The sequence below is a fragment of the Empedobacter sp. UBA3475 genome (genome assembly GCF_002378465.1).
GTDB lineage: Bacteria > Bacteroidota > Bacteroidia > Flavobacteriales > Weeksellaceae > Empedobacter > Empedobacter falsenii_B.
In genome coordinates this window covers 115343-158384 of sequence record NZ_DFRA01000033.1, presented here as the reverse complement: position 1 = coordinate 158384, position 43042 = coordinate 115343, and the positions used below count along the sequence as shown (strand labels likewise).

37 protein-coding genes (1 of these 37 only partly in view) are annotated in these 43042 nt (G+C 31.3%); 15 read left to right on the top strand and 22 right to left on the bottom strand.

All coding sequences use genetic code 11. From position 1 onward, the window contains the following. The first annotated feature begins 1032 nt into the window (after positions 1–1032). From B3I31_RS07860 to B3I31_RS07845, 4 genes are all read left to right on the top strand, one after another. On the top strand, positions 1033–3192 hold the full coding sequence (locus tag B3I31_RS07860) for a S9 family peptidase (protein WP_291087869.1): 2160 nt from the start codon (positions 1033–1035) through the stop codon (positions 3190–3192). A 170-nt stretch (positions 3193–3362) separates the two neighbouring features. Then, complete coding sequence (locus tag B3I31_RS07855) at positions 3363–4844, top strand: peptide MFS transporter (RefSeq protein WP_291059789.1); 1482 nt, start codon at positions 3363–3365, stop codon at positions 4842–4844. Positions 4845–4873: 29 nt separating this feature from the next. Next, a complete protein-coding gene (locus tag B3I31_RS07850) occupies positions 4874–6958 on the top strand; it encodes a peptide MFS transporter (RefSeq protein ID WP_291087866.1) in 2085 nt (694 codons plus the stop codon). 15 nt (positions 6959–6973) lie between these two features. Next, on the top strand, positions 6974–7417 hold the full coding sequence (locus B3I31_RS07845) for a thioredoxin family protein (RefSeq protein WP_125348917.1): 444 nt from the start codon (positions 6974–6976) through the stop codon (positions 7415–7417). On the opposite strand, the gene B3I31_RS07840 is transcribed toward B3I31_RS07845, so the two are convergent. Beyond that, positions 7407–9371, bottom strand: a complete 1965-nt coding sequence (locus B3I31_RS07840; RefSeq protein ID WP_286494961.1) for a ComEC/Rec2 family competence protein — start codon at positions 9369–9371, stop codon at positions 7407–7409. The two genes, B3I31_RS07845 and B3I31_RS07840, sit on opposite strands and share 11 nt — an antisense overlap. A 76-nt stretch (positions 9372–9447) precedes the next feature. Between B3I31_RS07840 and B3I31_RS07835 the strand changes: the two genes are divergently transcribed. Next, positions 9448–9885, top strand: coding sequence for a DUF2141 domain-containing protein (locus B3I31_RS07835; protein WP_260391932.1), 438 nt, complete (start codon positions 9448–9450; stop codon positions 9883–9885). A 16-nt stretch (positions 9886–9901) separates the two neighbouring features. Here B3I31_RS07835 and B3I31_RS07830 read toward each other — a convergent pair whose 3' ends face one another. The 4 genes from B3I31_RS07830 to lpxB all read right to left on the bottom strand — a co-directional run bounded on the left by B3I31_RS07830 (position 9902) and on the right by lpxB (position 13608). Continuing rightward, complete coding sequence (locus tag B3I31_RS07830) at positions 9902–11251, bottom strand: outer membrane beta-barrel protein (protein ID WP_038333276.1); 1350 nt, start codon at positions 11249–11251, stop codon at positions 9902–9904. Then, a complete protein-coding gene (locus tag B3I31_RS07825; RefSeq protein WP_038333274.1) occupies positions 11238–11795 on the bottom strand; it encodes an RNA polymerase sigma factor in 558 nt (185 codons plus the stop codon). Before B3I31_RS07825 ends, B3I31_RS07830 begins: the two co-directional genes overlap by 14 nt. 13 nt (positions 11796–11808) lie before the next feature. Next, positions 11809–12249 (bottom strand): hypothetical protein, encoded by a 441-nt coding sequence (locus B3I31_RS07820; protein ID WP_180905443.1) that lies wholly within the window; start codon positions 12247–12249, stop codon positions 11809–11811. 246 nt (positions 12250–12495) lie between these two features. Beyond that, positions 12496–13608, bottom strand: a complete 1113-nt coding sequence (lpxB, locus tag B3I31_RS07815) for a lipid-A-disaccharide synthase (RefSeq protein ID WP_286494960.1) — start codon at positions 13606–13608, stop codon at positions 12496–12498. A gap of 100 nt (positions 13609–13708) precedes the next feature. On the opposite strand from lpxB, the gene B3I31_RS07810 reads away from it, so the two are divergent. Beyond that, positions 13709–14218, top strand: a complete 510-nt coding sequence (locus B3I31_RS07810; protein WP_221855726.1) for a DUF2480 family protein — start codon at positions 13709–13711, stop codon at positions 14216–14218. A 53-nt stretch (positions 14219–14271) separates the two neighbouring features. Here the strand turns inward: B3I31_RS07810 and clpB are convergent, their stop codons facing one another. From clpB to epsC, 3 genes are all read right to left on the bottom strand, one after another. Continuing rightward, positions 14272–16884 carry an ATP-dependent chaperone ClpB gene (clpB, locus tag B3I31_RS07805; protein ID WP_180905441.1) on the bottom strand — a complete coding sequence of 871 codons (2613 nt, stop codon included), beginning with the start codon at positions 16882–16884 and terminating at the stop codon, positions 14272–14274. Positions 16885–17041: 157 nt separating this feature from the next. After that, positions 17042–17950: a cysteine synthase A gene (cysK, locus tag B3I31_RS07800; protein WP_038333247.1), complete on the bottom strand. Its 909-nt coding sequence runs from the start codon at positions 17948–17950 to the stop codon at positions 17042–17044. Positions 17951–17962: 12 nt separating this feature from the next. Then, positions 17963–18736 (bottom strand): serine O-acetyltransferase EpsC, encoded by a 774-nt coding sequence (gene epsC, locus B3I31_RS07795; protein WP_125348924.1) that lies wholly within the window; start codon positions 18734–18736, stop codon positions 17963–17965. 332 nt (positions 18737–19068) lie between these two features. Between epsC and B3I31_RS07790 the strand changes: the two genes are divergently transcribed. Next, positions 19069–19494, top strand: a complete 426-nt coding sequence (locus B3I31_RS07790; protein ID WP_038333244.1) for a DUF2147 domain-containing protein — start codon at positions 19069–19071, stop codon at positions 19492–19494. A 149-nt stretch (positions 19495–19643) separates the two neighbouring features. After that, positions 19644–21476, top strand: coding sequence for an ABC transporter ATP-binding protein (locus tag B3I31_RS07785; protein ID WP_286494956.1), 1833 nt, complete (start codon positions 19644–19646; stop codon positions 21474–21476). A 57-nt stretch (positions 21477–21533) separates the two neighbouring features. Here the strand turns inward: B3I31_RS07785 and B3I31_RS07780 are convergent, their stop codons facing one another. The 12 genes from B3I31_RS07780 to B3I31_RS07725 form a co-directional block, all read right to left on the bottom strand. Continuing rightward, entirely contained in the window at positions 21534–22763 is a 1230-nt protein-coding gene (locus B3I31_RS07780) for a 3-phosphoshikimate 1-carboxyvinyltransferase (protein ID WP_286494955.1), read from the bottom strand. Positions 22764–22765: 2 nt separating this feature from the next. Further along, positions 22766–23092 carry a nucleotide pyrophosphohydrolase gene (locus B3I31_RS07775; RefSeq protein WP_038333238.1) on the bottom strand — a complete coding sequence of 109 codons (327 nt, stop codon included), beginning with the start codon at positions 23090–23092 and terminating at the stop codon, positions 22766–22768. A gap of 91 nt (positions 23093–23183) precedes the next feature. Then, on the bottom strand, positions 23184–24644 hold the full coding sequence (locus tag B3I31_RS07770) for a transglutaminase-like domain-containing protein (RefSeq protein ID WP_291087860.1): 1461 nt from the start codon (positions 24642–24644) through the stop codon (positions 23184–23186). Positions 24645–24693: 49 nt separating this feature from the next. Then, complete coding sequence (locus B3I31_RS07765; RefSeq protein ID WP_291087857.1) at positions 24694–25206, bottom strand: hypothetical protein; 513 nt, start codon at positions 25204–25206, stop codon at positions 24694–24696. 7 nt (positions 25207–25213) lie between these two features. Then, positions 25214–27106: a DUF3857 domain-containing protein gene (locus tag B3I31_RS07760; protein WP_291059784.1), complete on the bottom strand. Its 1893-nt coding sequence runs from the start codon at positions 27104–27106 to the stop codon at positions 25214–25216. Between the two features lie 19 nt (positions 27107–27125). After that, entirely contained in the window at positions 27126–27575 is a 450-nt protein-coding gene (gene dtd / locus B3I31_RS07755; RefSeq protein WP_115002146.1) for a D-aminoacyl-tRNA deacylase, read from the bottom strand. A 134-nt stretch (positions 27576–27709) separates the two neighbouring features. Then, positions 27710–27982 carry a hypothetical protein gene (locus B3I31_RS07750; RefSeq protein WP_221854400.1) on the bottom strand — a complete coding sequence of 91 codons (273 nt, stop codon included), beginning with the start codon at positions 27980–27982 and terminating at the stop codon, positions 27710–27712. 103 nt (positions 27983–28085) lie between these two features. Further along, complete coding sequence (rsgA, locus tag B3I31_RS07745; protein ID WP_291048011.1) at positions 28086–29006, bottom strand: ribosome small subunit-dependent GTPase A; 921 nt, start codon at positions 29004–29006, stop codon at positions 28086–28088. A 6-nt stretch (positions 29007–29012) separates the two neighbouring features. Further along, a complete protein-coding gene (locus tag B3I31_RS07740) occupies positions 29013–30092 on the bottom strand; it encodes a bifunctional 3-deoxy-7-phosphoheptulonate synthase/chorismate mutase type II (RefSeq protein ID WP_115002148.1) in 1080 nt (359 codons plus the stop codon). A 46-nt stretch (positions 30093–30138) separates the two neighbouring features. Beyond that, positions 30139–30987 (bottom strand): prephenate dehydrogenase, encoded by an 849-nt coding sequence (locus B3I31_RS07735; protein ID WP_286494950.1) that lies wholly within the window; start codon positions 30985–30987, stop codon positions 30139–30141. Continuing rightward, positions 30984–32126, bottom strand: coding sequence for a pyridoxal phosphate-dependent aminotransferase (locus B3I31_RS07730; RefSeq protein ID WP_291059783.1), 1143 nt, complete (start codon positions 32124–32126; stop codon positions 30984–30986). Before B3I31_RS07730 ends, B3I31_RS07735 begins: the two co-directional genes overlap by 4 nt. Continuing rightward, on the bottom strand, positions 32123–32944 hold the full coding sequence (locus tag B3I31_RS07725) for a prephenate dehydratase (protein ID WP_291059782.1): 822 nt from the start codon (positions 32942–32944) through the stop codon (positions 32123–32125). Before B3I31_RS07725 ends, B3I31_RS07730 begins: the two co-directional genes overlap by 4 nt. Before the next feature lie 244 nt (positions 32945–33188). Between B3I31_RS07725 and B3I31_RS07720 the strand changes: the two genes are divergently transcribed. Further along, on the top strand, positions 33189–33884 hold the full coding sequence (locus B3I31_RS07720) for an ABC transporter ATP-binding protein (protein ID WP_291059781.1): 696 nt from the start codon (positions 33189–33191) through the stop codon (positions 33882–33884). Between the two features lie 34 nt (positions 33885–33918). Here the strand turns inward: B3I31_RS07720 and B3I31_RS07715 are convergent, their stop codons facing one another. Continuing rightward, entirely contained in the window at positions 33919–34431 is a 513-nt protein-coding gene (locus B3I31_RS07715; RefSeq protein ID WP_291059780.1) for a thioredoxin family protein, read from the bottom strand. A gap of 62 nt (positions 34432–34493) precedes the next feature. Between B3I31_RS07715 and B3I31_RS07710 the strand changes: the two genes are divergently transcribed. Together B3I31_RS07710 and ychF are read left to right on the top strand one after the other, a co-directional pair. After that, positions 34494–34895: a hypothetical protein gene (locus B3I31_RS07710; RefSeq protein ID WP_219034023.1), complete on the top strand. Its 402-nt coding sequence runs from the start codon at positions 34494–34496 to the stop codon at positions 34893–34895. A gap of 82 nt (positions 34896–34977) precedes the next feature. Next, complete coding sequence (gene ychF, locus B3I31_RS07705) at positions 34978–36069, top strand: redox-regulated ATPase YchF (RefSeq protein ID WP_125348936.1); 1092 nt, start codon at positions 34978–34980, stop codon at positions 36067–36069. Positions 36070–36124: 55 nt separating this feature from the next. On the opposite strand, the gene B3I31_RS07700 is transcribed toward ychF, so the two are convergent. After that, positions 36125–37264: a methionine aminotransferase gene (locus B3I31_RS07700; RefSeq protein WP_291059779.1), complete on the bottom strand. Its 1140-nt coding sequence runs from the start codon at positions 37262–37264 to the stop codon at positions 36125–36127. A 107-nt stretch (positions 37265–37371) separates the two neighbouring features. Between B3I31_RS07700 and B3I31_RS07695 the strand changes: the two genes are divergently transcribed. The 4 genes in view from B3I31_RS07695 to B3I31_RS07680 are tightly spaced (at most 42 nt apart) and all read left to right on the top strand, a layout consistent with a single transcriptional unit that may run on beyond the window. Next, positions 37372–39222, top strand: coding sequence for a DNA topoisomerase IV subunit B (locus B3I31_RS07695; RefSeq protein WP_286486933.1), 1851 nt, complete (start codon positions 37372–37374; stop codon positions 39220–39222). Positions 39223–39264: 42 nt separating this feature from the next. Continuing rightward, positions 39265–39771, top strand: coding sequence for a hypothetical protein (locus B3I31_RS07690; protein WP_286501503.1), 507 nt, complete (start codon positions 39265–39267; stop codon positions 39769–39771). Between the two features lie 4 nt (positions 39772–39775). Continuing rightward, complete coding sequence (locus tag B3I31_RS07685) at positions 39776–42343, top strand: DNA gyrase/topoisomerase IV subunit A (RefSeq protein ID WP_219034066.1); 2568 nt, start codon at positions 39776–39778, stop codon at positions 42341–42343. After that, a protein-coding gene (locus tag B3I31_RS07680) for a rhomboid family intramembrane serine protease (protein WP_286494940.1) crosses the window boundary here: on the top strand, positions 42343–43042 show its 5' portion. Its footprint extends 8 nt past the window's final position; only the first 700 of its 708 coding nucleotides appear in the window; its start codon is at positions 42343–42345; the stop codon falls past the right edge of the window. Before B3I31_RS07685 ends, B3I31_RS07680 begins: the two co-directional genes overlap by 1 nt.

Sequence of the window (43042 nt, the reverse complement as noted above, 5' to 3'; positions counted from 1 at the left end):
ACAGTTTTTTGGATATTGCCTATAAAAAGGATTTTGTTTTAAAAATCCTTTTTTTATATCTATCAAATTGATAAAATTAGTTTATTAATCGACCCTATTACGTGTTGAATAAAAGTATTGGCAACTGTGTTCGTTTGTCAATTCATTCTTCTTCCATCATTTGTTTCATCTTGATTTGGAAATCCTAAAAAAAATACAGTATAAGAAAAGGTATAAGACTTATTTATCTTAACATGATGAAAGGAATAAGAAATCATTTTTCAAATAGAAAATAAACAATATTTACATTATTAAGGTCTATTAAACATAATCATTATTATACACCAAAGATTTTTAGGTTAAAACACTGATTGCGTGAGAGTGCAGTTTTGAACAAACAAGTTTGTAATTTAAAATGCTCTGAAAGAAGCATTTAATCGTTGAGTGAAGGTATTCATATCAGACAAAATTATTTTTCTTTCGTACTAATTTTTTACTGCAACGTTATTATTTTTTTTATAACTCTCTATAGAGTTTATTCGTGTTTTCTTCGACCGTTCTTCGACCATTGTCCTCGCAAAGGTGCATTTTTCCGCAAGTTCGTCGAAGGACGGTCGAACAAAGGTCGAACGATGGTCGAACAAGAGTAAAATGAGCTGTTTTTGGAGATAAGCCGAAACATAGATACACAAAGGTTTGTAGAAGAATTAAGATTAACCTAAATCTATTATTGATAAAAATATTGGAGGACAGAAGTGGACAAATGTGGACAAAACCGGACATTTGTGGACACTTTTTGCAAAAAATGTGATTTGTATTGTTTAAATGATTATATTATAACTATTTGATTATTTTAAATTGTTTTGATTGAATTAATAATATTCTTGATAAAAATGATAAAATACGATTATCTGTAAATTGTTTAAAATAAAATAGAGAATAGTTTTTTGTTTATATGAACGATTATAATCGATTATTCGAGGAAATGTGTTATTTGAGAAAATAGAATTGTTTATATTTGATTGTTTGAACTCACATGATTAGAAAATTAATATGAAAAAATTTATTTTAAGTTTGGCTATCCTTGCGATGGGTGCTTATTCTTATGCACAACAAATAACCATTGAAGGGATATATGGCGGAAAATACCGCGAAAATTCTTTGTACGGTGTGAACTCATTGAACGATGGAGAAAATTATACTATTCTGACAAAAGACGGATTGGTAAAACGTTCGTATGAATCGACATTGAAAAAAGGTCAGACTTCTGATGTAGTTGTCGTTCCTGGAAAGTTTGAAGGTTATGAATTTAGTTCTGATGAGCGTTACGTTTTATTGCAAACTAATTCGCACCAAATTTATCGCCATTCGTTTACAGCAAAGTTTGAAGTGTATGATACACAAACAAAATCGAAAGTATTGTTATTTGATGGAAAAGGAATTCAAGAGCCTTTGTTTTCGCCAGATGCTTCTAAGGTAGCTTTTGCTTTTGAGAATAATTTATACATTCAAGACTTAAAGTCGAACAAGGTAACGCAAGTTACGACTGATGGTAAAAAGAATAATATTATCAACGGGATTAATGATTGGGTTTATGAAGAAGAATTTGGTTTTGTAAGAAATTTTGATTGGAATGCTGATGGAACGTCTTTGGCTTATGTTCGTTTTGACGAATCGAAAGTCAAAGAAATTAATATTCCGATTTACCACAATAATCTTTATCCACAAGAATTACGTTACAAATATCCAAAAGCAGGACAAGACAATTCGGAAGTTTCGTTACATGTTTTTGATACGAAGAATAACTCAACTGCAAATGTTAATTTAGGCGGAGTTCAGAATTATTACATTCCGAAAATTAAGTTCTCTTCAAAAGCGAATTTATTAACGGTTGTAACGTCTAACCGTCATCAAAATAATGTAGATGTTTCGTTTTATGATATCAACACGAAAAAAGTAAATAAATTATTTACTGAAACAAATAAAGCGTGGATAGAAACGGATAATTTAACATTAGAATTTTTAGCAGATAATTCGTTCTTATGGACTTCTGAGCGCGATGGAAATAACCATATTTACCATTATGCAGATAGCGGAAAGCTAATTAACCAAGTGACGAAAGGAGATTGGGAGGTAACGAATTACTATGGGTATAATCCTGGTAATAAAACACTTTATTATCAATCAAACTCAAATAATGGAAAACGTATTTCGACAGAAAGACAAATTTCTTCGGTTAGTTTAGATGGTAAGAAAACAACAATGTTGACGAAAAATAATGGAACAAATTCGGCTGCTTTCAGTAAGAATTTTACGTATTTCATTAATACTTTTTCGAATACAACAACTCCAAAAACAATTAGTTTGGTTGAATCTAAATCTGGAAAAGATTTGGGTGTTATCGTTGACAATACTTCTTTAAAAGATAAATTGACTACAGATAATATTGGAACAAAAGAATTATTTGTGTTGAAAACGACAGCAGGAAACGAATTAAATGCTTACGTAATCAAACCAAAAAACTTTGATCCAACCAAAAAATATCCAGTTTTGATGTATCAATATTCTGGACCAGGTTCTCAGAATGTAAATAATGCGTATTTCAACTCAAATGATTATTGGCACATGATGTTGGCACAAGAAGGTTATATCGTTTTCTGTGTTGACGGTCGTGGAACGGGATACAAAGGAGAAGATTTCAAGAAGCAAACGTATTTACAATTAGGAAAATATGAGGTAGAAGATCAAATTGCTGCGGCAAAAGAAATTGGTAAATTACCTTATGTGGACAAATCTCGTATCGGAATTTGGGGTTGGTCTTATGGAGGATTCATGGCTTCGAATGTATTATTCAAAGGAAATGATGTGTTCAAAGCGGCGATTGCTGTTGCTCCTGTAACAAACTGGCGTTATTATGATTCTGTTTATACAGAGCGTTTTATGCGTACACCAGAAGAAAATGCATCTGGTTATGATGACAATTCACCAATTAATTATGCAAACGAGTTGAAAGGTAATTTCTTATTAATTTCTGGTTCTGCTGATGATAATGTGCATCCACAAAACACATTCGAATTATCAGAAGCTTTGGTACAAGCGAACAAAGATTTTGATATGGCCATTTATACAGATAAAGATCACGGGATTTATGGTGGAAACACGCGTATTCAGCTTTACCGTAAAATGACAAACTTTATCAAGAAGAATTTGTAAGAAAAAAGCTGTATTTATTAGAATACGCCAATGAATAAGATGAAACATTATTCAAATTGACAAAAATCATACATTAAATAAAAAAAACCTCTGCATTGTCGGAGGTTTTTTTTACTTTCGTTGATTGCTAATAAAATCTAAAGGATATATTAGTGCATAGTTAAAAAATCATGAGTCAAAAATTAACGTTGGATCAAATACAAAACTTTGAAGGAAAATATCCCAAACAGCTTTGGTATTTGTTTACGATAGAAATGTGGGAACGTTTTTGTTTCTACGGTATGAGAGGTGTTTTAGCAATTTTTATGACAGACCAACTAGGTCTTTTAGAAAAAGATGCTAATTTGAAATATGGCGCAATACAAGCATTTATTTATGCATTTACATTTATTGGAGGTATTTTCGCTGATAAAATATTAGGTTTCAAAAAGTCTTTAGTTTTTGGAGGTCTTTTTATGGTCATCGGAAATTTAATCATTGCCTATGATCCTCATACAATGTTTTATGTAGGAATTACCTGCACCATTATAGGAACAGGTTTTTTTAAACCCAATATATCATCAATGGTAGGTGAATTGTATAAAGAAGGAGATGTAAGACGTGATGCAGGTTATGGAATGTTTTATGCCGGAATAAATATAGGAGGTCTTTTAGGAGGTGCTTTGTGTGTTTATTTGGGAAAATATTACTCTTGGAGTTTATGTTTCTTAGCAGCAGCAATTGTAATGGTGATTGGTTTGATAACTTATTTTGCTACTAAAAAAAGTTTAGAACCTATAGGAAACACTCCATTAGAAAAAGATAGTATACAAAAAAGGACTTTTAAAGAAACAGCTGTTTACGTTGGTGCAATAGTTATATTACCTTTAATATATTTCTTAATTCATAGAAGTGATTTAACCGATTATTTTATGTACGGAATTGGTATTGCTGCGCTTTTGTATTTAGGATTCGAGATATTAAAATTAAATAATAGTTATAAGAAAAAAGTTTTAGCAGCTTTTATTTTTATTGTTATGTATTTGATTTTTAATGTTATTTATGAACAAAGTGGAGGTTCTTTATCTCTTTTCGCAAAAGATAACTTAGTACATAATTTACTATTCTTCGAAATTGATCCAAATATTATTAATAATAGTGCTAATTCATTTTTTATAATCATAGTAAGTCCATTAGCAGGATTGTTATGGATATGGTTAGCTAAAAAGAAAATAGAACCTAATACAATTATTAAATTCGGAATAGGGTTTTTATTCTTATCATTAGGATTCTTTTTATTTTATTCTTTACGATTCTTTGTAAACGATACAGGACAATCATCTCTTAATTTATTCACTTTTACTTGGCTAGTAATTACTCTAGGAGAGTTATGTTTAGGTCCAATCGGTATGTCAATTATAACGAAGCTATCTCCTCAAAAACTATTTGGAATGATGATGGGGATGTGGTTTTTAGCAAGTGCTTTTGGTCAGTTTTTTGCAGGGAAAATTGGAGCAGAAATGTCTGAAGCAAATACAGGAGGAACTTTAATGTCAAAATTGATTGCCTATACTGATGGCTACAAAGATTTGGGAATATACGCTTTAATTGCAGGTGTATTATTAATCGCTTTATCCCCATTAATTCGCAAATTAATGCAAGACGTAAAATAACTTTTAAGAAATACTTTTAACAAACAAACATGAGTTCAAAATCAGAAAATTTCTTTGATTCAAAAGTACTTGGGCATCCGTCAGGGTTGTTCGTGCTTTTCTTTACAGAGATGTGGGAGCGTTTTTCATTCTACGGAATGCGCGTTTTATTAATTCAGTTTTTAACAGCTGCAGTTATTGGTTTAAATCCAGGCTGGGAATGGTCTATTGAAAAGGCAACCGCTTTATACGGAACCTACGCAATGTTACTATACATTACGCCTATTTTTGGAGGTATTATTGCCGATAAATACATAGGTTATCGATGGGCAGTAGTTGTAGGGGCGATAATTATGACGTTAGGTCACGCTTTTATGGCCTTTGACACTCCATTATTTTTATACTTAGGATTAGGATGTTTGGTAATTGGAACAGGATTCTTTAAGCCAAACATGACATCAATCTTATCAGAAATGTATAAAGATTTCCCAGAGAAAAAAGATGGTGCTTACACAATCTTCTATATGGGAGTTAACGCTGGTGCATTCTTCGGAATGATGTTATGTGGATTCTTAGCAGAAAAAGTAGGATGGCACTGGGGATTCGGTTTAGCTGGAATCTTCATGTTATTAGGAACATTACAGTTCTGGTTAGCAAAACCATTATTTGGGCATATTGGTGAAGTTCCTTCAAAAACAGGAAATCAAATTACTGCTGATGATGATACACCAAAATACGAACCAGGAGAAAAACCAAATCCTTTTACAGTATTAGATCAAGTATTGATCGTTATTATGACGCTTTTAGGATTAGGATATGCGTTCAATGATCCGTTAAATGCAATTGGTGGAATTAACTTATTCCCATTCTCTATCGGAGGATTATCAGGACAAAATGTCGTTATTTTAGTAGCATTATTCTTGTTCTTCTTTGTGGTAATTCGTCGTTTGGCAAATTATACAAAAGTGGTTCGTGATCGTATGATTGCGGTAATTATTTTTGCTTTCTTCGTTATCTTCTTCTGGATGTCTTTCGAACAAGGAGCTACATCATTAGTAATCTTTGCGCGTGATAATACAGAACGTAACTTAATTGGAGGTGCTGCAATGGCATTCAACGTTTTCAATACATTATTAACAGTTGTTCCATTATTGTTCATCTCGTATGTATTGATTTTATTAGCAAAACAAACATTTAAAAAAGCGGCTTTATCTAATGTTGTTTTAGCGTTTACTTTCTTAGGAATTTGGGCTGCTGCAATTTGGATGTTAAACTATAACTGGACTTCTCACTCTTACGATGTTTCTTACCAAGCAATTGAAACGGCTAAATTAGACGACTCTGGTAAACAAGTGATGAACGAAGAAGGTCAACCTGTTTTTGATAAAACACCAGTTACGGCTTCTTATGTTGCAAATTCTACAGATAAAATTGTTACTGAAACAATTAATTTAGCTTCTCAAGACGCTTTAACAAAAGGTTCAGATATTAGCATTCACAAAGAAGGAGATAAATTTGTATTAGTTTCTCCAGAAAGTTTAGTGAAATTAGATACTGAATATAAAAATCAAAACAAACCATCTGAAGTTGTTCCTGCGAAAGTAGCAGAAATTAAAGATTCTCAAGTAGAAATTACCGTTTCTTGGTTCTCTACATTAAACTCTTTCTTCATCATTGCATTAGCTTCATTAGTTTCTCGTGTTTGGGATTCTAAATACAACCCATCAGCTTCTGTAAAATATGGTTTAGGATTAATCATTATGGCAATCGGATTCGGATTCTTAGCTTTCGGTTCTTACGGAATTTCAGAAGGCGTTCGCGTTTCTATCATCTGGTTAGTATTAGCTTATTTGTTCCATACATTGGGCGAGCTCTGTTTATCTCCAGTTGGACTTTCGTACGTATCAAAATTAGTTCCAGCACGTATGATTGCATTTATGTTCGGAATGTGGTACCTTGCAATTGCAATTGGTAACAAATTGGCAGCCATTTTAGGAGGTCAAATCGAAAATATTACAAAAGAATATTCGTTATCAACTTTCTTCTTAATTTTTACAATTGTACCAATTGTAGCAGGTTTAATCGTTATCGCATTAAATCCAGTTATGAAGAAATTGATGCACGGAGTTAAATAATAAAGATTGAAATTTATGAAATCAAGCTTAGCAATCGCTGCCCTAATTTTATCATCATTTCTTTTCGGACAAGAAATTAAATGGTTATCATTAGACGAAGCAACAAAGGAAATAAAAGCACATCCAGAAAAACCTGTATTGATTAATTTTTATACAACTTGGTGTGGATTCTGTAAGCGTTTGGACAAAGAAACTTTTACAGATAATAAAGTCGCAGATTATGTAAACAAAAATTACATTGCGGTAAAATTTGATGCAGAAACAAAGGATATGGTAAAATTTATGGGAATTCAGTACACATATATTGCGCCTGCTAAAGCGAATTATATGGCATATGCCTTTACAAACGGACAATTGAGTTATCCTGCAACTGTTTTGATGAACGGAAAAGGAGATATCAACAAAGTCGTTTTGGGTTATCGTAGTTCAACAGATTTCATAAACGATATTAAAATTTAATCGAGAAATAACCTTGTTGAGAGGTTTTCCATAAAACAGAATCAGAAGTTTTTTCGAGTTCTGTAACAATAGAAGGGTAGTTGCTGGCATCAGCAATTACCCTTTTTAAATTTTCATTATTTTCGAAAGGATAAAGATTTGATTGATGAATTAACACATAAAAAGGAATATCAGAATGTTCTTCATTTAATAAGAGCTTAAATGACTTCGTTTCAATAGAATTTGGATGTTTGATAAAATGTTGATGTTTAAAGTCTGAATCATAAGAGTAGAAACTAACATCTTTTATTCTTTCGTGGATTTTATATGGTTTAATCGTAAAATTATATGTTTTTTCATCTAAAGGATTTTCACTTAAAATGCTTAAACTTCGTTGATTTCTTATGCCGATAATACTATTCTTGTATTGATTAAAAACGATTAATTCATTCGAATGATTGAGTTGATTAATTTGGTGAAATCGTTCCACTTGAATTAGAAATAAAGAAATTAAACAAACAAATAATGCTAGTTTAGATTTTTTTAGGAACAATGGTTTTGATGCATATAAAATAACGCCAATCAAAATTGCGGTAAATAAACTGATGTAAACATCTTTTGCAATAAACTTGAAGTTCGCTAACCAATAAATATATTGATTTGAGTAATAGATAAAATGATTGAAAATCCATGTATAGATTGGAATATTAAGATCGAAAATGATGAGAAGAATACTAATTATTCCGCCACAAATCATAAAAAAGGAAGCAGGAATCAAGACTAAATTTCCAAATAAAAACAATCCTGAAAATTGATTAAAATACAAGACCGAAATTGGTAAAGTTCCTAATTGAGCAGATAAACTTGTTTCAATCATAATCTTGATTTTCTTCAGGAAACTATTTTTAACTTTCCAATAATACTCAAAAATTGGATTGAGCCAAACAATGAAAAAGACCGCTGAAAAACTCAATTGAAAGCCAACATCAAACAAATAATTAGGTTGAAAAACTAGAATGATAAAAGCAGAAAGTGAAAGTGTGTGAAAAATATTTTTTGGTCGGTTGAGTAATTCGCTAATATAATAAATGGTAATCATCAACGCAGAACGAAAAACTGGCGGTTGTAATTCGACATAAAAAGCAAAGATCCAGATAAATATTAAGCTAATAATTATTCTAATTTTTCGACCTTGTTTTAGCTTTAATAATGGTTGTAAAACGAATTGTAAAATCATGTAAATCATCATCACATGTAAACCAGAAATGGATAAAATATGCACAACTCCTGTTGCTACATAACTTTGATTGAGTTCTTGCGAAAGCTCTGTTCTATCACCCAAAAGCATAGACGAAATAATCGCTCTACTTTCAAGGGAATAACCTTGTTCTGTTAGTTCTTTTCGAATCTTGACTTTCGATTTGGCAACCCAATTTCGAAATCCATTTCCTTCTTTGTGAATAGAAATAATTTCATTTGTAAAGATTTGAGAATAAATTCGTTTTCTGTTTAAGAAACGTTTATAATCAAATTGATATGGATTTAACGGTTCTTGGATTTCTCTTTTTTCTCCTAAAATTATGATTTCATCATTGGGATATAAAATTTGTTGTTGAGGTTTGATATGAAGTAAAATTTGCTCATTCGTTTCAATATCTTTTACAACGTAATTGGTATATTTTTCGGTAGAATTAGAACTATAAACGACTTTTAGTAAATGAATTCTCGAAACAGATTCGAAATCAATTTTTGAATGTCTATTATAATTTTGATGAATATAATAGCCTAAAATCATCGAAATGCCTAAAAAAGTGATTATATTTTGACGATTATTATTTTTTAACAAAGAGATAAAAAGTAGAATAATTAATGAAAAAAATATAATTCGTAAATTTGTAGCAGGAATTAATAATTCGGATAAAATTATTCCGATTGAGAAACAAATTGTTAGGGTAAAAAAGAGATACTTTTTCATCCTAATAATTTATAAATTTTTTTACAAATAGTAGGTTTTAATTATTTGTAAATGAATTGATTAAAAAAATAAAAAAATGAAGAAGATTCTTATATTAATTGTGTTATTTTTTACTCAAATGGCAATGGCTCAAATTGATGTAAAACTATCAATCACAAACCTTAAGAAAATGAAAGGAAATTTGGCTATAGAGTTTTATAGAAATGTAGAAAATTATACAAAAGGTCAAAATGCATTCAAAAAATTGTACGTTCCAGTTGCTGATATAGACAAGTATGAAACGGTTTTTAAAGATATTGAGCCAACATTTTATGCGGTAAAAGTGTATTTGGATACGAACAATAATAAACAGCTTGATAAAAGTTTTTTGGGTGTGCGTAAAGAACCGTATGGTTTTTCTAAGAATTTAGATCCTATTTTGCGTGAGCCAACTTTTGAGGAAGCCAAAGTGGATATGACTGAAGAAAATAATACAATTGTAATCAAATTAAACAATAACAAAGGCGAAGAATAATCTTCGTCTTTTTTTGTTAAAATTTAATTGAAAAACCTATATTCAATCCTAATAAAGAAGGATTTTTAGCATCTACATTTTTCAATGGATTTAGCATATATCTATAATTTGGTTCCAAATTTATACTTGATTTATTTGATAAATTATACTCTAACTTAACTCCAGCGTTAGCGCTATAACTCGAATTATTTAAGTTATTTGCTTCGCCTAATTTATAATTTGATCTTGTATTAGTATCAGCTAATGAAATAGAATTTTTCGTTACAGCAAAATAACTTCCTCCCGCTATTGCTATAATATTGAATTTATCAAAACTTGCCAATTTATATTCAACTTCTAATGGAACTTCGATGTAATGAACTTTTTGTTCCATAGTATTGGTTTCAGAAGACAACATGGTCATTGTTGTATGTGATATATTATCACCTACAACTCGAATATTCGAATGATATGTGATATTGTTAGATGATTTTGGCATGCTTGCAGAAAGTGCATAAACACCTGTATTGATTCCCGAATTTATATTGGTTGTATTTTGTTCCAACTCAACTTTTGCAATTCCCGAACGAACATTTATCTTATCATTTAATCGAACAGAAACTTTTGCGCCATAAGCAACTGTAATGTTATTTTTGATGTTGTAATCATTAAATTCATTTGCTAAAATAGATTTTGATTCTAACACTTTTGTTGGATTGATGTACGAAGAAATCGTCAGAAGTGGAGATTTCTGTTTGATTTCTACTTTCTCTTTCTTTTTTTCCTCTTCTTGAAGAACTAATTCTAATGGTTTTTCTTCTAAAATTTTAGGATTAGTTTCTTTTTCAGAAACTTCATTTTTTGGATTGATTGAAGAATTATTTTGTACAAAATTATCTTTTTGAGTTGAATTCTTTTGAGATAATTCTAGTGTTTTATCTTCTTTTTGATTTGGAATTGTATTCGAAAATAAAGTTGATTCTCCAATTATATTTTCAAAATATGAACTTGAACTTTGAATTGTTTTTTGATTTGATTTAGAAGATTTTTTTACAGAAGAAACAATCTTATTATCAAAAGACTTTTCATTTGTATGTTCAATATTATTCCAATCTTTTTTGATAGATTCTTTAGAAGTCGATTTTGTTTTTACAACTTCATTAGTCGGCATATGATTAACGTTAATTGTATCATTTTGATTAAAATAATAGATAGAAATTCCCACAACTAAACATGCCGCAGTAGAACCAATCCAATAAAATAAAGGAATGATTCGTTTTTTCTTTTCTTTCTCGTCTAATTTCTCCTGAATATTTTTCCAAGCATCCAAAGGAGGAAGTTGTGGTTGCGAGAGTTTATCTTTAATATGTTGATCAAATTTGTTCATCTTCTGTGACAGTTTTTAATTGATTGAGTTTTTGTTTTAATAAATTTCGTGCTCTTGATAAGTTTGATTTTGAAGTTCCAACCGAAATGGTCAGCATTTCTGCAATTTCTTGGTGCGAATATTCTTCAAAAACGTAGAGGTTAAAAACTTGCCTATATTGTGGTGGAAGATTATGAACGGCTTCTAACAACTGTTGATAATCAAAATCTTCTTCAACTTCGTCGTCATCTTCCTGTGTGATAATGAGATTTTCGAAATCTTCAAAAGGTAAATTATTCTTCTTTTTTAGTTTTTCTAAATTAAGATTTACCATTATCCGTTTCATCCAACCTTCAAAAGATCCTTCGAATTTGAATTGATTTATTTTATTGAAGATATGAATAAAACCCTCTTGAAAAATATCTTGCGCATCTTCATAATTTTCGGCATAACGAAGACAGATCGAGAACAAAACAGGTGAAAACTCAACATAAATTTCTTCTTGAGCTTTTCTATTTTGTTCTTGACATTGCTTGATTAAAATTTCAAGAGAGTCACTATTCAAAACTTATTGGACTTTATTTTTCTTTGATATTTAACACAATTGAGTCATAAATTGGTTCAGTTGAATTTGGTTTATTTCCCGTCCAAAATCTTAATGTGTACTCACCAGCTTCTTTAGGTGTAAACTTCAAAGTTTTTGTTTCGTACGAAGTATTTTGCGTGCAGTTTCCATTACTTTGACTTGCATAAACACCAATGTTGTGTTTAAAAGTTGTACTTCCTTGTAAAGAGCTAAATTGAATAAAATTTTGACAAGAATTTGTTTTTTCGTACGTTACTCGAATATTTGTAGTTTTTCCTACTGGCTGAATAGAGTCTTCATGAACATTAATTGCCGTTGTTGCTAAAAAACCATAATTCATATAATCTGAGTCATCATTATTTAAACAACTAAATGTTGATAAACCTAAAATACCTACCAAAGCAAACATGCTTAATCTTTTCATTAATTTCATTGTATGAGTTTTAATCGTTATAAAAATAAGATATAGATTTTAGAAAAGGTTGCGTGAAAGAATAAGAAATTAATATATAGAATAAGAAAACCCCTTGAAAATCAAGAGGATTACTTTGTTAGAATAGGTGTAAACTTTAATTAAGTCAATCCTGAAACATTTTAATAATTAGATCTGAATGACATCTATAGCTTACAAGATTAAAAAAACAATAAAAGGTTGCGTCAAACTTTTACTTTTTTTTAATTATTTTTTTAAGTCCTCAGTAATTAGTGAAGCGGTTCTTTCTGAAGCGCCAATTCCACCAAGTTTATGATACAATTCTTCGTAGCTTTTCATGATTTTTTCACGTTTAGGAGAATTTAAAATTAAATCTAATTCTCGTTTGATATTTTCGTAAGTTAAATCATATTGAATTAACTCTTTCACTACTTCTTCGTCCATAATCAAGTTTACCAACGAAATAAAACGAATGTTTTTTACAACACGTTTTCCGATTTCGTACGAAATAGCATTTCCTTTGTAACAAACAACTTCTGGAACTTTCAGTAAAGCAGTTTCTAATGTTGCTGTTCCTGATGTAACCAAGGCTGCATGAGAAACTCGTAATAAATCATAGGTTCTATTCTCAACAATTTTCAAGTTGTTGCCTGCAATTTTTTTATAATTTTCGATTGGTTGAGATGGTGCACCAGCCACAACAAATTGATAATCGGGAAAATCTTTTTCCACTGAAAGCATCAAAGGTAATTTGACTTTAATTTCTTGTGTTCGACTTCCAGGAAGTAAAGCAATAATTGGTCTTTCGTCTAAATTATGATCTTTTCTAAATTGTTGTTCATCAATTGGCGGAAGATTATTCAACGAATCTAATAATGGATTTCCGACAAAATCTACTTTGTAATTGTAACGTTGATAAAATTCTTCTTCGAACGGAAGAATCACAAACATTTTGTCGACAACTTTTTTGATTTTATGAACTCGACCAGTTTTCCAAGCCCAAATTTGTGGCGAAATATAATAGTAAATTTTAATTCCAAGACTTTTTACAAATTCAGCAATTCTGAGATTAAAACCAGGATAATCAACTAAAATAACTGCATCTGGCTGATAAGCTTCGATGTCTTTTTTAGCAACCGAAATATTTCCTAAAATCGTTCTCAAATTCATTACAACTTCAGCAAAACCCATAAACGCCAAATCTCTGTAATGTTTGACTAAAGTTCCGCCTTGCGTTTGCATCAAATCTCCTCCCCAAAATCTGAATTCAGCTTGTGGATCTTTTAATTTTAATTCTTTCATTAAGTTCGATGCGTGCAAATCGCCCGAAGCTTCACCTGCAATGATATAGTATTTCAATGGAAATCATTTTTCTTCTTACAAAGATAGGAGAAATCTATAAGTGGAGTAGATTTCAATGTTTTTTATTGCGTAAATTTACTCTTTCAAACAAAGAAAAATGTCAGACGAAATTATAAATAAAGTTGCCAATAGTAGTTTAGTAACAATTGATTTACAGGATTATTATCCTGATGGAGATCGTGTTGTTTTTGACTTGAAAGATTGGTTATATGAAGAATTGATTCTTAGAGAAAAGGATTTTAGAGAAAATCTTAAAAATCATGATTGGACACAATATCAAGATAAATATGTAGCGTTAACGTGTACTGCGGATGCGATTGTTCCGTCTTGGGCTTATTTGTTGGTTGCAACCTATTTGTCGCCAATTGCGAAACGAATTGTACATGGAAGTTTGCAAGATTTGGATACGATTTTGTACACAGAAATTGTAGATCATTTGCCTTATGAAGATTATGTTGATGGAAAAATAATAGTGAAAGGTTGCTCTCACAAACCTGTGCCAGAATCGGCTTATATTCAGTTAATTGAACGTTTACAACCAATTGTAAGCTCGTTAATGTTTGGTGAAGCGTGTAGCACTGTTCCGCTTTATAAAAAGAAGAAATAAAAAAATCCGCTCAACGAGCGGATTTTTTACACATGAATAAAATCGTAAAATACTTATTGATTAGTTCTGAAAACTAATTTATTATCTCCAGGTTTTTCTTCGAAATAATCGATTAAAACCGCATCATTATCATTTATTGTTCCTTTTAAAATTTCTTTTGAAAGTTCATTTAATACATCTTGTTGAATAACTCGTTTCAATGGTCTTGCTCCGAATTGAGGATCGTAGCCTTTTCTTGCTAAATAATCGACAGCTTCTGGCGTAATATCTAATGTAATATCGCGTTGTGCTAATTTCTTCGCAACTCCGCTTAAATAGATATTCACGATTCCAGAAATTTGATTTTCACTCAATGGACGGAACAAAATAATTTCATCAATACGATTCAAAAATTCTGGTCTAAAGTTTTGTTTCAATTCCTCAAAAACGACATCTTTTGTTTCATCATAAACTTGTGCCACATTATTTTCGTCAATGTTTGAGAATTTATCCAAAATCGTATGAGAACCAAAATTCGATGTCATAATGATAATCGTATTTTTAAAGTTAACCACACGACCTTTGTTGTCTGTCAAACGTCCGTCATCCAAAACTTGTAACAAAATATTGAAAACATCTGGATGTGCCTTCTCAATTTCGTCCAACAAAATAACTGAATAAGGACGGCGACGAACCGCTTCTGTTAACTGACCACCTTCGTCGTAACCAACGTAACCCGGAGGTGCCCCAACCAAGCGAGAAACTGCATGACGCTCCTGATATTCGGACATGTCGATACGAGTCATTGCATTTTCATCATCGAATAAGAACTCGGCTAAGGCTTTTGCCAACTCAGTTTTCCCAACACCAGTTGAACCTAAGAATAAGAACGAACCGATTGGTTTTCCTTCGTCACTAAGACCTGCACGAGAACGACGAATGGCATCAGAAACTGCTATAATTGCTTCTTCTTGACCTAAAACACGTTTGTGTAATTCGTTTTCTAAATTCAATAATTTTTCGCGATCAGATTGCATCATTTTCTGAGCCGGAACTCCTGTCCATTTCGATACAACTTCTGCAATATCATCCGCATCAACAAACTCTTTTACCAGTTTATTTTGTTTATTTTCTTCTAGATTATGTTCAGCTTCTTCTAAATTATTTTTTGCATTAACTAAATCTTCAAACTCTAATTTGGAAGCTTTTGCATAGTCGTAATCTCGTTTTGCACGCTCAATTTCGAATTTGATATTTTCGATAGATTTTCTTAAATCTTGAACTTCATCGGCACGATTTCTTTCCGCTTCCCATTTCGAATTCAATTGATTTCTTTCATCTTGAAGATTAGATAATTCTTCTTTTAAAAGATTCAATTTTTTCTCGTCATTTTCGCGTTTTATCGCTTCAATTTCGATTTCTAATTGAATAATTCTACGATCTAATTTATCTAAATCTTCTGGTTTAGAATTCATTTCCATTCTCAACTTAGAAGCTGCTTCGTCCATCAAATCGATGGCTTTATCTGGTAAAAAACGATCTGTAATATAACGTGTTGATAATTTTACAGCCGCAATAATTGCTTCGTCTTTAATTCCAATTTTATGGTGTTGCTCGTATTTATCTTTGATTCCACGCAAAATAGAAATAGCCGATTCTTCATCTGGTTCTTCTACCATTACTTTCTGGAAACGACGTTCTAAAGCTTTATCTTTTTCAAAATATTTTTGATATTCATTCAAAGTTGTAGCACCAATCGAACGTAATTCGCCACGAGCCAAAGCAGGTTTCAAGATATTTGCAGCATCCATTGCACCTTCTCCGCCGCCGCCAGCACCAACAAGCGTGTGAATCTCATCGATGAACAAAATTATTTCTCCATTCGAAGCGGTTACTTCTTTCACAACGGCTTTCAAACGCTCTTCGAACTCACCTTTGTATTTTGCACCAGCAACCAAAGCTCCCATATCCAATGAAAAAATTTGTTTATTCAAAAGATTTTCAGGAACATCTCCATTGATGATACGATGTGCTAAACCTTCTGCTATAGCGGTTTTACCAACACCTGGTTCACCAATAAGGATTGGGTTATTTTTTGTACGACGTGATAGAATTTGTAAAACACGACGAATTTCTTCATCACGTCCAATTACAGGATCTAATTTTCCTTCTTTTGCTAAATCTGTTAAGTTTTTAGCGTATTTGTTTAATGAATTATATGTTCCTTCCGCGTTTTCAGAAGTTACTCTTTCTCCGTTTCTCAATTCTGTTACTAATTTTTTTGTGTTGTCGAATGTTACACCTCTATTTTTTAATAATTGACTTACAGGCGATACATTCTTGATTATACCTAATAATAAATGCTCTAAGGTGATAAAATCATCGTTCATCTCTTTTGCAATTTCTTGTGCAGATTGCAAAATTTGGTTAGATGAATTGGAAAGATGATTTCCTTGTTGACCTTCTATTTTTGGATATTTATTGATTTCTAAATCCAACTCAGGTTTCAACATATCCATTTTTACACCTTGTTTTTCTAAGATTAATGATAACACGTTTTCATCAACATCTATCATTCCACCTAAAATATGAGCTGGTTCTATTGCTTGATTTTTTTGTGCAACTGCAATTTGCTGCGCTGCTTGAATCGCTTCACGACCCTTTATTGTAAATTGATTAAAATCCATTGGTTTTTAGTTTTTTATATTGGTTTTGTTTGGTGTATTTCATCAAAAAAAATTCCAAAGTAGAAATAAAACCTAAAAACTGACTTTTTGACTTTGTTGAATAAAAAAAGGAGACATTTTGTCAATATCTCCTTTCGTTTAAAAATTTTTATAGTATTTAAAATAAACCTTCTACTGATAAATAGCGTTCGCCAGTATCGTAGTTGACAGTTAATATTTTCGTGTTTTTGTCTACTTCATTCAAAGTTTTAGCAACTGCAGCCAATGAAGCACCTGTAGAAATTCCGACAAATATACCTTCTACTTTAGCCACTTTTTTTGCAAATTCAAATGCTTCTTCTTTTGTAATCTGAGTAGAAGAATCAACGATTGAAGTATCTAAATTAGTAGGAATAAATCCTGCTCCAATTCCTTGAATCGCGTGTGGACCAGGATTTCCTCCTGAAATGACAGGAGAATCTGTTGGTTCTACAGCGATAACTTTTGTTGAAGAGTTAACTTCTTTTAATGCTTTTCCAATTCCAGAAAGATGTCCGCCTGTTCCAACTCCTGTAATTAAATAATCAACTCCTTGTGGAAAATCTTCAAGGATTTCTTTTGCTGTTGTATTGTAATGGACTGTCGGATTCGAATTATTCTCAAATTGTTGCGGAACCCAAGCGCCTTCTATTGTTTCGGCTAATTCTTGTGCTTTTGCAATAGCGCCTTTCATTCCTAATTCTTTTGGAGTTAAAACAAATTCAGCACCATAAGCTTCCATAATTTTACGACGTTCAATTGACATCGATTCTGGCATTGTGATAATCATTTTGTAACCTTTTACAGCCGCAACAAATGATAAGCCAATTCCTGTATTACCCGAAGTAGGTTCTATAATTGTTCCTCCAGGTTTTAAAATTCCAGCTTTTTCAGCATCTTCAATCATTGCCAAAGCAATACGATCTTTTATTGATCCACCCGGATTTTGTTTTTCTACTTTAATATAAACGTTATGGTTAGGAAATAATTTATTCAGTTTAATAATTGGTGTATTTCCTATGGTTTCTAATACATTATTGTAAATCATTGTTGTAAGGTTTTAGATGATATAATTGATATGTTGTTCTTTTTTTTGTTTTTTTATTTGTGGTTGATTCTCTTGATAGACAACAGAATCTTCTTCTATACTTTCTGTAATCCAAACATTTCCGCCGACTACAGAATTTTTTCCAATAATTGTTGTTCCTCCCAAAATAGTTGCTCCAGCATAAATTGTGACATTATTTTCTATTGTTGGATGACGTTTTTTATTAGCCAAATTCTTCGAAACATAAAACGCTCCTAATGTTACGCCTTGGTAAATTTTCACATTATCACCAATCAATGTTGTTTCTCCAATGACAATTCCTGTACCATGATCGATATAAAAGTTTTTTCCAATTGAAGCACCAGGATGAATATCAATTCCAGTTTTAGAATGTGCATATTCGGAAAAAAAACGAGGAAGAATAGGCGTATTTAAATTGTAGAGAATATGTGCTAAACGATGAATTGCAATTGCAAAAAAACCAGGATAGGCTAAAATGATTTCAATTTCCGATTTAGATGCAGGATCATTTGCATAAAAAACAAAAATTAGTTCCTCTAATTCTTGTCTAAGTTGTGCAAATTGTTCAAAAAAATATAAACTAATTTGATTCGATTTCTCCTCAGGAACAATTTTTAACAAAATAGAATTGAATTGATTGAGTAAATCTTCTTTCTTGTACAAAGGATTTGGTTGTTGAAAAATCTCATCATAAATAATGGATTCTATCAAAGGTTCTACTTCTTGTTTTCTAAATGGTAAACTGTATTTCGTAAGCTGATTCATTCTTCAATCTATAAACTCTATAAAAATAGTAGACAAATGTATTCATTTTTTTATTCTTGAAGAAGAAATTGTCATAAAAATGACAAAAACCATAAAAATGCCTTCGTTTTTATTATTGCTATGTAAGCATAATAATACACTATTTTGACTTTTATGAATAAAATTTATAATTATTTATTTAAAAATATTTATTGAATTAAATGATTGATAATTAATGTTATAAATGAATTTTTATGTTTAAAAGAGATTATTTTTATAAAAAATAAAGCGTAGTGTTTTATTTACACTAAAAAATAGTTATTTTAGTGAAATAAATTTTAAAGGATAAAAATATGAAAAAATCAATTTTATTCGGATTATTCTTTATGTTGACATCTTTAATGTATGCGCAATCACCAATAGGAACTTGGAAAACAATTGATGATGAGACAAAACAGGCGAAGTCTTACGTAGAGATTTTCGAGAAAGATGGAAAACTTTATGGTAAAGTCACTAAGATTTTAACGAAAGGAAAAGAAGATGCAAAATGTACAGATTGTTCAGGAGCATTAAAAAATAAACCAATTTTAGGAATGCAAATTCTTTCTGGTCTTAAAAAAGATGGAAAAGAATGGAATGGTGGAAAAATCATTGATCCTAATAGTGGAAAGGAATACAAAGCAAAAATGTCTCTTAACGGAAATGATAAATTAGACGTAAGAGGTTTTATCGGGATTTCTCTTGTAGGAAGAACGCAAACTTGGCAACGAGTTAAATAAAAATCAAAACAAAAACGAAAAGGTTACTCTGAGTAATCAAACCCACAAAATTTTACTCTATAATGACTATTTCTAAAAGAATAGTCATTATTTTTTTTACGTAAATTTGTAACTTCAAAACTAAGGTTTTGATTTTCTAAAATACATCAATGAGTTTAATTAAAAGAGCGTTCTCATACGCAAAACCATATAGAACTTCGTTTGTTACAGCGATTATATTCAATTTACTCTATGCACTTTTCAATGTAATTGCATTGGCTTTTATGATGCCAATTTTGAGTGTTTTGTTTGGTGAAAAAACAACTGGAGTTATCGCAAAACCTATTTATTCTGGTGATTTGGGTAATCTGAAACAATTTTTTTCAGATTATTCAGCTTATTATATGAATGAGCTTTCTCAAACTCAAGGACCAGTTTATGTGTTAGCGATTTCGTGTGTGATATTTATTATTGCATTTTTATTTCGAAATATTTTCAGTTTTCTTTCAGAAACTTGTTTGGTAGATTTACGTTCGGGTGTGACACGTGATTTACGTGTTGATATTCATAACAAAATTATTGATTTGCCAGTTGCTTATTTTACTGAAAAACGAAAAGGAGATATGTTAAATCGTATTTCTAGTGATGTAAATGAGGTTGAATCTAATATTTTAAATTCAGTCGTAGAAATCATACGTTCACCAATTATGATTATCTTTTTCGTTGTAGTATTATTTACAGTTAGCTATCAATTAACAATTTTCGCTATTTTGGTTTTTCCGATTATGGGAACAATTATTTCGTTGATTGGAAAAAGTCTGAAAAAAGCTGCTGCTCATGCGCAAGACGAATTATCTAACATTATTACTTATGTAGACGAAACACTTTCTTCGCTTAAGATTATCAAAATTTTTAACGCAGAAGATCAAGTAAAAGGTCGTTTTGATGAATCGATTAATCGTTATCGAAAATATCTTCAAAAAGTAATGAAAAAACGTGCTTTGGCTTCACCAACAAGTGAATTTTTAGGTGCTGTTACAATTGGATTAATTGTTTTTTTTGGTGGTAAATTATCGTTAGAAGGAAATGGTTTAACAGGATCACAATTTATTTTTTATATCGCAACATTTTATACATTATTAGATCCGATTAAACGCTTTTCGAAAGCATTATCAGATGTACAAAAAGGAGAGGTTTCTGCAAAGAGAATTTTTGAGGTTTTGGATGCTGATGTTTCGATAAAAGATGTTCCAGATGCAAAAGGAATTGAAGCTTTTGAAGATAAAATTGAGTTTAGAAATGTGACATTTGCTTATGGTAAACATAATGTAATTGAGAATTTTAATTTAACAATTAACAAAGGAGAAACCGTTGCTTTTGTTGGGCAATCTGGTTCTGGAAAATCGACTTTGGCGAATTTAATTACTCGTTTTTGGGATGTGAAATCAGGTCAAATTTTGATTGATGGAATTGATATTAAACATATAAAATTAAATGATTATCGCTTGTTATTTGGTTTGGTTACGCAAGATTCTATTTTGTTTAATGATACAATTTTTAATAATATTTCATTAGGTGATAAATGTCCAAATTTGGAAAAAGTAGAATATGCTGCGCAAATTGCAAATGCGGAAGAGTTTATTGTAAAAATGCCAGAAAAGTATCAAGAGTCAGTAGGAGAGGGAGGTAGCAAGCTTTCTGGTGGACAAAAACAACGTTTAAGTATTGCGCGTGCGGTTTATAAAAATCCACCGATTATGGTTTTGGATGAAGCGACTTCTGCTTTGGATACGAAATCTGAAAAATTGGTACAAGTTGCCTTGAATAATATGATGCAAAATCGTACTTCTTTGGTTATTGCGCACCGTTTATCAACAATTCAGAATGCGGATAAAATTGTAGTAATGGAAGCAGGTAAAATTATTGAACAAGGAAATCATCATTCACTTATTGAGAAAAAAGGCGTTTATGCCAATTTGGTAAATATGCAGAATTTTGAATAAATGAAGTATATACAAACTAAAAAAATCCGCTTATTAAGCGGATTTTTTTGTTATATTTTAAATCGATTTAATTTCAAAACCTAATTGTTTCCAGTCTTCCCAAAATGTTGGGTAAGATTTTTCTACGACCATTTCATTCTCAATTCGAATTGGGTAAATTTGTGCTAAAGGCGCCATACACATTGCCATTCTGTGGTCGTTATATGTTGCTAAAGTTGGCGTTTTTTCAAAATTATTATAACCTTCTATCGTTAATGAATCGTTTGTAATTGTTATAATTGCTCCAAATTTTTCCAACTCATTTTTAAGTGCGACTAAACGGTCTGTTTCCTTGATTTTTAGTGTTTCTAAACCAGTTAAATGACATTTTGTTTTCAATCCCACACAAGTTGCAGAAATCGTCTGTGCAATATCTGGAGTATTGATTAAATTTAATTCGATGATAGATTTTGGTATGAAATTATCTTCATTTTTTAATGTTAAAACTCCATTTTCAAAAGTTGAAATTACACCAAAATTTTCTGCATAAATATGTTTTAAAGCTGAATCTCCTTGTAAAGAATCTTCGAAATAAGTTGAGATTTTAATTTCAGAATTCTGCGATAAAGCAATCAAACTATAATAATATGAAGCTGAACTCCAATCAGATTCTACTTGTAATGTTTGAGCTTTGATGTTTTCAGTAAAAGGAATTTTGATTGTATTTCCTTCGAAAATTGCATTAATTCCAACTTTATTCAATAATTGAATTGTCATTTGAATATAAGGAACAGAAATAATTTTTCCATCCAACTTTATCGTTAATCCATTTTCTAATTTCGTTCCGATCAAACATAAAGCCGAGATATATTGAGAACTAATGTTAGAAGGGATTGTAATAGAATCTTTCGTTATTTTTTTTCCAACAATCGATAAAGGCGGATAACCTTCGTTTTCTTGATACGAAATTTCTGCACCCAACTCATTCAAGGAGTCAACTAAAACTTTTATTGGACGTTGTTTCATTCTTTCAGAACCTGTCAACGTTATTTTTCGTCCATCTTGAATAGAAAAATAAGCCGTTAAAAATCGCATGGCAGTTCCCGCGTGGTGAATATCAACTAAATCAGTTTTGTTCGCTAACGCTTTTTGCATTAATTGAGAATCTTCTGAATTTGAAACATTTTCTAATGTCAAAACATTCTCAAATAATTGACTTAATAACAACAAACGATTGCTTTCGCTTTTAGAACCTGTGATGGCTAATTGATTGTTTATAGGAGATTTTAGAGCAGAAATTTCAATCATATTTATTTTAATTTATCATTATTTTGATGACGATCGTGGTCACGTTTTGTTTTATAATCTAATTTTTTGTAAAAAGCTGATTCTAAATCAACACCTGTTTGATTTGCCAAACAAAGCGCTACAAAAATAACATCTGCCAATTCTTCGCCAAGATCTTTGTTTTTATCAGATTCTTTCTCCGATTGTTCACCGTAACGACGTGCAATAATACGTGCAACTTCTCCTACCTCTTCAGTTAATTGTGCCATATTTGTTAATTCGTTAAAATAACGAACACCATGTTCTTTTATCCAATTATCAACGTCTGTTTGTGCTTGTTTAAGGCTCATCTTATTTTAAATTTTAAAAGTTAAAGGTACAAAAATAAAAAGCCAACTCGTATTTGGAGTTGGCTTTATTCGATGTTTAGAATATTTTTTATTATTTTACCAAAATCACTTGCTGACTTTCTGCATTAATGATATTTGTTAAAAATTCTTTCAATGGTTTATAGTATTGTGCAGGTAAAATACTGTATGGAATAACTTTTTGGGCTTGAGCGATAATAAAACCATCTTTTTCAATTACTTTATATGCATATCCACCAGCTTGATCAGGCATTGTAAATTGCTTTTCAGTTGGTAAAGATTCGACTTTGTAACCTTCTGGAATTTTAATTTTAACTGTATTTGTATTCGTAGTTGGTGCACCAAACTCAATATTGTAATTACGTTGATCTAGATTTAAATTATGTTTTGTATTCGCAACAAATAAAAATGGATTGAATAATATTTTATTTCCAGCCACATCTACTTTTACATCATCAAATTTGAATTGATGACGAATTACATTTTGTTTATTATCTTGTGTTTTAAATTCTGAAATTTCAAAATTGTAATCTTCTACAAATTCTTTTTCAAACGCTTTTGGATCATCTGCGATTTCACTTTTATCAAACATATAAAAATAATTATCACGAACATTAGAAAATAAACCTTTCAAATTTCCATCAGCTTTTAAATCTGCCGTAATTGATATTTTATCATTGGTCATAACCGAATTACGAAGAGGAACTTCTTTTATTCCTTTTTCATTTACCATAAATCCACGATCGTTGATTGCTCGAATTGGTAATAAATTAATTTGAGCATTTTTATCAGTTGCATCCATTAAATAAAATTCATTATCTATTGTTGCTCCAACAATTACATAATTCAATTTGCTACGTGAAGGAAACGAATAATTGATTAAACCATTTTGCAACGTACTCAAAACAATTGGATTTGCGTCTAATCCAGCTTTACGCAACATAGCTGTTAACATAAGATTGATATCCGCTGAATTTCCAGATTTTTCGTTAAATGCTTTTCGAATTCCTTTATCTGTATATTGACCTAAATAATCATTCCAAGCCATGTTGTTTTTTACATAATTGTAAATTGCTTGAGCTTTTTCAATATTTGTAGATTTTCCAACAATTGTAGCGTTTACTGTTTCATCTAAAAAGTTATTTCCATTTAATTGTCGACCAAATTCTTCGTGATCCATCAAATCTTTTCCAATACGTTCCCAAGTTGTAGAAAAATTTTCTGAGGTTCTTCCGGGAACCACAAAAGAAGCTAACTCAAACTGAATACTTGCTAACATATTTCTCGGATTAAGCACATAAGCTTCGCGAGAATAAGAAGGTAAATTAACTAATGAATAAGTTTGTGTATCAATCTTTAATTTATGATTACTTGATGTCGCGCCTTGATTTCCCATATCTCCACCAAAAGATGTAACACCTCTGTTTCCAAAAGAAGTAGTTGAAAAAGTATCTTCTTTGGAATTTTTTGTTAATTTAGGAGCAAATTCACCTCTTAAATCTTGTTGATAATTAAAATATTCTTGATTTTGCATCGTGAAATTACTCGTAACTACAGGAATCGATTGTTGAAAATACCACGTATCAGTATTTCCATAGAAAGGGGAAATAATTTCGTATGTATATTCTAAGATTGATCCATTTTTTACATTTGGAAATTGGAAATGTAAACGTTTGTTTATCCATAAAACGATGGACTTTATCTAAGAAAATATCTTTTTTCTCAACTTTTTGTTCAATAATTTTTCCATTTTCAAGGTTATAGGTAACCGCTTTTAAAGTAATCAATTTATCTTGATCTGATCCTGAGCTTTTGTAATGAGGAATTTCTATTTTTAAAACATCATCAGGTGTTTTATCCTTATCAAAAACAATTACTCTATAAAAAACTTTCTTTGTTTGCTCAACACCGCCTTGATTGGTATTAAAACTAACTTTATAATTTCCGTCAGCATATAAAACTTCTGCAGGAGCGTCAGCTTGAATTGTACTTTTTGTTTTCTCGAAATCTTGTTTAGATAGTTTTCCAAATTTTACATCTTGAGCAAAACTCGAAACGGTTGCAACTGTCGCAACAATCGTAAATATTGTTTTCATATTAGTGTTATAATTTTTCTAAAAGTAGTTTTGTGTTATCGTAACCCGAAATTTGTCTTCTAAATTCTACATATTCGTTGTATTTTTCTTTTGAGAAAGTTCCTGAAAATTGTTTGTAAATACGTTTTATTTCGAATGCATTATTTTCTTTTGGATTGATTTCTAATTGATATTCACCAAAAGCTGATTTCACAATTATAGCATCAAATTTTTGTGGTAATTTATAACCAGAAGGAAGTGTCAATGTATACGAAACTTCGTCAACATATCCTGTCTCGATGTTGAAATCAAACTTTCTATCTTTCATTTTTTTGACAGAAGTCTCTTCTTTATTCACTGGAATAATATTCAGAATGATGTTATTTCCTTGAATTTTAGCATAATTTGGTGCTGAAAACTCGAAATTTGAAGTGAAAACAGCATTTTTCCAATCATTATTAAATTCTTTCTTTTTGAATGATATTCCTTGTAAGTAAGAAAATCGATTTTTTAAACGAACATCAAGTTCTTTCTCGCTTAATTGATTAAATCTTGCAAAATTCTCATAAATCAAACCTTTGGAAGTTTCAGAAAAATCAAAATTTAATGTCCCATCTGCTAAAAGTGTTGCATTTCCATTCACGAATAATTGATTATCTTCTGTTTTGAATTGTTGTGAAGGAATAATTTTTCCGCCTTTTTCATCAACAATTAATACTTTTCTATTTCCTGCAAAATCACCTAAATAATTATAAGGAGCTGTTTGACTTGTTGCTTCTAACCAAATATCTTTTCCATTTAGAGGTATATAAACAATCATGTGATTTCCTTGTTGATACATCATTTGCTCATCAATATCAATTGGATTTCCAGCAAATAATATGGTGTGATACGATTTGATATTCACTGCATCTAACATTCCAATCATATAATTAGATAAGGCTTTGCAATCGCCATAACTTTTGCTCTCAACATAAGAATTCGGAAAAGGCGAAAGTCCTCCAATTCCCAGTTGTACACCAATATATCGAACTTTATTTTGCAAATGTTTGTACAAAATCTGAACTTTTTCTTCATCCGACTTTGCTTCTTTTACCATATTTTGAAAAACAGATTTTTGAGCTGGAGTAAAATCTAATTTTGTACGAATTAAATTATCAAAAGTCCATTTTCCGTAATCATTCCAATTGTCAAAATTTCCTTTAACACCATCGATATTGATTTGATTTGAAGCTAAAATAGCGCGAGGAAATATTTTTTGACTTCCAACCATTTGATCTTCTTCATTAAATGCCAAAACATTGTTTAATGAATAGCTCAAATTATTGTTATTTCCTGTTTTTGCAATGTCAAAACCTTTAAAATTATCTTCTTTCAATCGAATGGTTGAAGATGTTTTATTGACAAATTGATAAGACGATTTTTCGATTGATAAATTTGCTGCTCGTATAGGTGACCAACGCGGAATCCAAAGTGTATTTTTGTTCGTTGTAACAATTTTATAATTTATCGTGTAAGGATAATTTGTTGGAGTATAATTTAAATATTTGATGCGATCATCCGTGTACATTTGTCCACCTGTTACATAACTTTGGTCACCAAAATCTTTGGTCTTGAATTTTTTAATTTCTTTTCCATTTGCATCATACAAAGTTGCCTCGAATAAGTCAATTTTCGTATTTGCATCATAATTCGCTTGCGCACCAACATAATTATCGCCTGCTTTAGTCAAAACTGTTACGACAACGTCTTCCGTATATTTTAGTTCATCAACTTTGAGAAGTTCTATTTTTTCTTCGTTTTTGCGCACAACAGCATAAGCATCTTTTATCAAATCGTCTGGAATCTGATCAACTGCATAGTTTTGCGCAAAAGAAAATGAACTAATCAAAAAAGTTAAAAAAAGTAGAGTTTGTTTCATTCAATATCTATTAATCAAGTTATTCTTTATTTTTTGAATCGATAAAAATGGTTACAGGACCATCATTCAACAATTCGACTTTCATATCTGCACCAAAAATTCCTCTTTGTACAGGTTTGAAATTTGATTCTAAAACGTTCAAAAATGTTTCATATTGTACGTTTGCTATGTCCGGTTTTGACGCTTTGATATATGACGGACGATTTCCTTTTTTCGTAGACGCATGCAACGTAAATTGAGACACAACCAAAATATCTCCATTTGTTTGCTGTACATCCAAATTCATCACATCATTTTCATCATTGAAAATTCGGAGTTTAATTATTTTTTTCGAAATCCATTCAAAATCTTCCTTCGTATCATCAGGTTCAAAACCAACCAAGGCCAAAATTCCGCTTTCAATTTTTCCTGTTATTTCTCCATCTACCATTACAGAAGCATGTTGCACACGCTGTAAAATCACTCGCATAATTCTAGTTTTATTGATTTAAAATCGATTTGAATTTAAGAAATTATTAACAAATAAAAAAACGTTACAACTCATCTTTTAAATGTGTTATAACGTTTGTTGTAATTTAAGTTTAGAAAGCAATCGCTATAGGTTTAAGTTAGTTGGTTAAAATAGATTTCCTCATCTGCAATTATCGCATAATATAACTCATAGAGCTTTGACATTTTTTTTGCATTGATGATTTCTTGTTCTATATTTTTTATTCTGTTTTCTTTATTTTCAGAATTATCAAATTCAGCAATCCACAATTTATTTGGATTTAATGGTTTCCAATTTAAATCTTCTAAATGCAATAAAAATCTTTCTTTTTGTTCCTTTGTACATTCCTCAAAATCTAAAGCGATTTTTACGGATAAATTGCTCATTCAATTAATTTTAACAAAAATAAAATGAGAAATTGAATTATTTTTACGTGAAACCGTAATTTGAGAAAATAAAAAAGCCATTTCATAAGAAACGGCTTTTTTATTATTTTTCGGTATAAATATCTTCTTCTAAAAAAGTGAGATAATTTTCGTAGCGAGAAACTGCGATTTCACCAATTTCTACTGCATAACGTACAGCACATTTTGGCTCGTTAACGTGAATACAATTATCAAATTTACAATTGTGTTTCAGTTCTAAAATTTCAGGAAAATAACCTTGTAATTCGGTTTTGTCGATATGAACCAAACCAAATTCCTTAATTCCAGGCGTATCGATAATGAAACCTCCAAAAGGCCATTCGTACATCTGTGCAAAAGTTGTGGTATGTTGTCCTTTGCTATTAAAATCAGAAACTTCGTGCGTTTTTAGGTTCAAATCAGGGTTTAAAGTATTCAACAACGTTGATTTTCCAACGCCAGAATGTCCCGAAACCAAACTCACTTTATCTTTCATTCGATTTTTTACAAGATCTAAATTTAGACCAGTTTCAGCAGAAATATCAAGACTTTCGTAACCGATAGAATTGTAAATTGATTTATAAATTTCTAACTCAGCCATTTCATCTTCCGTGTATGAATCCATTTTGTTGAATAAAATTACAACAGGAATATGATAAGCTTCGGCAGTAATCAAAAAACGGTCAATAAAACCAAACGAAGTTTTGGGATTAGAAAGCGTTACAACCAAAAAAGCAACATCAATGTTAGAGGCAATAATATGCGTTTTTTTGGATAGATTAACAGATTTTCGTATGATGTAATTTTTGCGATCATGAATTTTTGTAATGACTGCAATATCATCTTTGTCAATCTCAAACTCAACCTCATCTCCAACAGCAATTGGATTGGTATGTTTGATATTGGCTATTCTAAATTTTCCCCTAATTCTTGCCTGATAGGTTGCACCATCTTCGGTTAAAAGATGATACCAACTACCAGTAGATTTTATGACAATTCCTTTCAATATTGTTTAAATTTTTTCTTCTTTTTTTACCATAATTTGGTTTTGTTGCGCAACAGATTCTTGGTGAATTGCTTGCAATAATTTGTCAACAAAATCTTCAGATAAACCTAAAGAAACTCCTGCTTTTACAGAATTATCTTTGATTTGTTTCCAACGATCTGGCTGAAAAACTGCCACATTATGTTCTTTTTTCAATTCTCCGATAGAGTTTGCAACTTTCATACGTTGAGCAATTGCATCTAAAATAGAGTTATCTAATTCATCAATTTGATGACGTAAATTCTGAATTCCAGTTTTGTAAATTGCATCTGGATCATCAGAAACACGAATTTCTAAATCTTTTAAGATTTCTAATAAACGAGCTGGTGTTACTTGTTGAGCTGCATCAGACCAAGCTTCATCAGGATTATTGTGTGTTTCGATCATCAATCCATTGTATTCAAAGTTGAAAGCTTGCTGTGCAACATCAAATAATCCTGTTCTGTTTCCGCAAATGTGTGATGGGTCACAAATAATTGGCACGTTTGGTAATTTGTTTTTGAAATCTAATGCAATTTGCCATTGTGGATTGTTACGGTATTTTGTCTTTTTGTACGTTGAAAAACCACGGTGAATAGCACCTAAGTTTTTGATTCCTTGACCTTCTAAACGCTCCAAAGCACCAATCCATAAATCTAAATCTGGATTTACAGGATTTTTAACCAAAACTGTTTTGTCTGTATCACGTAAAGCTTCAGCAATTTCTTGTACTGTAAAAGGGTTTACCGTAGAACGAGCACCAATCCATAAAACGTCAACATCATATTCTAACGCTAATTTTGCGTGATTTGCATTGGCGATTTCAGTTGCGATTTTCATTCCGAATTCGTCTTTTACTTTTTTCAACCAGTTTAATCCGATTGCACCAACTCCTTCGAAACAATTTGGTTTAGTACGAGGCTTCCAAATTCCCGCACGGAAAACTTGCACATAATCTTTGTCCAAATCTTCAGCGATTGTCATCATTTGTTTTTCACTTTCTGCACTACAAGGTCCAGCGATGATCATTGGTTTATCGTATTCTTTTATCCAGTTATTGTTTTCCATAACATTTACAAATTTAAGATTTAATATTTATTTTATTTGAGAGTAATTATTTATTTAATATTCGACGTATGTCGTTTGTGTTTTTTAAATATTGATGAATATCTTCGGCGTCTTTTTCTTCGATCATTTTTCTGATTTTAGAAATTTGAGTTTGATAAGCATCAATAGCATTGAGTAAATTTTCTCGATTCTGAATCAAAATTGGTGTCCACATATCTGGTGAACTTTTTGCTAAACGAACCGTAGATTCGAAACCAGATCCAGCCATGTCAAAAATTGCATCTTCATTCTTTTCTTCTTCCAAAACTGTTTGTCCTAAAGCGAAAGATGTAATGTGCGAAAGATGAGAAACGTACGCAATGTGCGCATCATGCGCTTCCGAAGTCATTGTTTTAACATTCATCCAGAGCGATTGATAAATTTTTCTTACTTTTTTTACTGCTTCTTTTTCGCTTTCTTCAATATCACACAAAATCGCAACTTTGTTTAAAAACAACTCAGGAAAAGCAGCTTTTGGTCCAGAATTTTCCGTTCCTGCGATTGGGTGTGTGGCAACAAATTGTTTTCTTTTGGGATGACTTAAAACTTTTTTACAAATTCCAGCTTTTGTTGATCCCATGTCCATTACAATCGTTTTATCATTAATTTGATCTAAAATCTCTGGTAAAACTTTTTGAATTGAATTAATTGGAACCGCAATCACTACTAAATCTGATTGAGAAAGTGCTTCATTCAAAGGAGCGATTTCATCCACAATTCCTAATTCTAAAGCTTGAATTTGATGTTCAATATTTTGATCAACACCGATTATTTTTTCGGCAACACCAACTTTTTTTAATGCTAAAGCAAAAGAACCTCCGATTAATCCTAAACCGATTACTGAAATTATTTTCATGCTTCTAATCTTCTCTTTACTTCAATCAACTTCTCGACAGGTGCGCAAAGTGAAAATCTTATAAATCCTTCACCATTGCTTCCGAAAATACTTCCTGGTGTAATAAATACTTTTTTATTGTATAAAATTTCATCAATAAATTTTTTATCATCTTTTCCTTCTGGAAGCTTCGCCCAAATAAACATTCCTGCTGCATTGGGATTATATTTTACATTTAAAATATCAGCGATTTCCCAAATGATTCTTCGTCTTTCTGCGTAAATTTTTGTTAATTCATCGTACCAAGAATCATCAACTAAAAGAGCTTTTGTCGCGGCTTTTTGTATCGCAAAATTCATTCCCGAATCCATATTTGACTTTACTTTTAGAATAGAATTAATAAAACTTTCTTTTCCAATCACCATTCCTACTCGCCAACCTGCAATGTTAAAGGTTTTGCTTAATGAATTCAGTTCGATACAAACATCTTTTGCACCTTCAATTCCTAAGATGCTTGTCGGTTCATCGTTCAAAATAAAACTATACGGATTATCATTTACGATTAAGATATTGTGACGAGTTGCAAACTCTACTAATTTTCTAAGAACGTCTTTTGGGGCTTTGGCTCCGGTTGGCATATGTGGATAATTGAGCCACATAATTTTTGGTTTTTGCTCGGCTAATTTTTCTAACTGATCAAAATCTGGAAGCCAATCATTTTCATTTTTCAAATCGTAGAATAAAGGTTCTGCTTGCACTAATTCTGTAACCGATGAATAGGTTGGATAACCTGGATTTGGAATCAAAACTTTATCACCTTCATTCAAAAAAGCCATCGAAATGTGCATAATTCCTTCTTTAGAACCCATTAATGGTAAAATTTCTGTTGAAGGATTGGCGTCTACATCAAACATATTTTTATAAAAACTTGCCATTGCTTCGCGCATCTCTGGAATTCCACGATAACTTTGATAACCATTGATTCCGCTTTGTGAGCTTTTGATTAATTCCTCGATCACATCTGGATGAGGTTGTAAATCTGGACTTCCAATTCCTAATGAAATGATTGGAATGTCGGTTTTCATGTTCGCTATTTCTTGTAATTTTTTCGAGAAATAATATTCTTGAACACTTTGTAATCGTTGGGCTTCTGCTATCATTTTTTTCCCAGATTATATTCGCCTAATATTTCTAAATCAGTTAATTTTCGTGCAATTTTTCCAAGCAATTCATAGTATTGTTCTTTTTGCTCGAACGTAATATCAATGTGGAAAGAGTATTCCCAAGGTTTTTCAATAATCGGAACAGATTGTATTTTGTCCATATTTATTCCACATTCTGCAATTTGATTTAACACATCAACCAAAGCACCAGACTGGTGTGGAACAGAAAAACGCATCGAAACTTTGTTGAAATTTTCGTAATCGTTATGCTCGCGTTGCAATACAAAAAATCGAGTAAAATTATCTTGAAACGTCTGAATACTCGAAGCTAAAATGTCTAATCCATAAACTTCTGCCGCTTTTCTCGACGCAATTGCTGCAACATCATTCAAATCTTGTTCTACAATATCTTTGGCTGTTAATGCGGTGTCGATATCATTTACAACTCGCCATGTTGGATGTTTTTCAAGGAACTTATCACATTGTAACAATGCCATTTGGTGCGAACGAACTTCTTTTACATCGTCTAAAGTTTGTCCTTTTTTGACCATCAATTGATGTTGGATTGATAAATAAATTTCTCCAACAACTTTCAAATTGTATTTCGTTAGTAACGCATAGTTTGGTAAAATTGCTCCAGCAATTGTGTTTTCAATTGCCATGATTGCTTTGTCAACTTTTCCCTTTGCAAGTGACTTTGCTAAAGTTTTGAATGTGTCGCATTCTACAATTTCGATGTCATTTCCTAAATAATTATTAGCTGCTTCGTGATGATATGAACCAATGTAACCTTGTATTGCAACTCTTTCTTTCATTTTTTTCCACAAAAAAAAGTCCCACAAATTGCGGGACTTTATATTATCTTATTATGAATGTTAACAATCAATTTTGACAACGCAGTCCCTGCTCTCCTGGATAATATCCAAAAAAGTAAAAAAAGAATGCGTTAAAATAATTGAATGTTGCCATTTCGTTTTTCTAATTGTTCTACAAATCTAAAAAATAATTTTTCAGTTATCCAAATCTTTTTTGCTAATTTTATCGAAAATTTTTCATCAAATGGGAATAATCATTACAGATTTAGTAAAAAAATACGGTGAACAGGTGGCTTTAGACAAAGTTTCCTTTTCTATCAATAATGGCGAAGTTGTTGGCTTACTTGGACCAAATGGAGCAGGAAAATCGACATTGATGAAAAGCATTACCAATGCAATAAATGCAGATTCTGGTGAAATTTCTGTGAATGATTTTAATGTTTCGACGCAGCCAATTGAATCGAAAAAGTTGATTGGATTTTTGCAAGAAAATAATCCATTGTACATGGATATGTATGTAAAAGAGTATTTGGAATTTGTCACAAATATTCGAAATGTGCCTAAATCAAAAATTGATGAAGTCATCGAAAAAGTAGGTTTATTACCAGAAAAACATAAGAAAATTCATCAATTATCAAAAGGATATAAACAACGTGTTGGATTGGCGCAAGCGATTATCTCGAGCCCAGAAATTTTGATTTTAGATGAACCTACAAATGGTTTGGATCCAAATCAGATTATTGAAATTAGAGAAGTAATTAAAGAGATTGGAAAGGAAAAAACAGTGATTCTTTCTACACATATTATGCAAGAAGTAGAAGCGCTTTGTTCGCGTGTAATCCTATTGAATAAAGGAAAAATTGTGGCAGATCAACCGATAGAAGAGTTTAAAGGACAATATAAAAACTTGGAAGAAGCTTTTCATGTTTTAACGCAATAAAAAAATCCGCTCATTGAGCGGATTTTTTTATGAATTATTTCTTTTTCAAGATAAAAACTTCTTTGATTTTTTCCGGATCAACTTTGTCGTTTTTCGATGTTTTTTCAAGTTTTGTAATCAAATGATTTACTTCTTCTTCAGAAGCTGGACCACCAAGATTTTCTCCATTTACGCGAGAATCTTCTAAAACTTTTCCGTTCGAATCTAAAATTACCCAAAAAGGTAAACCTTGATTTTTTCCACCTAATTTCTCATTGACAGCATCTCCGCCTCGCGTTTCTAAATTTTTCTTTTCTGCACGTTCTTGAACGGTAATAAATGTTTTGACATAATTCGCATCAAAATATGGTTTCACAGCTGGATCGTCCATATTTTTTTCCATCTTTTTACACCATCCGCACCAAGAAGCATGAAAAATTAAAAAGACATTTTTATTTTCAACCTTCGCTTGATTTTGAGCTTTTGTTAATATTTCTGTTGCTGTTTGCGCGTTTACGATTCCTGCGAAAGCAATCATAAAACTTACGATTAAGGCTTTTAATTTCATTGTAATAAGTATTTAAGTAAATGTAAATAAATAATTGTATTTTCAATAAAAAATTAACACTTATGAAACATTTTTTAGGATTTATCTTTTTGCTATTTCTTGTGAGTTGCGCATCCAATAATATAAAAACAATTGAAGGAAAATGGAAACAAGATTTTTTGGATTATAAATCGAAAGTGGTAGAAGTTCCTTTGACAAAGAGTGATGCGGTTATGGATGTTTCAAGAAATAAATCAAAATTAAAAATAGAATTTGATTTTCAAGATGGTTATGAAAAAGATGTGACAGATTCTGTTGTGTTTAATTTTCCTCAACTCAAATTCAGAAAAATAAATCTTGATAAAACTTCTAATTATTATGATTTAACTTATAATGCGACTTGCGATTGTTTTTATGGTGAAATGAAATCATATTCTGGAAATGTATTAAATATAAAATTGAACAGAGTTTCTTCGGTTAAATAAATTTAATGGAAATCATTATCTTTGCACAAAATTATTAGAACATCGTTCTAATATTCAATCATTAAAAAAAGAGACAACATATATGAAATGTGGAATTGTTGGATTGCCTAATGTTGGTAAATCTACTTTATTTAACTGTTTGTCGAATGCAAAGGCGCAATCGGCGAATTATCCTTTCTGTACAATTGAACCAAATGTAGGAACAGTTTCTGTACCAGATACTCGTCTAAATCAGTTAGAAGCAATTGTAAATCCAGAGCGCGTTGTGCCTGCGGTTGTAGAAATTGTAGATATTGCTGGTTTAGTAAAAGGAGCAAGTAAGGGAGAAGGTTTAGGAAATCAATTTTTAGGAAATATCCGCGAGTGTAATGCAATTATTCACGTTTTACGTTGTTTCGAAAACGAAAATATTACACATGTTGATGGTTCTATTAATCCATTGCGTGATAAAGAAACAATTGATATTGAGTTGCAATTGAAAGATTTGGATACAGTTACAAAACGTATCGATAAATCTAAAAAAGCAGCAAAAGCGGGAAATAAAGACGAACAAAAAGTTGTAGAAGTTTTAACAGCTGTAATCGCTCATTTAGAAGAGTTGAAAAATGTTCGTGAGATGGATTTGGACGAAAAAGAGCAAGAAATTGTAGATTCGTTACAATTAATTACTTCTAAACCAGTTTTGTACTTATGTAATGTAGACGAATCTGCTGCAAAAGACGGAAACGAGTGGGTAGAAAAAGTAAAAGAAGCTGTAAAAGATGAGCATGCTGAAGTGTTGATTTTAGCGGCACAAATTGAAGCTGATATCAATGAATTAGAAACGTTTGATGAACGTCAAATTTTCTTAGAAGAATTAGGATTAGAAGAGCCAGGCGTTAATCGTTTGATTCGTTCTGCTTACACACTGTTAGATTTAGAAACTTATTTCACAGCAGGTGTAAAAGAAGTTCGTGCCTGGACAATCAAAAAAGGTTCTACAGGACCACAAGCGGCTGGAGTTATTCATACAGATTTCGAAAAAGGATTTATTCGTGCAGAGGTAATCAAATTTGAGGATTTTATTACATACGGATCAGAATCTAAATGTCGTGAAGCAGGAAAATTAAACGTAGAAGGAAAAGCGTACATCGTACAAGATGGTGATATCATGCATTTCTTGTTTAATGTTTAAGATTTAAATTATATCTATATAAAAAGCTCAATCGAAAGATTGAGCTTTTATTTTTCTACAAACTTTTCAAATTTTCTAAAGCCATTAAAAGTGTTTCATCCTTTTTAGCAAAACAAAATCGAATTACTTTGTTATCTGTTTTATCATGGTAAAATGCTGAAATTGGTATCGTCGCAACTTTATTTTTGATGGTTAACTGTTTTGCAAACTCATCATCAGATAAATCACTTATTTTAGCATAATTTGCACTTACAAAATAAGTTCCTTCGCAAGGCAAAACTTCAAAATTTGTTGAAGCTAAACCTTTAACAAATAAATCTCTTTTTTGTTGAAAAAAATCATTCAAATGCAAGTAATGATCAGGTTTTTCTAAATAATCTGCAATTGCATATTGTGATGGTGTATGCGTAGAAAAAGTATTGAATTGGTGACATTTTCTAAACTCTTTCATCAATTCTTTTTCGGCTAAAATATAACCGATTTTCCAACCAGTTATGTGAAATAATTTTCCGAAAGAACCTACGATGAAAATCTTGTCTTTTACTGATTTTAATTTTGCAAAACTTTGATGCGATTTTCCATCAAATGTAATGTGCTCATAAACTTCATCTGCAAGCAAATAACAATTTGAATCTTTTAGGATTTGTTCAAATTGTTTTAAATCATTTTCGGATAAAATTTTTCCTGTTGGATTGTTCGGATTATTAACGATAATTAATTTCGTTTTATCATTGATTTTTAGCTTCAATTCTTCAAAATCGATTGAATATTCAGAATATTTTAATTGAATCGGAACAATTTTTCCTCCAAATAATTCGATAGTTGGTTGATATAAATCGTAAGCAGGTTCAAAAATAATCACTTCATCATTTGGATGAATTAATGTAGAAATAACATTAAAAATTGCTTGACTTGCGCCGCTTGTAATGTTAATTTCATTCTGAAAATCGTAATCAGATTGATAAAGATTAGAATATTTTTCTGAAAGTAATACACGCAATTTTTCGACGCCAGTCATTGGCGCGTACTGATTGTAATTTTGTGTAGAATAATAATTTAAACGACTAATTAATTCAGAATCTGCATTAAAGTCAGGAAAACCTTGCGCCAAATTAATGGCTTGATGTTCATTTGCCAATTGACTCATTACCGAAAAAATGGTTGTTGAAACATTGGGTAGTTTAGATTTTATCATATTGGTAAATTAGGTCGTTTTTGCTCAAAATCAAAACAATAAACCTTAATATTTTTAGGAATTTTTTTCTTATTTTTGTAAAACTCGTTTAACACTCAACAACTCAAATGTCAGAATTAGATCAACAAGTAAATTATACGGAAGACAATATCAAAACCCTTGATTGGCGCGAACATATTCGTATGCGACCTGGGATGTATATTGGGAAGCTGGGAGATGGTTCGTCTCAAGATGATGGAATTTATATTTTGTTGAAGGAGATTGTAGATAACTGTATCGATGAATTTGTGATGGGTGCAGGGAAAACAATCGAAATTAATCTGCGTGAAGATGAGGTGACAGTTCGTGATTATGGTCGTGGAATTCCTCTTGGAAAAATGGTTGATGCCGTTTCTAAGATGAATACGGGTGGTAAATATGATTCTCAAGCCTTCAAAAAATCCGTTGGGTTGAATGGGGTTGGTACAAAAGCAGTAAATGCGTTGTCAACATCGTTTCGAGTGCAATCTATTCGAGATGGAAAAACACGTATTGCTGAGTTTGAGCAAGGGATTTTAACAAATCAAGAAGATGAAAAAGAAACATCTTTGCGAAAAGGAACTAAAATTACATTTGTTCCAGACAAATCGATTTTCTTGAATTTTAAATTCAGAAAAGAATATGTAGACAAAATGTTGAAAAACTATGTTTACTTAAATCCAGGATTGAAAATTATTTTCAATGGAGAAGAATTCTTTTCGAAAGATGGATTGAAAGATTTATTGAAAGATAATATCGAGGAAGAAACGATTTATGATATCATCCATCTGAAAGGAGAAGATATTGAATTGGCGATGACGCACAGCTCAAAATCATATTCGGAAACGTATTATTCTTTTGTGAATGGTCAAAATACAACGCAAGGAGGAACGCATTTAACAGCTTTCAAAGAAGCGGTTGTGAAAACTGTTCGCGAATTTTATAACAAAAATTATGATCCTGCGGATATTAGGAAATCAATTATTGGAGCAATTTCGATCAAAGTAATTGAACCAGTTTTTGAATCACAAACCAAAACTAAACTTGGGTCGAATGAGATTGGACCAGGAATGACAACGGTTCGTACGTTTGTTAATGATTTTATCAAAACAAATCTTGACAACTTTTTACACAAAAATACAGAAGTTGCGCAAGCATTAGAACGTAAAATTAAACAATCGGAAACGGAACGAAAAGAACTTTCTGGAATTCGAAAATTAGCGCGTGATCGAGCGAAAAAAGTTAGTTTACATAACAAGAAATTGCGCGATTGTCGTCAACATTATAACGATCCGAAAGCTGAATTACGTTTAGATACAACTATTTTTATTACCGAGGGAGATTCGGCAAGTGGATCTATTACCAAAAGTAGAAGTGTAGAAACGCAAGCGGTATTTAGTTTGAGAGGAAAACCGTTGAATTCGTATGGTTTGACAAAGAAAATTGTTTATGAAAATGAAGAATTTAATCTTTTGCAAGCAGCACTAAATATTGAAGAAGGATTAGAAGATTTACGTTACAATAATGTTGTAATTGCAACTGATGCTGACGTCGATGGAATGCATATTCGTTTGTTGATTATTACATTTTTCTTACAATTTTTCCCAGAATTAATCAAAGAAGGTCATTTGTATATTTTGCAAACGCCACTTTTTCGTGTGAGAAATAAAAAGGAAACACGTTATTGTTATTCTGAGCCTGAACGTATAAAAGCGTTGGAAGAAGTTAAAAATCCTGAAATTACACGATTCAAAGGATTAGGTGAAATTTCGCCAGATGAGTTCAAGCATTTTATCGGAAAAGATATTCGTTTAGAGCCTGTAATGATTGGAAAAGATCAAACTATCGAAAGTCTTTTAGAATTTTACATGGGAAAAAATACACCAACAAGACAAGAATTTATTATTAACAACTTAGCCATAGAATCTATTAAAAATTAAATAAAAACCAAACCAATCCTAACCTAAAAACACCTATCAATTATGAAGAAAAATAATAAAAAGGTCATTCAGTTGTTCAAAATACTGAATCTCACCATCGTTATTTTAATCATTCTAAACCTTATTATGTATACCGGTATTTTACCTTACAAGTATCACATAATACCACCTTATGTTGTCGCAATTTTTATAGCATTGCTTATTTATGTAAGCTATAAAAGTGGAAATCAATTTTTTGCAATCGACACCAAAGGTGAAACCATAACTTTTGAAACGAAGAATGTTGGATTTTTATCCTTCTTAGATTCAAAAACAAACAAAATCGATTTACCGAAATATAAATTGATCAAATACGATTTTCAGAAAGGAATTCTTTCAAAGAACGTTGTCTTTTATATTAACAGTAAAAAGAATCCTACCAATTTAACAAAAGTCAAATTTCGTTTAGCATTCATTTCTAACCGAAATATTAATATTATTTTGACTGAATTAGACAAAATTGTAGAGTCTAATTGTATGGTCAAAAACAATGTAGAAGTAGCTATTTAACATGATGCAAGACAATCAAGAGAGCATCAAGAAGGTTTCTGGTATGTACCAAGAATGGTTTCTTGATTATGCCTCTTATGTAATTTTAGAACGAGCAATTCCATCTATTTATGATGGGTTGAAACCAGTTCAGCGTAGAATTTTACATTCAATGCGCGAGTTGGAAGACGGACGATATAACAAAGTTGCGAACATTGTAGGAAATACGATGAAATATCACCCACATGGTGATATGGCGATTTCTGATGCAATGGTTCAAATTGGTCAAAAAGAATTGTTGATCGATATGCAAGGAAACTGGGGAAATATCTACACTGGAGACCGAGCGGCTGCGTCGCGTTATATCGAAGCTCGATTGACTAAATTTGCGTTAGAAGTTGTCTATAATCCAAAAACTACAAAATGGCAACCGTCTTATGATGGTCGTAATAAAGAACCAATTGATCTTCCGATCAAATTTCCTTTGCTTTTGGCACAAGGAGTAGAAGGAATTGCAGTTGGTTTGTCAACAAAGATTTTACCGCACAATTTCAATGAGTTAATTGATGCGTCAATTTTACATCTGAAAGGAAAGAAATTTCAAATTTTCCCAGATTTTTTAACTTCTGGATTGGTTGATGTTTCCGATTATAATGATGGATTGCGTGGTGGTAAAGTGCGTATTCGTGCAAAGATTTTGCAAGAAGATAAAACAACGTTAAAAATTACGGAAATTCCTTACGGCACAACGACAGGATCTTTGATTGATTCAGTTTTAAAAGCCAATGATAAAGGTAAAATCAAGATCAAAAAGATTGAAGATAATACAGCGGCTGAAGTTGAGATTTTAATTCATCTTGTTCCAGGAAGTAGTCCAGACAAAACAATTGATGCATTGTATGCATTCACGGATTGCGAGATTTCTATTTCGCCAAATGCGTGTGTGATTAATGAACAAACACCAGAATTTTTAACAGTTTCTGAAATTTTAATTCACAATACAAACAATACAGTTGAATTGTTGAAAAAAGAGTTAGAAATTGAGTTAGATGAACTGCAAGAACAATGGCATTTTTCTTCGTTGGAACGAATTTTTATCGAGAATAGAATTTATCACGATATCGAAGAAGAAGAAACATGGGAAGGTGTAATTTCTGCGATTGATAAAGGGCTGAAGCCACATATTGCGCATTTAATTCGTCCAGTTACGGAAGAAGATATTACGCGTTTAACAGAAATTCGAATCAAACGTATTTCAAAATTTGATTTAGATAAAGCACAACAATTTATTGAATCATTAGAAGATAAAATCGAGAATGTAAAACATCATTTAGCAAATTTGATTGATTATGCGATCGATTATTTCAAAAACCTAAAGACAAAATACGGAAAAGGAAAAGAACGTAAAACAGAAATTAGAACATTTGATACGATTGATGCGACAAAAGTTGCCGTTGCAAATACACGTTTTTATGTGGATAGAAACGAAGGTTTTATCGGAACTTCATTGAAAAAAGACGAGTATTTATTCGAGTGTTCTGATATTGATGATATTGTGGTTTTCAAACATGATGGTTCGATGATTGTGACAAAAGTTGATGCAAAAACTTTTGTTGGAAAAGGAATTATTCATGTTGGAATTTGGCATAAAAATGATAAACGTACCATTTATAACTTGATTTATCGCGATGGTAAAAATGGTCCGGCTTATCAAAAACGTTTTGCTGTAACGGGAATTACTCGCGATAAAGAATATGATTTAACGGCTGGTAATAAAGGTTCGGAAGTGTTGTATTTTTCAGCAAATCCAAATGGAGAAGCCGAAGTTGTATCAATTATTTTAAAAACTCATCAACGAATCAAAAAATTAAAATTTGATATTAATTTTGCTGATTTAGCGATTAAAGGTCGTGCATCAAAAGGAAATTTAGTAACAAAATATCCAATCAAAAAAGTAGAATTGAAAGAGGAAGGAGTTTCGACTTTAGCACCTCGTCAAATTTGGTTTGATACGGATACAAAACGCCTAAATGCAGATGGATTGGGGATTTTATTAGGTTCTTTTAAGGGTGATGATAAAATTTTAACGATTAATAAAAAAGGTGAAGCAAAATTGGTTTCGTTTGATTTGAGTAATCGTTTTGACGAAGATTTAGAAATTATCGAGAAATGGAAACCTTCAAAACCGATTTCTTGCGTGTATTATGATGCAGAAAAAGATCGTTATTTTGTGAAACGTTTCCTTTTAGAAGATACATTTTCTCCACAAACTTTTTATACGTTAGAAGATGGTAAATCATCAATAAAAGTTGTTTCGACAGATTATTTACCAGTTATTGAGTTGATTTTCCCGAAAGTAAAAGGTTTAGAAAAAGAACCAGAAGTGATAAATTTAGAAGAATTTATTACAGTTAAAGGAATTAAAGCGCAAGGAAATCAATTGACGACATATAAATTAAAACAGATTAATGTGTTAGAACCGCTTCCATTCGAAGAACCAGAAGAAGAGGAGGAGTCAGAAGAAGAGCCGCAGCCGACGCTATTTGATGCGATTGAGGAGGATAATAATGAAGAAGAAAATATAGAAGAATAATGGGAGACATCTCTATTGTGGCATTAGTCGTTATTGGATTGAATGTTTTGGTAAGTTGGAAAGGTTTTAACGATTTAGCTTTTTTTGAAAAATATAAATTCCAAGTAGGGTCGATATTATATAATAAGGAATACTATAGAATTTTAAGTTCAGGATTTTTACATGTTGATTTTACTCATTTGTTATTCAATATGTTAACTCTTTACTTTTTTGCGAATCCTGTTATCGGTTTTTTTGCAAGTCCAGAAGGATTTTTATTAGGAGACTTTTCGAATGCTAAACTAAATGTAGGTTACGGAATGTTTCTTTTAGTTTTTTTTGCAGCGGTTATTGGCGGAAATCTTTTGTCTTTGTTGATTCACAAGAAAGAAACTTTTTATTCGGCAGTAGGAGCTTCTGGAGGAGTCACAGGGATTTTATTCGCTGCAATTGCAGCTTTTCCTGAAATGGAATTAAGATTATTTTTTGCTTTACCAATTCCAGCCTGGATTTTCGGAATTTTATATTTAGGATATTCAGTTTATGGAATGAAAACTAATTTAGGGAACATCGGGCATTCAGCGCATTTAGGTGGAGCAATTGTGGGATTATTATCTGCAATATTATTTTATCCAACAATTTTACAAATCAATACATATTATATTTTAGGAATGATTGTTCCATTAATTGTATTGCTTGTGATGATTTTGAGAGAACATC

What these genes read in the sequence shown, in the direction of transcription:
- B3I31_RS07780 (WP_286494955.1), bottom strand. Translation starts at nt 22,763, where the DNA reads ATGATTGAAATTTCTGCTCTAAAATCTCCTATAAACAATCAATTAGCC.
- B3I31_RS07740 (WP_115002148.1), bottom strand. Translation starts at nt 30,092, where the DNA reads ATGGAAAACAATAACTGGATAAAAGAATACGATAAACCAATGATCATC.
- B3I31_RS07845 (WP_125348917.1), top strand. Translation starts at nt 6,974, where the DNA reads ATGAAATCAAGCTTAGCAATCGCTGCCCTAATTTTATCATCATTTCTT.
- B3I31_RS07770 (WP_291087860.1), bottom strand. Translation starts at nt 24,644, where the DNA reads ATGCAAAATCAAGAATATTTTAATTATCAACAAGATTTAAGAGGTGAA.
- cysK (WP_038333247.1), bottom strand. Translation starts at nt 17,950, where the DNA reads ATGATTTACAATAATGTATTAGAAACCATAGGAAATACACCAATTATT.
- B3I31_RS07820 (WP_180905443.1), bottom strand. Translation starts at nt 12,249, where the DNA reads ATGAAATTAATGAAAAGATTAAGCATGTTTGCTTTGGTAGGTATTTTA.
- B3I31_RS07830 (WP_038333276.1), bottom strand. Translation starts at nt 11,251, where the DNA reads ATGAACAAATTTGATCAACATATTAAAGATAAACTCTCGCAACCACAA.
- B3I31_RS07785 (WP_286494956.1), top strand. Translation starts at nt 19,644, where the DNA reads ATGAGTTTAATTAAAAGAGCGTTCTCATACGCAAAACCATATAGAACT.
- B3I31_RS07690 (WP_286501503.1), top strand. Translation starts at nt 39,265, where the DNA reads ATGAAGAAAAATAATAAAAAGGTCATTCAGTTGTTCAAAATACTGAAT.
- B3I31_RS07725 (WP_291059782.1), bottom strand. Translation starts at nt 32,944, where the DNA reads ATGAAAGAAAGAGTTGCAATACAAGGTTACATTGGTTCATATCATCAC.
- B3I31_RS07860 (WP_291087869.1), top strand. Translation starts at nt 1,033, where the DNA reads ATGAAAAAATTTATTTTAAGTTTGGCTATCCTTGCGATGGGTGCTTAT.
- B3I31_RS07715 (WP_291059780.1), bottom strand. Translation starts at nt 34,431, where the DNA reads ATGAAATTAAAAGCCTTAATCGTAAGTTTTATGATTGCTTTCGCAGGA.
- ychF (WP_125348936.1), top strand. Translation starts at nt 34,978, where the DNA reads ATGAAATGTGGAATTGTTGGATTGCCTAATGTTGGTAAATCTACTTTA.
- B3I31_RS07790 (WP_038333244.1), top strand. Translation starts at nt 19,069, where the DNA reads ATGAAAAAATCAATTTTATTCGGATTATTCTTTATGTTGACATCTTTA.
- B3I31_RS07720 (WP_291059781.1), top strand. Translation starts at nt 33,189, where the DNA reads ATGGGAATAATCATTACAGATTTAGTAAAAAAATACGGTGAACAGGTG.
- B3I31_RS07710 (WP_219034023.1), top strand. Translation starts at nt 34,494, where the DNA reads ATGAAACATTTTTTAGGATTTATCTTTTTGCTATTTCTTGTGAGTTGC.
- B3I31_RS07730 (WP_291059783.1), bottom strand. Translation starts at nt 32,126, where the DNA reads ATGATAGCAGAAGCCCAACGATTACAAAGTGTTCAAGAATATTATTTC.
- B3I31_RS07695 (WP_286486933.1), top strand. Translation starts at nt 37,372, where the DNA reads ATGTCAGAATTAGATCAACAAGTAAATTATACGGAAGACAATATCAAA.
- B3I31_RS07685 (WP_219034066.1), top strand. Translation starts at nt 39,776, where the DNA reads ATGCAAGACAATCAAGAGAGCATCAAGAAGGTTTCTGGTATGTACCAA.
- B3I31_RS07840 (WP_286494961.1), bottom strand. Translation starts at nt 9,371, where the DNA reads ATGAAAAAGTATCTCTTTTTTACCCTAACAATTTGTTTCTCAATCGGA.
- B3I31_RS07700 (WP_291059779.1), bottom strand. Translation starts at nt 37,264, where the DNA reads ATGATAAAATCTAAACTACCCAATGTTTCAACAACCATTTTTTCGGTA.
- B3I31_RS07760 (WP_291059784.1), bottom strand. Translation starts at nt 27,106, where the DNA reads ATGAAACAAACTCTACTTTTTTTAACTTTTTTGATTAGTTCATTTTCT.
- B3I31_RS07850 (WP_291087866.1), top strand. Translation starts at nt 4,874, where the DNA reads ATGAGTTCAAAATCAGAAAATTTCTTTGATTCAAAAGTACTTGGGCAT.
- B3I31_RS07835 (WP_260391932.1), top strand. Translation starts at nt 9,448, where the DNA reads ATGAAGAAGATTCTTATATTAATTGTGTTATTTTTTACTCAAATGGCA.
- B3I31_RS07775 (WP_038333238.1), bottom strand. Translation starts at nt 23,092, where the DNA reads ATGAGCCTTAAACAAGCACAAACAGACGTTGATAATTGGATAAAAGAA.
- B3I31_RS07750 (WP_221854400.1), bottom strand. Translation starts at nt 27,982, where the DNA reads ATGAGCAATTTATCCGTAAAAATCGCTTTAGATTTTGAGGAATGTACA.
- B3I31_RS07735 (WP_286494950.1), bottom strand. Translation starts at nt 30,987, where the DNA reads ATGAAAATAATTTCAGTAATCGGTTTAGGATTAATCGGAGGTTCTTTT.
- dtd (WP_115002146.1), bottom strand. Translation starts at nt 27,575, where the DNA reads ATGCGAGTGATTTTACAGCGTGTGCAACATGCTTCTGTAATGGTAGAT.
- epsC (WP_125348924.1), bottom strand. Translation starts at nt 18,736, where the DNA reads ATGAATCAGCTTACGAAATACAGTTTACCATTTAGAAAACAAGAAGTA.
- clpB (WP_180905441.1), bottom strand. Translation starts at nt 16,884, where the DNA reads ATGGATTTTAATCAATTTACAATAAAGGGTCGTGAAGCGATTCAAGCA.
- B3I31_RS07855 (WP_291059789.1), top strand. Translation starts at nt 3,363, where the DNA reads ATGAGTCAAAAATTAACGTTGGATCAAATACAAAACTTTGAAGGAAAA.
- B3I31_RS07765 (WP_291087857.1), bottom strand. Translation starts at nt 25,206, where the DNA reads ATGAAAACAATATTTACGATTGTTGCGACAGTTGCAACCGTTTCGAGT.
- B3I31_RS07810 (WP_221855726.1), top strand. Translation starts at nt 13,709, where the DNA reads ATGTCAGACGAAATTATAAATAAAGTTGCCAATAGTAGTTTAGTAACA.